At 72.0% G+C, this 52116-nt stretch carries 70 protein-coding genes and 1 pseudogene (1 of these 71 only partly in view); 27 read left to right on the forward strand and 44 right to left on the reverse strand.

Annotated elements, in window-relative coordinates; translation table 11 throughout:
• Nucleotides 1-38: 38 nt before the first annotated feature.
• Nucleotides 39-776, reverse strand: coding sequence for a hypothetical protein (locus QMK30_RS26220; protein WP_283520787.1), 738 nt, complete (start codon nucleotides 774-776; stop codon nucleotides 39-41).
• 256 nt (nucleotides 777-1032) lie between these two features.
• On the opposite strand from QMK30_RS26220, the pseudogene lexA reads away from it, so the two are divergent.
• The 3 genes and pseudogenes from lexA (at nucleotide 1033) to QMK30_RS26235 (ending at nucleotide 2636) form a co-directional block, all read left to right on the forward strand.
• Nucleotides 1033-1714 (forward strand): annotated as a pseudogene (lexA, locus tag QMK30_RS26225) (transcriptional repressor LexA).
• A gap of 121 nt (nucleotides 1715-1835) precedes the next feature.
• Nucleotides 1836-2432: a hypothetical protein gene (locus QMK30_RS26230; RefSeq protein ID WP_283520788.1), complete on the forward strand. Its 597-nt coding sequence runs from the start codon at nucleotides 1836-1838 to the stop codon at nucleotides 2430-2432.
• Between the two features lie 42 nt (nucleotides 2433-2474).
• On the forward strand, nucleotides 2475-2636 hold the full coding sequence (locus QMK30_RS26235) for a hypothetical protein (protein ID WP_283520789.1): 162 nt from the start codon (nucleotides 2475-2477) through the stop codon (nucleotides 2634-2636).
• An 84-nt stretch (nucleotides 2637-2720) separates the two neighbouring features.
• Here the strand turns inward: QMK30_RS26235 and QMK30_RS26240 are convergent, their stop codons facing one another.
• Complete coding sequence (locus tag QMK30_RS26240; RefSeq protein ID WP_283520790.1) at nucleotides 2721-3122, reverse strand: SPDY domain-containing protein; 402 nt, start codon at nucleotides 3120-3122, stop codon at nucleotides 2721-2723.
• A gap of 1156 nt (nucleotides 3123-4278) precedes the next feature.
• Between QMK30_RS26240 and QMK30_RS26245 the strand changes: the two genes are divergently transcribed.
• Both QMK30_RS26245 and QMK30_RS26250 read left to right on the forward strand, forming a co-directional pair.
• Nucleotides 4279-4827, forward strand: a complete 549-nt coding sequence (locus tag QMK30_RS26245; protein ID WP_283520791.1) for a MarR family transcriptional regulator — start codon at nucleotides 4279-4281, stop codon at nucleotides 4825-4827.
• Nucleotides 4827-5240: a MarR family transcriptional regulator gene (locus tag QMK30_RS26250; protein ID WP_283520792.1), complete on the forward strand. Its 414-nt coding sequence runs from the start codon at nucleotides 4827-4829 to the stop codon at nucleotides 5238-5240. The genes QMK30_RS26245 and QMK30_RS26250 overlap by 1 nt, the downstream gene beginning before the upstream one ends.
• 29 nt (nucleotides 5241-5269) lie before the next feature.
• Here QMK30_RS26250 and QMK30_RS26255 read toward each other — a convergent pair whose 3' ends face one another.
• Entirely contained in the window at nucleotides 5270-5857 is a 588-nt protein-coding gene (locus QMK30_RS26255; RefSeq protein ID WP_283520793.1) for a DUF6245 family protein, read from the reverse strand.
• A 152-nt stretch (nucleotides 5858-6009) separates the two neighbouring features.
• Between QMK30_RS26255 and QMK30_RS26260 the strand changes: the two genes are divergently transcribed.
• A complete protein-coding gene (locus tag QMK30_RS26260; protein WP_283520794.1) occupies nucleotides 6010-6312 on the forward strand; it encodes a hypothetical protein in 303 nt (100 codons plus the stop codon).
• A 16-nt stretch (nucleotides 6313-6328) separates the two neighbouring features.
• Here the strand turns inward: QMK30_RS26260 and QMK30_RS26265 are convergent, their stop codons facing one another.
• Nucleotides 6329-7192 (reverse strand): hypothetical protein, encoded by an 864-nt coding sequence (locus QMK30_RS26265; protein ID WP_283520795.1) that lies wholly within the window; start codon nucleotides 7190-7192, stop codon nucleotides 6329-6331.
• 541 nt (nucleotides 7193-7733) lie between these two features.
• Between QMK30_RS26265 and QMK30_RS26270 the strand changes: the two genes are divergently transcribed.
• The 3 genes from QMK30_RS26270 (at nucleotide 7734) to QMK30_RS26280 (ending at nucleotide 8641) form a co-directional block, all read left to right on the forward strand.
• On the forward strand, nucleotides 7734-7928 hold the full coding sequence (locus QMK30_RS26270) for a hypothetical protein (RefSeq protein WP_283520796.1): 195 nt from the start codon (nucleotides 7734-7736) through the stop codon (nucleotides 7926-7928).
• 105 nt (nucleotides 7929-8033) lie between these two features.
• The gene (locus QMK30_RS26275; protein ID WP_283520797.1) at nucleotides 8034-8348 is read left to right on the forward strand and encodes a hypothetical protein; all 315 of its coding nucleotides are present in this window, start codon (nucleotides 8034-8036) and stop codon (nucleotides 8346-8348) included.
• 86 nt (nucleotides 8349-8434) lie between these two features.
• Nucleotides 8435-8641 carry an AAA family ATPase gene (locus tag QMK30_RS26280; protein WP_283520798.1) on the forward strand — a complete coding sequence of 69 codons (207 nt, stop codon included), beginning with the start codon at nucleotides 8435-8437 and terminating at the stop codon, nucleotides 8639-8641.
• Between the two features lie 26 nt (nucleotides 8642-8667).
• Here the strand turns inward: QMK30_RS26280 and QMK30_RS26285 are convergent, their stop codons facing one another.
• On the reverse strand, nucleotides 8668-8877 hold the full coding sequence (locus QMK30_RS26285) for a hypothetical protein (RefSeq protein WP_283520799.1): 210 nt from the start codon (nucleotides 8875-8877) through the stop codon (nucleotides 8668-8670).
• A gap of 193 nt (nucleotides 8878-9070) precedes the next feature.
• On the opposite strand from QMK30_RS26285, the gene QMK30_RS26290 reads away from it, so the two are divergent.
• The 6 genes from QMK30_RS26290 to QMK30_RS26315 all read left to right on the forward strand — a co-directional run bounded on the left by QMK30_RS26290 (nucleotide 9071) and on the right by QMK30_RS26315 (nucleotide 14674).
• Nucleotides 9071-9748 carry a histidine phosphatase family protein gene (locus QMK30_RS26290; protein ID WP_283520800.1) on the forward strand — a complete coding sequence of 226 codons (678 nt, stop codon included), beginning with the start codon at nucleotides 9071-9073 and terminating at the stop codon, nucleotides 9746-9748.
• 10 nt (nucleotides 9749-9758) lie between these two features.
• Entirely contained in the window at nucleotides 9759-10907 is a 1149-nt protein-coding gene (locus QMK30_RS26295; RefSeq protein ID WP_283520801.1) for a hypothetical protein, read from the forward strand.
• A complete protein-coding gene (locus QMK30_RS26300; RefSeq protein ID WP_283520802.1) occupies nucleotides 10907-11851 on the forward strand; it encodes a phosphotransferase in 945 nt (314 codons plus the stop codon). The genes QMK30_RS26295 and QMK30_RS26300 overlap by 1 nt, the downstream gene beginning before the upstream one ends.
• Nucleotides 11766-12863, forward strand: a complete 1098-nt coding sequence (locus QMK30_RS26305) for a hypothetical protein (RefSeq protein WP_283520803.1) — start codon at nucleotides 11766-11768, stop codon at nucleotides 12861-12863. Before QMK30_RS26300 ends, QMK30_RS26305 begins: the two co-directional genes overlap by 86 nt.
• A 26-nt stretch (nucleotides 12864-12889) precedes the next feature.
• Nucleotides 12890-13684, forward strand: coding sequence for a class I SAM-dependent methyltransferase (locus QMK30_RS26310; RefSeq protein WP_283520804.1), 795 nt, complete (start codon nucleotides 12890-12892; stop codon nucleotides 13682-13684).
• A 306-nt stretch (nucleotides 13685-13990) separates the two neighbouring features.
• Entirely contained in the window at nucleotides 13991-14674 is a 684-nt protein-coding gene (locus QMK30_RS26315; RefSeq protein WP_283520805.1) for a GntR family transcriptional regulator, read from the forward strand.
• A gap of 61 nt (nucleotides 14675-14735) precedes the next feature.
• On the opposite strand, the gene QMK30_RS26320 is transcribed toward QMK30_RS26315, so the two are convergent.
• The 29 genes from QMK30_RS26320 to QMK30_RS26460 form a co-directional block, all read right to left on the reverse strand.
• On the reverse strand, nucleotides 14736-15149 hold the full coding sequence (locus QMK30_RS26320) for a hypothetical protein (RefSeq protein WP_283520806.1): 414 nt from the start codon (nucleotides 15147-15149) through the stop codon (nucleotides 14736-14738).
• A 66-nt stretch (nucleotides 15150-15215) separates the two neighbouring features.
• Nucleotides 15216-15602, reverse strand: coding sequence for a hypothetical protein (locus QMK30_RS26325; RefSeq protein ID WP_283520807.1), 387 nt, complete (start codon nucleotides 15600-15602; stop codon nucleotides 15216-15218).
• 26 nt (nucleotides 15603-15628) lie between these two features.
• Entirely contained in the window at nucleotides 15629-15841 is a 213-nt protein-coding gene (locus QMK30_RS26330) for a hypothetical protein (RefSeq protein ID WP_283520808.1), read from the reverse strand.
• A 27-nt stretch (nucleotides 15842-15868) separates the two neighbouring features.
• A complete protein-coding gene (locus QMK30_RS26335; protein ID WP_283520809.1) occupies nucleotides 15869-16114 on the reverse strand; it encodes a hypothetical protein in 246 nt (81 codons plus the stop codon).
• Nucleotides 16115-16135: 21 nt separating this feature from the next.
• Complete coding sequence (locus tag QMK30_RS26340) at nucleotides 16136-16396, reverse strand: hypothetical protein (RefSeq protein ID WP_283520810.1); 261 nt, start codon at nucleotides 16394-16396, stop codon at nucleotides 16136-16138.
• 19 nt (nucleotides 16397-16415) lie between these two features.
• Entirely contained in the window at nucleotides 16416-17630 is a 1215-nt protein-coding gene (locus QMK30_RS26345) for a peptidoglycan-binding domain-containing protein (RefSeq protein ID WP_283520811.1), read from the reverse strand.
• A gap of 11 nt (nucleotides 17631-17641) precedes the next feature.
• Nucleotides 17642-18460, reverse strand: coding sequence for a hypothetical protein (locus QMK30_RS26350; RefSeq protein ID WP_283520812.1), 819 nt, complete (start codon nucleotides 18458-18460; stop codon nucleotides 17642-17644).
• A gap of 215 nt (nucleotides 18461-18675) precedes the next feature.
• Entirely contained in the window at nucleotides 18676-21642 is a 2967-nt protein-coding gene (locus QMK30_RS26355) for a hypothetical protein (protein ID WP_283520813.1), read from the reverse strand.
• Nucleotides 21639-22742 (reverse strand): hypothetical protein, encoded by a 1104-nt coding sequence (locus QMK30_RS26360; protein WP_283520814.1) that lies wholly within the window; start codon nucleotides 22740-22742, stop codon nucleotides 21639-21641. The genes QMK30_RS26355 and QMK30_RS26360 overlap by 4 nt, the downstream gene beginning before the upstream one ends.
• Complete coding sequence (locus tag QMK30_RS26365; protein ID WP_283520815.1) at nucleotides 22742-23686, reverse strand: hypothetical protein; 945 nt, start codon at nucleotides 23684-23686, stop codon at nucleotides 22742-22744. Before QMK30_RS26365 ends, QMK30_RS26360 begins: the two co-directional genes overlap by 1 nt.
• Before the next feature lie 15 nt (nucleotides 23687-23701).
• Entirely contained in the window at nucleotides 23702-24592 is an 891-nt protein-coding gene (locus QMK30_RS26370) for a phage distal tail protein (protein ID WP_283520816.1), read from the reverse strand.
• A complete protein-coding gene (locus QMK30_RS26375; protein WP_283520817.1) occupies nucleotides 24589-29748 on the reverse strand; it encodes a phage tail tape measure protein in 5160 nt (1719 codons plus the stop codon). Before QMK30_RS26375 ends, QMK30_RS26370 begins: the two co-directional genes overlap by 4 nt.
• Nucleotides 29749-29769: 21 nt before the next feature.
• Nucleotides 29770-30012: a hypothetical protein gene (locus QMK30_RS26380; protein ID WP_283520818.1), complete on the reverse strand. Its 243-nt coding sequence runs from the start codon at nucleotides 30010-30012 to the stop codon at nucleotides 29770-29772.
• 113 nt (nucleotides 30013-30125) lie between these two features.
• Nucleotides 30126-30695 (reverse strand): hypothetical protein, encoded by a 570-nt coding sequence (locus QMK30_RS26385; protein WP_283520819.1) that lies wholly within the window; start codon nucleotides 30693-30695, stop codon nucleotides 30126-30128.
• Entirely contained in the window at nucleotides 30692-31228 is a 537-nt protein-coding gene (locus tag QMK30_RS26390; RefSeq protein ID WP_283520820.1) for a phage tail tube protein, read from the reverse strand. The genes QMK30_RS26385 and QMK30_RS26390 overlap by 4 nt, the downstream gene beginning before the upstream one ends.
• Nucleotides 31229-31331: 103 nt before the next feature.
• Nucleotides 31332-31766, reverse strand: coding sequence for a hypothetical protein (locus QMK30_RS26395; RefSeq protein ID WP_283520821.1), 435 nt, complete (start codon nucleotides 31764-31766; stop codon nucleotides 31332-31334).
• Entirely contained in the window at nucleotides 31763-32164 is a 402-nt protein-coding gene (locus QMK30_RS26400) for a hypothetical protein (protein WP_283520822.1), read from the reverse strand. The genes QMK30_RS26395 and QMK30_RS26400 overlap by 4 nt, the downstream gene beginning before the upstream one ends.
• On the reverse strand, nucleotides 32161-32589 hold the full coding sequence (locus QMK30_RS26405) for a DUF6093 family protein (protein WP_283520823.1): 429 nt from the start codon (nucleotides 32587-32589) through the stop codon (nucleotides 32161-32163). The genes QMK30_RS26400 and QMK30_RS26405 overlap by 4 nt, the downstream gene beginning before the upstream one ends.
• A complete protein-coding gene (locus QMK30_RS26410; protein ID WP_283520824.1) occupies nucleotides 32586-32969 on the reverse strand; it encodes a hypothetical protein in 384 nt (127 codons plus the stop codon). Before QMK30_RS26410 ends, QMK30_RS26405 begins: the two co-directional genes overlap by 4 nt.
• A gap of 4 nt (nucleotides 32970-32973) precedes the next feature.
• A complete protein-coding gene (locus QMK30_RS26415; RefSeq protein ID WP_283520825.1) occupies nucleotides 32974-33204 on the reverse strand; it encodes a hypothetical protein in 231 nt (76 codons plus the stop codon).
• Complete coding sequence (locus QMK30_RS26420) at nucleotides 33204-33470, reverse strand: hypothetical protein (RefSeq protein WP_283520826.1); 267 nt, start codon at nucleotides 33468-33470, stop codon at nucleotides 33204-33206. Before QMK30_RS26420 ends, QMK30_RS26415 begins: the two co-directional genes overlap by 1 nt.
• Nucleotides 33467-34315, reverse strand: coding sequence for a hypothetical protein (locus tag QMK30_RS26425; RefSeq protein WP_283520827.1), 849 nt, complete (start codon nucleotides 34313-34315; stop codon nucleotides 33467-33469). Before QMK30_RS26425 ends, QMK30_RS26420 begins: the two co-directional genes overlap by 4 nt.
• Entirely contained in the window at nucleotides 34312-34638 is a 327-nt protein-coding gene (locus QMK30_RS26430) for a hypothetical protein (RefSeq protein ID WP_283520828.1), read from the reverse strand. The genes QMK30_RS26425 and QMK30_RS26430 overlap by 4 nt, the downstream gene beginning before the upstream one ends.
• Before the next feature lie 89 nt (nucleotides 34639-34727).
• Nucleotides 34728-35045, reverse strand: coding sequence for a hypothetical protein (locus tag QMK30_RS26435; protein ID WP_283520829.1), 318 nt, complete (start codon nucleotides 35043-35045; stop codon nucleotides 34728-34730).
• Between the two features lie 2 nt (nucleotides 35046-35047).
• Complete coding sequence (locus QMK30_RS26440; protein ID WP_283520830.1) at nucleotides 35048-36109, reverse strand: major capsid protein; 1062 nt, start codon at nucleotides 36107-36109, stop codon at nucleotides 35048-35050.
• Nucleotides 36110-36122: 13 nt separating this feature from the next.
• Nucleotides 36123-36533 (reverse strand): head decoration protein, encoded by a 411-nt coding sequence (locus QMK30_RS26445; protein ID WP_283520831.1) that lies wholly within the window; start codon nucleotides 36531-36533, stop codon nucleotides 36123-36125.
• A 116-nt stretch (nucleotides 36534-36649) separates the two neighbouring features.
• Nucleotides 36650-37468 carry a hypothetical protein gene (locus tag QMK30_RS26450; RefSeq protein ID WP_283520832.1) on the reverse strand — a complete coding sequence of 273 codons (819 nt, stop codon included), beginning with the start codon at nucleotides 37466-37468 and terminating at the stop codon, nucleotides 36650-36652.
• Between the two features lie 59 nt (nucleotides 37469-37527).
• Nucleotides 37528-39345 carry a hypothetical protein gene (locus QMK30_RS26455; protein ID WP_283520833.1) on the reverse strand — a complete coding sequence of 606 codons (1818 nt, stop codon included), beginning with the start codon at nucleotides 39343-39345 and terminating at the stop codon, nucleotides 37528-37530.
• A gap of 73 nt (nucleotides 39346-39418) precedes the next feature.
• Complete coding sequence (locus tag QMK30_RS26460; protein WP_283520834.1) at nucleotides 39419-39745, reverse strand: hypothetical protein; 327 nt, start codon at nucleotides 39743-39745, stop codon at nucleotides 39419-39421.
• A gap of 141 nt (nucleotides 39746-39886) precedes the next feature.
• Here QMK30_RS26460 and QMK30_RS26465 point away from each other — a divergent pair, with 141 nt between their 5' ends.
• The 10 genes from QMK30_RS26465 to QMK30_RS26510 all read left to right on the forward strand — a co-directional run bounded on the left by QMK30_RS26465 (nucleotide 39887) and on the right by QMK30_RS26510 (nucleotide 43950).
• Nucleotides 39887-40093 (forward strand): hypothetical protein, encoded by a 207-nt coding sequence (locus QMK30_RS26465; protein ID WP_283520835.1) that lies wholly within the window; start codon nucleotides 39887-39889, stop codon nucleotides 40091-40093.
• A gap of 75 nt (nucleotides 40094-40168) precedes the next feature.
• Nucleotides 40169-40390, forward strand: coding sequence for a MarR family transcriptional regulator (locus QMK30_RS26470; RefSeq protein WP_283520836.1), 222 nt, complete (start codon nucleotides 40169-40171; stop codon nucleotides 40388-40390).
• Between the two features lie 196 nt (nucleotides 40391-40586).
• Nucleotides 40587-40796 carry a hypothetical protein gene (locus tag QMK30_RS26475; protein WP_283520837.1) on the forward strand — a complete coding sequence of 70 codons (210 nt, stop codon included), beginning with the start codon at nucleotides 40587-40589 and terminating at the stop codon, nucleotides 40794-40796.
• A gap of 85 nt (nucleotides 40797-40881) precedes the next feature.
• On the forward strand, nucleotides 40882-41079 hold the full coding sequence (locus QMK30_RS26480; RefSeq protein WP_283520838.1) for a DUF4314 domain-containing protein: 198 nt from the start codon (nucleotides 40882-40884) through the stop codon (nucleotides 41077-41079).
• Between the two features lie 145 nt (nucleotides 41080-41224).
• Nucleotides 41225-41719, forward strand: coding sequence for a hypothetical protein (locus tag QMK30_RS26485; protein WP_283520839.1), 495 nt, complete (start codon nucleotides 41225-41227; stop codon nucleotides 41717-41719).
• Nucleotides 41720-41904: 185 nt separating this feature from the next.
• On the forward strand, nucleotides 41905-42159 hold the full coding sequence (locus QMK30_RS26490) for a hypothetical protein (RefSeq protein WP_283520840.1): 255 nt from the start codon (nucleotides 41905-41907) through the stop codon (nucleotides 42157-42159).
• 17 nt (nucleotides 42160-42176) lie between these two features.
• A complete protein-coding gene (locus tag QMK30_RS26495; RefSeq protein ID WP_283520841.1) occupies nucleotides 42177-42845 on the forward strand; it encodes a hypothetical protein in 669 nt (222 codons plus the stop codon).
• A 199-nt stretch (nucleotides 42846-43044) separates the two neighbouring features.
• The gene (locus QMK30_RS26500; protein ID WP_283520842.1) at nucleotides 43045-43383 is read left to right on the forward strand and encodes a hypothetical protein; all 339 of its coding nucleotides are present in this window, start codon (nucleotides 43045-43047) and stop codon (nucleotides 43381-43383) included.
• Between the two features lie 147 nt (nucleotides 43384-43530).
• Complete coding sequence (locus tag QMK30_RS26505) at nucleotides 43531-43701, forward strand: hypothetical protein (protein ID WP_283520843.1); 171 nt, start codon at nucleotides 43531-43533, stop codon at nucleotides 43699-43701.
• 24 nt (nucleotides 43702-43725) lie between these two features.
• Nucleotides 43726-43950, forward strand: a complete 225-nt coding sequence (locus QMK30_RS26510) for a hypothetical protein (RefSeq protein ID WP_283520844.1) — start codon at nucleotides 43726-43728, stop codon at nucleotides 43948-43950.
• 36 nt (nucleotides 43951-43986) lie between these two features.
• On the opposite strand, the gene QMK30_RS26515 is transcribed toward QMK30_RS26510, so the two are convergent.
• From QMK30_RS26515 to QMK30_RS26555, 9 genes are all read right to left on the reverse strand, one after another.
• Nucleotides 43987-45552: a phage terminase large subunit family protein gene (locus tag QMK30_RS26515; protein WP_283520845.1), complete on the reverse strand. Its 1566-nt coding sequence runs from the start codon at nucleotides 45550-45552 to the stop codon at nucleotides 43987-43989.
• Between the two features lie 40 nt (nucleotides 45553-45592).
• Nucleotides 45593-45961 carry a hypothetical protein gene (locus QMK30_RS26520; protein ID WP_283520846.1) on the reverse strand — a complete coding sequence of 123 codons (369 nt, stop codon included), beginning with the start codon at nucleotides 45959-45961 and terminating at the stop codon, nucleotides 45593-45595.
• 125 nt (nucleotides 45962-46086) lie between these two features.
• Nucleotides 46087-46371, reverse strand: coding sequence for a hypothetical protein (locus QMK30_RS26525; RefSeq protein ID WP_283520847.1), 285 nt, complete (start codon nucleotides 46369-46371; stop codon nucleotides 46087-46089).
• Nucleotides 46372-46403: 32 nt separating this feature from the next.
• Nucleotides 46404-46742, reverse strand: a complete 339-nt coding sequence (locus QMK30_RS26530; RefSeq protein ID WP_283520848.1) for a hypothetical protein — start codon at nucleotides 46740-46742, stop codon at nucleotides 46404-46406.
• A gap of 111 nt (nucleotides 46743-46853) precedes the next feature.
• Nucleotides 46854-47903, reverse strand: a complete 1050-nt coding sequence (locus QMK30_RS26535) for a DNA cytosine methyltransferase (RefSeq protein ID WP_283520849.1) — start codon at nucleotides 47901-47903, stop codon at nucleotides 46854-46856.
• Nucleotides 47900-48436: a ParB/RepB/Spo0J family partition protein gene (locus tag QMK30_RS26540; protein ID WP_283520850.1), complete on the reverse strand. Its 537-nt coding sequence runs from the start codon at nucleotides 48434-48436 to the stop codon at nucleotides 47900-47902. Before QMK30_RS26540 ends, QMK30_RS26535 begins: the two co-directional genes overlap by 4 nt.
• Nucleotides 48433-48642: a hypothetical protein gene (locus QMK30_RS26545; RefSeq protein ID WP_283520851.1), complete on the reverse strand. Its 210-nt coding sequence runs from the start codon at nucleotides 48640-48642 to the stop codon at nucleotides 48433-48435. Before QMK30_RS26545 ends, QMK30_RS26540 begins: the two co-directional genes overlap by 4 nt.
• Complete coding sequence (locus tag QMK30_RS26550) at nucleotides 48642-49100, reverse strand: hypothetical protein (RefSeq protein ID WP_283520852.1); 459 nt, start codon at nucleotides 49098-49100, stop codon at nucleotides 48642-48644. The genes QMK30_RS26545 and QMK30_RS26550 overlap by 1 nt, the downstream gene beginning before the upstream one ends.
• Before the next feature lie 14 nt (nucleotides 49101-49114).
• A complete protein-coding gene (locus QMK30_RS26555) occupies nucleotides 49115-50386 on the reverse strand; it encodes a DNA methyltransferase (protein WP_283520853.1) in 1272 nt (423 codons plus the stop codon).
• Nucleotides 50387-50505: 119 nt separating this feature from the next.
• Here QMK30_RS26555 and QMK30_RS26560 point away from each other — a divergent pair, with 119 nt between their 5' ends.
• Nucleotides 50506-50856: a hypothetical protein gene (locus QMK30_RS26560; protein WP_283520854.1), complete on the forward strand. Its 351-nt coding sequence runs from the start codon at nucleotides 50506-50508 to the stop codon at nucleotides 50854-50856.
• 403 nt (nucleotides 50857-51259) lie between these two features.
• On the opposite strand, the gene QMK30_RS26565 is transcribed toward QMK30_RS26560, so the two are convergent.
• Nucleotides 51260-51535 carry a hypothetical protein gene (locus QMK30_RS26565; RefSeq protein WP_283520855.1) on the reverse strand — a complete coding sequence of 92 codons (276 nt, stop codon included), beginning with the start codon at nucleotides 51533-51535 and terminating at the stop codon, nucleotides 51260-51262.
• 275 nt (nucleotides 51536-51810) lie between these two features.
• Between QMK30_RS26565 and QMK30_RS26570 the strand changes: the two genes are divergently transcribed.
• Nucleotides 51811-52116: the 5' portion of a helix-turn-helix transcriptional regulator gene (locus tag QMK30_RS26570; RefSeq protein WP_283520856.1), read on the forward strand. 165 nt of this gene lie beyond the right edge of the window; only the first 306 of its 471 coding nucleotides appear in the window; its start codon is at nucleotides 51811-51813; its stop codon lies beyond the right edge, outside the window.

Raw genomic sequence — 52116 nt, forward strand, 5'->3', positions numbered from 1 at the left:
CGCCCTGCCCACCAGCAGGGGCGGGGGCCCGCTGTTTCTTACGCCGGGCCGCCCTCGGCCGAGGGGTGGTCAACGCGTTGACCACCTTCCGCCAGGGCGCGGCGTACCAGCGGGAGGGACATCACCCCGTCGGCCCGCCGGCCGAGCTCACGCTTCCCTGCGCCTGCCGCATGCTCCGTGCGCAGCGCCTCGCCGAGCCGTTCCAGCGCCCGGGCCTCCGCGTCGCGGGCGTCGCGGACCGCCTGCAACGCATCATCCACGGTCAGCGGGTGGTCAACGCCTTCACCACCCCGTGCTGCGCCATCTCCTGACGCCTCGTGGTCAACGCCTTGACCACCCTTCTCCGGAGCGCCCCGGCCCGGCGGGTCGTCACGCCCACGCCCGTACCGGTACTGCTCCTCGCCGGTCAGCGTCTCCTCGTATGCGTCGATCAGCTGCTGCAGCGCCGTCCCGAAGTAGTCGGTGCGCAGATCCTGCACCTGCCACTCCCGCGCCGGCAGCCAGGGCCCGTCCTCGGTGACGGGCACGGCCGCCTGGTGGAGCGGATGCCCGTGCTGGCGCGGGTACTTGCCGCAGTCCTGCTCGCAGACCGCGCACAGCACCAGCATCGGGTCCCCGGCCGGGGACGGCCAGTCGTCCGAGTGCACCAGGGCCGCCAGCACCCCGGCCGCCGGTCGGGCCGCATCGACCAGGACCTCGACCGAGGGGCCGGGCAGCCACAGCCGGACGTAAGTGCCGCCGCACTTCGGGCACTTCGGCGTTCCGCGCGACGGCAACGGTGTACTCCCTGCAGGTACGGCGCGGGGCGGCCCCCGGGCGGCTGCCCGCCAGAGTAGAGGTCGGCGGCGCGCCTGTGGGCGCCGTCGCCGGAAGCCGCCCGGACGAGCCGCACCCGTGATTGCGCGGCAATCACGCAGGCCAGCGCCCGTGCGCCGGACGAACGTCCAGAATCGAAATAGTGTTCCCATATCCGGAGAGGTCGGGATACGGTTCTGATCCCACCATGATCACCAGTGAGGGAGGGCACAGGTCATGGACACGAGCACCACAGCACGCCCCGGGAGGCCCCCGGGCATCCGGACCAACGCTGACGGACTGACCACCCGGCAGAGCCACATCGTCACCACCATCCGCGACTTCGTCGCGCAGCACGGCTACCCGCCCTCGATGCGGGAGATCGGCAAGGCCGTCGGCCTGAAAAGCACCTCCAGCGTCGCGCACCAGCTTTCCGCGCTCGTGCGCAAGGGAGCGATCCGCAAGGACCCGCACACGCCGCGTGCGTACGCGCTGCCGGCCGCGCCGGAGGACGACACCGAGGACACCGCGGCCGCGGACCTTCCGGCCACGGCGAGCGTCCCGCTGGTCGGCCGGATCGCCGCCGGCACACCGATCACCGCCGAACAGGAGGTGGAGGACATCCTCGAGCTTCCCCGCCAACTGGTCGGCGACGGCGAGCTGTTCGTGCTCGAGGTAGTCGGCGACTCGATGGTGGACGCGGCCATCTGCAGCGGCGACTGGGTCACGGTCCGCCGTCAGCCCGACGCGGCCAGCGGCGACATCGTCGCGGCCATGCTGGACGGCGAGGCCACCGTGAAGCGCCTCAAGCGCGAGAACGGCCACGTCTGGCTGCTCCCGCACAACGCGGCGTACACCGATCCTCGGTGACGACGCCTCGATCCTCGGACGCGTCGTGGCGGTCATGCGCCGCCTGTGACGCCGGGCGTCCTCCGCCGCCGCTCAGGCAGCAGCGGCGGAGGAGCCAGCGACCGCCCCCGGCGGTGTGTTTCCCGTTTCCCGGCCCCACCGCCAACGGCACGACAGGCCATCATGTGAGGGTGACCAGCCACCAGCCCCTCGTTGTCGCCGCCGCCCAGGCGGCCGGCCCCTGTCCGCCCGGCGAAGAACCCCAGTGGCAGGCGCGCGTCCGCGCCCTGGCCGTCGACCTCTTCGTCCTCGGCGACGTCGTCGCCCGCGACCTCCAGCGCCTCGCGAACGCCACCAAGTTCCCCGCCACGCTGCTGGCCGTCACCGTCGAGGACACCAGCACGCGCGGCGTCCTGCAGCTGCGCAACGTCTCCGGCGAGCTCGAGGTCATCCGCACCGACCGCGGCGACACCGACGCCGGCACCGCCATGACCAGCCGTGCGCAGAGCCTCGTCGGCCGCCGCGTACTGGTCTACAAGGAGATGGAGGCCCTCGCCTCCAACCCGATGCACAAGGCCCGGGTCGCGGTGCACCTGATGGACCTGGGCCCGGAGACCGACACGATCGGCGAGGACGAGGCCAAGGGCCACGTCCTGGCGGCCGCCGAGGGCGACAAGGACGTCGCGCTCAACGCCTGGCAGGAGGCCGAGCTGCCCGAACACGGGCCGGTCACCGCCGCCCAGCTCGGCCAGGCCCTGGTGCGCCTCCCGGGCGGCCGTCGTCCGTAAGTCCGACTGGTGTCCGCAGGCCGGGCCGGGCAGGGTGAACGAATGGATCTCAACGAGAGCGCCTCGGCCGTGCATTGCCCGGGCCAACTGGAGCTGTTTCCCGTGACGACCGGTCGCACGGTGACGTACGAGTACGCCCGCCCCGACGGGCAGCCGTCAACGGACGCCGACTTCGAGCAGGCGCGGAAGCTCACCGCGGCGTAGTACACGCCGCGGGCTACGCTGGCCCCGTGCCTGGCCCGGCCCCGATATCCGCGGGGCCGGGCCAGGCACGGGGCATCTGTGCCCCTACGCGGGCAGGGCGAGCGCGTCGTCGGGTACCGGCGCCGACCGGTCGATGCCGGCCGGGTCGACCAGGCGCCGGAGGAAGGCCACGATCAGCTCGACCGGTACGTCGGCGTCGAAGGCGGCGCTCCAGCCGTACGGCCGCCGAGTGATGGCCTCGTGGGACGCGCCGTCCGGGAACCCGGTCGCCTCCACCTTCCACAGCGGGCCGCCGGCCGCGTACTCCTCGGACTCGGGCTGGAACACCAGGCGGGCCAGCCCGTTGGGCGCGGTGGCCTCGGTATTGTCGCGCGGATCGGCGCGCTGCGCCCAGCCCGCCGCGGCGAGGGCGGCGAACACGTCCCCGGGCTCGCCGGCCCCTGCCAGGTACGAGGTCACGTCCGGGGTGCGCGCGTGATCGGTCACGTGTTTTTCCTTTCGTCATACGGCGGGAATTCCCGCCCGCCGTTTTCGGGTGGCAGGAACATAGCTCGGTGTCCGGATGGACATCAACAGATCGCCGGGAGTCCCGAACGGACTTGATCGCGGCGGGTGTTGGGCCTGGTCAGGTGGCCCGGCGAGGGCCGCGACCCGGGACCGCTCTTCGCCCGCTGCCCCGCGTTCACCGGCCCGCGGCGGTGGCTTGGACCCATGCTTCCCCTCCTGCGGCGACCGGCCACGACCCCCTTCGATACCTCGGCCCCCGACCGCCAGCCCCGACGAAGCCCGCCGCGCGGTATGCGGCCCGCGCGAGGTTCGCTCAGCCCCCCACCGGTCCCTGCCACGCCTCATGCTTTTGACCGTCACGGTCCGCGCCAACGCGAGACGCAGCAACGCTGGGCCGCGTACGGTCCGCGGGGTTCCACGGAGCCGCGCGCGAAGCCTGCTCAGCCATACGACTGCGACCGCTGGCCCGCGGTAGACCGACGTCCTTCGGCTCCTCGCTGCTGCTGCGCGGTTGCGGTGACGGCCCTTCAGGTGAACGTCGACTGGTGCCGGGGCGTGGGTGGTTGAGGGGCGTGTGGCTGATGTGGTACTCGCGCGCACGTTTACCGACAGAAGGGGGACGTGCCTCTGACCTGGGCAAACGCTGGGCTAAGGGGTGAAAAACCGCACCGTAGGGAGCGGAAAATGCCCCCTTAGCTGACGCTCCGTCTCCTCTCCCTGCTACTGCCCTTTACGCGTGAACCTGGCGAATTCCAGGTCAACCTGGCGAAGGATGTGGCGAGCGGCGCGCTCGACCCGGCGAACCGCTGGAAGACTGCGCCAACGCGGTCGGCAGTCCGCGTAACAAACGGCCGCCCGCTCCCGCCATTCGCCACGCTCAGTTGGACACTTCACCCTGGCTCCGCCGCGACCTACGTGGCGAACCGCAGGTCACTCACGCTCGACCTCGCCACCTTCACCGGGATCGGACAGCTACCTGCCCGGTTGCACGGGCCGGAGAACGTCACGCAGAACCACGCGTTACGGCCGGTTCTCCGGACATCGATCAGCTACTGTGCACGCGCAAGGGGTTGTTCCTCGGAGTTAAGGGGCGAAAAAGTGCCCCTTAAAGATGCGCGAACGAGTAAGGAGCGGCATGACGACACGACGGAGGGGCCGGCGGCTGGCCCTGGTCGACCAGGACACTGGGGAGGTGGTCGAGCCGAAGCCCCGGGTGCCGCACGACTTCGAGGGCAAGGGGTACACCCTGCAGTCCACGGGCAGCGAGGTCCCGCTCTACAAGCTGGGGCTGACCGGGGCTGAGTGGGCGGCGCTGGACTGGCTGCGCGAGCACGGCGCGGCGAGCGCGGCGATCCGCGTCACGCCGGACGCGCTGGCCGAGGAGATCGACACGAATGCCTCGACGTGCAAGAAGGCGCTGGCCCGGCTGACGAAGATGGCGCTGCTGCTCAAGCCCTCGCCGCGGGCCGCCGCGTATCAGTTGACACCGCTCCGATACTGGGAGGGAGCCGGGAGCACCCACGTCACCGCCTGCAAGCGGCTCGCCCCGCCTCGGGTGGCGCCGGACAAGAGGGCCGAGGACAAGACGAAGGCCGCGGAGACGAGGGCCCGGACCAGGGCCCAGAAGAAGACTGCGGGGTTGGCGGCGACGCCGATCCGCCGAGCTGCTGGAGAGACGAGCTGATGACTACTGCACCGGTCCCGTTCGACCCTGAGCACGAGTTCGTCACCCCGCCGCTCTACGCGCTGAATTTGAGCGCGGCCCAGCGCTGCGTGCTCGACTGGATAGAGCGTCAGGGCGGTCTCTTCGCGTACATCAACGTCGCGGTCGACGACGCCGCGGCTGACATGGAGCTCTCCGATTCCACGGTGTACGACGCCCTGGCCCGGCTGAGCACCATCGGCCTGCTGGTGCGGGACGACGCCGGCGGCCACCGCATCAATGCGAGGTACTTCTTCTCCGCCAACCCCGACCTGCGCCGCCTGGTCGCGGCCGCGCTCGTCGACCCGCCGATCACCCCCGACGCCCGCGCGGAAGCCCCGCGCAAGGTCGGCAACACCGACTCCCGGCGACGGCGCTCAATCCGCTCGGTCTAGCCGGGCCCGGCCGGCGGGTGGGTGGGCGCCTACAGGCCGGGGATGCCGTCGGGGAACATTGCCTCAGCGAGGGCCGGTAGTTCGTCGAGGACGGCCTGCGCCTCGGCCAGTTCCTTGCGGGCGCGGTCCAGCTCCTCCAGGATCCGCGCAGCGCCCTCGCCCTCGAGGGAAGTCACGGTCGAGCAGGCCAGCAGCGCCAGCAGTGCGCGCGCCGACCTGGCGGCCGCAGCAATCACCGGACCGCAGTCCCCTTCGTCCATGTCCTTGAGGAACTGCGAGACGTGCCCGGTCTGCCAGTGCAGCGCCCCCACCACGCCAGGGCCCTCGGCGCCGGACGCCTTGATCACCTGCTGGCGGGCGAGCGTCATCTCCGGCGCACCCGCGCCCTTGGCGAGCATGTGCCCCTCGGCGAGCATCCCCGCCCCGATCGACGCGCCGTACAGGGCGTTGGCGAGGACGGCGGCCAGGACGTGCTCGCCGCCCACGGACCGCGCCTGCTCTTCCAGTTCGGCGTCGGTGGGGGGCTGGGCGTACACGCCGAGGGCGGCCATCGCCGCCGAGATGGAGGCCGCGCTGGGCGCGGGCTCGGCGGTCTGGGCCTGGTGGGGAATCGACATGGGCCGGAGCCTATCGGGGCCGGAGCGGCGCCCGACCCGTCCCAGGTGAATCCCTCATCCGGGAGGCTGAATCTTCCCGTACAGGCCCGGGACGACGCCGCCGGCCGGTAGCCTCGGGGCGCCCCGCGACACGAGGAAGAGACGGCAACCCCATGGCGAACACCACACGTCCGACGAAGCAGGTGACGGCCGAGATCCCGGGCCACTGGGAGATCGCGGCCGGCATCGGCAAGGGCATGGTCGCGTCCGTCGCCGAGCTGACGTACGAGAAGCGCCGCGACCGCTGGGAGCAGCTGGGGACCGTCATCGTGCGCGGCCCCGCCCTGGACCGCGCGCACGCCGAGACCGGCGAGCAGGCGGAGCGGGCGTTCGAGCCGGGCACTCCCGGCCATGCCATCCCGCAGTGGCTGACCGAACTCGTCGACGAGCACCGTCCTCGGCCCGACGCCGACTGACGGCCGGCGTCGCCCGCTACTCGTCGGGGTCGACGCTGCAGAACTGCTCGAGCAGCAGGGGCGAGCCGAGGGCTTCCATCATCAGGGTGCGGTGGGCGGATTCCAGGGTGCGCCGGGCGGCGGGCAGTCCGGGGCGCCGGGCGGGCTGGCCGGCGCGGGGGCGGCCGGGTGCGGTGGTGACCCACAGCTCCTGGACCTGGCCGCCCTGCAGGCCGTGGCTCGCGCCGTCCTTCTCCTGGGCGGTGAGGGCGGCGTGGGTGTCGAGCCAGCGCTTGAGGATCGTGGTGGTGAGGGTGTCGAGGGGGAAGTACTCGTCCTCGCCGATCCGTACGCGCGGCAGCCGGCGTTTCAGCTCGAGGTCCTCCAGGCGCAGCGGGTGGAGGTCGCCGATGCCGCGGCGGGTGGCGACGGCCAGGGCGAGCACGGCGACGGTGCGCTGCCAGGTGGCGGAGAACATCTTGGCCGGCGGGTGGCCGGAGAGCAGGCGCAGCGTACGGACGGCCTCGGAGGGGCTGAGCCGGTCGGCGAGGGTGGCCTGGGGCACGGGGAGGTTCAGCGGCCGGCGGTAGTGGGCGCTGAACTTGTTGATGGTGGTGGTGCGGGCGGCCATGGCGGAGACGGACGCCGCGGTGTGCGGGCCCTGCATGCCGGTGCGCCGGCGGGTCGCGCCGCGCTGGGCCGCGGTGAGCCAGACCAGGACGGCTTCCTCGTCGAGGAGGTCGGAGGTGAGCAGTTCGCGTTCGTTCGAGGCGAGCGCCCCGGCGAGGAAGAGCAGGAACTCCTCCATGTACGTGCGCCGCTGGCCGCGCGTCTGGACGCTGCGGAACGTGGCGACGAACAGCTCGACGGCTCGGCGGGCGCTGCGCGGCGGGGTGGGCATGCCTTCGAGTATGCGACGTGTCCGACCCTCGTGTCACTTAATAAGAGCAAGTAGCTAACGATCACCGGCCCCCTCCCCCAGCTGGCCCATCGTTTCGGTTCGTGTCGAATCGAGACGCAACGCGTAGTTCCGATCCGAACATTGCGACCCTCCGGCCCCCCGGCACACGCGATCCCACGCCCGCCGCCCCCTGAACAGGGCCTGCGGCTGTTTGCTCTTATTATTGATACACGCGGGTCGGACACACCCTCTCCGGCGACCCGCGGTGCCCTTTACGCGTGAACCTGGCGAAGGATGTGGCGAGCGGCGCGCTCGACCCGGCGAACCGCTGGAAGACTGCGCCAACGCGGTCGGCAGTCCGCGTAACAAACGGCCGCCCGCTCCCGCCATTCGCCACGCTCAGTTGGACACTTCACCCTGGCTCCGCCGCGACCTACGTGGCGAACCGCAGGTCACTCACGCTCGACCTCGCCACCTTCACCGGGATCGGACACGCGGGAGAGATCACCTAGGGTGGCGGCTCGACGGTGAGGGGAACGACATGGCACAGCAGCAGTGGAAGAAGTGGCACCGCACGGTGCTGAGCGGCCTGCTCGGATTCGCCGCCGGCCTCGCCTACGTGGTCATCGCCCGCTCCAGCGACGCCGAGCCGCGGACGTGGCTGGTCGTGGTGGTGACGCTGCTAGCGGTGGTGTTCTTCCGGGCGTTCATAGGACGGCTCACGCGCAATCGGTAGTCGTCCGCGCCGGGCGGGGGCGGACGTTCACCGCCGCGGTTCGGCGTGCCCAGGTCCCCGGAAGTGGTAAGCAGGACACCTGCAACCGCCGCGAAGGGTTCCCGCATGTACGTCGACATGGCCGTCCTCGACCAGGAGTGCATCCGCCTGGCCTGCCTGATGGCCGACCGCGGAATGGAACACGTCACCCTCCCCTCCTCCAGGTCCCCGCAGGAGGAAGGCGCCGCCCTGGAGGCGGAGTTCTCCGAGCAGCTCGGCAAGTCCTACGCCCGGATCGCCGCCGCCGGATCCGACGAGGAGTGCATCCTGCCGAGCCTGCTGATGGAGATGGCCGGCAAGCTCTCCGCCCTCGCCACCGAGCTGTCCCTGCGCGACGACCGGGACGCGGCCGAGGTGATCCGCACCATCGGCGGCCGGTAGGGGCAGCCGGCACAACCGCTCCCGCGGTGTCGGCGGCGGCGCGTACGCTCGTAACGCCCTTCGACCACGAGACCCTTGGAGCACCGGTGAGCGATCAGGACCTCCCCCGCGTCGTACCCAACGCCCGGGGCGGCGACGAGAAGACCACGGCCGAGATCGACCTCTCCGCGCTCCTCGCCGACGACCCCCGGCAGCGGGTGCTCCTGGTGGACATGGACCCGCAGCCGTCCGCCGAAGGCTGGACCGACCCGTACCAGCCCGTCATCATCGACCTGCCCGGCACCCTGCGCTGATCCCCCGGCGCCGGGCCGGAACGGCGCTAGCTGCCGGCGACCTGCTGCGGCGCGCGGTGCCGCCCCTGCTCGTCGACGAGGATCACCGGCGGGCAGGCGGGACACGAGAAAAGGTTCTGGGAGCCGATCCACCGCCAGCCCTCGTCCCACAGGGGCCGCCACTGCACGTCAGGCGGACGCGGGACTTCCGCGGCACACCGCGTACAGACGACCACGGTGGAACGGGCGGTGCGCATATCGGTCCTTCCGGCGTGAGACGTACAGGGTATCGGTGACGCAGCACCCGGCACTCTCCTGACTCGATCATTCCGGCACTCTTACATGTGTATTGGGTTTGGGGTACGGTGAGAAGCGCCGGGCGAGTAACGGCGTGGACACTGTCCGCAGTGCCCACCCTCGCCCGGGTCCTTCCCTCGGGGGTGCTGACCCATGCTCGTCGCCGTCGTCCGTCACAGCGAGTCGACCGAGAACGCCACCAAGCACACCGGCTTCTACCAGGACCCCCGCCCCTGGACCGGCCCGGCCGCCCACGCCCTCTCGCGTGACCTCGTCGGCCTGACGCCCCGCGGCTTCCTGCAGTCCGTGTGGCTGCGCGGCGCCCTCGCGGACCTGCTCGGCGCAGGGCCGGCCCTCAGCCTCCACACCTCGCAGTACCGGCGCGCGCTCGACACCGCGGCGCTCGCCCTGCCGGGCCGCGAGCCCCGGGTGACGCCGCTCCTGAACGAACAGCACTACGCCGAGGCCACCTACATGACCAAGCGCGAGCTGTTCGCCACCTACCCCGACGGCGCCGAGGACCGGCGCTCGCGCAAGCACCTGTGGACTCCCCCGGGCCCCGGCGGCGAATCGCTCGCCGAAGGAGTCCTGCCGCGTGCCGTCGCCTACGTCGACCAGGTGCGCGCCGCCGCCGGCAGCACGCCCGGCGACGTCGTGGCCGTCACCCACCACACCGCGATCCTCGCGCTGCGCTCGGTCCTGGAGGAGCGGCCCGTCACCGACCTGGTGGAGGAGGCCCGCCTGCGCAAGACACCCAACGGCTCCGTCCTGCTCTACGAGCTGCGTGCCGGCCACTTCCACGCCGCGGCCACCGCCGAGCCGGACTGCTGAGGGGGCGGCCATGAACGTCCTGTACGTCAACGGCCCCGTCCAGAACGGGGACTTCACCCTGGCCGACCGGCCGGGTAAGGCGGCCGGCATCCGCGCGGCCGCGGCCCTCAACGCACTGCTCGGCGCGCGGCCGGTGGCCCATCTGTGGAACACCGTGACCCTGTCGGGCGACGTACGCCACCGCGAGGCCGGCGAGTCGCTCGGCCGCCCGGAGCGGGAGGAGCAGGCGGTCGCCGCGAAGTACGCGCCCGGCGAGCTGCCCCCGGCCGGTGTGCTCACCGACACCGCGCCCCCGGTGGCCGCCCTGGCGCTCGAGATGGTCGGCCGACTCCTGGAGGCCGGCACGCTCGCCGTCGCCCCGGTCGACGTCCGGCTCTGCTCGGCTTGCGGGCACATGACCGGCGTCGTCGCCCACCAGGCGTGCCGGGCATGCGGCTGCGACCAGACCCTCGCGGCGCGGCGGCGGCTGCTCGTCTTCGACCGGCCCGCCGGGCAACCGGTGCTCGAGCGGGAGGACTTCCTCGCCGCCGGGGCCCGTACGCCCTCGCACCTGCTGAACATCGCGCAGAACACCCCGCCGCGGCTGGTGCTGTCCCGGACCCGCGACCACGGAGTCGGCCTGGCCCCGCTCGGGCTGGACGGCCTGGTCCTGGACCCGCGGGCCGGCCTGCACGTCGCCGTGCTGGCCGCGGCCGCCGGGCACGGGGCGCAGCGGCCGGTGATGACGGTCACCGAGAACGCAGCGGCCAACGTCGCGGCGTACGGGCTGCCGTTCCGCCGGCACGGCGCCGCTCGGCTGCGGTACGCGCTGCACGGGCGCATCCCCTACGACACGGGGCTGCTGGCGCGGCTGTACGAGGTCCACCGGGTCGCCCCGCCCCTGCAGGAACTGTTCGTCACCTGGTTCCTGCCGTTGGCGTCCCTGCGCGAGCGCGCCGGCATTGACGCGGCCCGGCTCCCGAGCCTGCTGAAGTTCTGCCGGCGCGCCCACCTCGCCCGCCCGGCGACACCGGCGGGTGAAGTCCTCGACGAGCTGCGCCGCCATGTCGAGGCGGGTGATATGCGGTGGGTCATGGACGCCCGCGCGCTGGCCCACGCCATCGCCGCCCACGAGACCACACGAGGTTCCACCCCGGAACCGGAGAGAGGAGCGAACTGATGGAGGCCACCGAGTGGCGGTTCGTCAAGAAGCGGACCGCCGACAGCGACGGGGCGGTGTACGTCTCGCCCGACGGCCAGCGCTACCGGCGCACCGGCGGCGAGAGCCTGCGCGCCGAGGCGGCGTTCCAGCGCCAGCTCGAGGACCTTCAGTACCCGGTCCCGCACCTCCTGGAGGAGGGCCTCACCGACGACGGGCACGTCTTCGTCGTCGAGCAGTCCCTGGGCAAGCAGACGCTGCACGACCTCGCCGTCGCCTCCCTGAACGGCGGCCGCACCTTGTCAGACGAGGTCGTCGACCTCGCCGCGCAGGTCTCCGCCCGCCTCCTGCTCGCGCAGGCGGCCCACCCGGTCGCCCCGGCGCCCGGCCTGCTGCGCGAGTGGGTGGAGCAGGCCGGCTTCACCGTGAACGTCTTCAAGGAGAACCCCGACCTGGACACCGCTCGCACCCACGCCGCGCTCGGCAAGGCGCTGGACCAGCTCGACTCCGTGCCGCTGTGCCGCGGCCACCTCGACTACGGCCTGCCGAACGTCCTGCCCGCCGGTGTCATCGACTGGCAGCACCACGGCGTGGTGCCGCTGGGCTACGACGTACTGCCGACGCTCGAGGTCGTCCCCTTCAAGGGCGGCAACAAGGGCTACACCGCCACCGCCACGCAGCGTCGGCGCTTCCTGTCCGTGCTGGACGAGGCAAGCGAGAGCGTCACCGGCCAGAGGGTCAGCCAGCACCTCGGCGCCTACCTCCTCGTCAAGGCCCTGTTCTTCCTGGCCCTGATGAGGCCGACCGACCCGTCCCGCGCGGACAAGCACCTCAAGTGGCAGTACCGCCGGCACCTGTTCATGAAGGGACTCGAGCAATATGAGCGCAGCGGAGAAGTCGATACCACTCTGTTCCCCGCCTTCGACGACTTCGCCGTTCGGTACGGCGCTGGCGACCATTCGTGACCGCGACTACCTGCTGGACCGCTCCGGGGTGATCTTCAAGGTGATCGGGGACGTCCACCCGGGCACCCACTTCCTGGGGTACGTGAAGTACTACCCGGACGCCCGCGGGGACCGGCTGCTGTTCGGCCGGACGTACCGGCAGAACAGCGTCGTCTCCAAGGCGTTCGGGATCCTCGCGGACCGGCCGGAGTGCTACGTCTACTCCCCCGCCGTGGGATGCGTGATCACCGGGGTTCCGCGTGAGGACGTCGTCACGCACTACTCGTGCCGCCAGACCCTGGCAGCGCTCCACGAGTCGCCCGAGGCCCTCGACGGCTCCCCGGTGGCCAAGGACCTGCTGGCCATCATCGACTGGGTGGTCGAGGTCGGCGCGGCCGACGTCATCGGGGTGACCGGCTCGTTCCTCGTCGGCGCCTGCAACGAGCGCTCCGACATCGACCTGGTCTGCTACGGGCCGCGCGGGTACGAGGCGGCCGAGGCCCTGTTCGCCGAGCGGTCCCTGATCGAGCCGTACGCGGGCGACACCCTCACTCGGCTGTACATCCGGCGGGCCAAGTACATGGCCGGCTCTTCCTTCGACGCCCTGATGCGTCAGGAGGCCCGCAAACTCCAGGGGCTCACCGCGGGGGCCGGGGCGCACATCAACTGTGAGCCGCTGCGGGCCGATGGCGACAAGACCTTCGTCGGGGTGGTGGCCCAGGAGGTGGGGGCGATCTCCGTACTGGCCCGGATCACCGACCACACCGAAGGTCTCGCGACGCCGGCGCTGTACGGGATCGAGGTCACCACGGTCATCGCCTCCACGATCGACGAGCCCGCCATCTTCGCCCGCCGGATCTCCCACATGCGCAGCTACCTCGGCGCGTACACCGGGGCGTTCCGGACCGGCGACACCGTCTACCTGTCCGGACGGCTCGTCCACATCCAGGGCCCGGGCAGCCACAGCGGGTTCGGCATCGAGCTGACGCCGTGGACCGCGACCGAGTCCTTCCTCGCCAACCTGGCCGACTGACCCTCAACCTCCACCGTGGAGATCCGATGAAAACAGACCCGCGCGCCTTCGTCGGCGCCGAGCCCTTCTACGCACGCTTCAGGCCCTGGTACCCCGACGGTCTGTTCACCGAGCTCGCCGACCGGTTCGCCCTGGACGGCACCCAGCGCGCCCTGGACCTTGGCTGCGGGCCCGGCACCGTCGCCCTGCCGCTCGCCCCGCTCGTGTCCGAGGTGATCGCGGTGGACCCCGCGGCCGGGATGCTCGAAGAGGGACGCCTGCTCGCCGCGGAGCGCGGCGTGGGCAACGTCCAGTGGCGGCACGGCGATTCCGCCGCGCTGCTCACCATGGGCCTGCCGCCGCTGGACCTGTGCGTCATGGCGAAGGCGTTTCACTGGATGAACCGCGACCAGGTCCTGGCCGACCTGGACAAGCTCACCGCGCCCGGTGCCGGGGTGGTCGTCGTGTCCGCCGGGCCGCCCGGCACCACTCCGCTCCCGGCATGGGCGCCGGTGGTCGCCGAGGTCCGCGCCGCCTACCTCGGCACCGCGCGGCGTGCGGGCCGCGGCTTCTACCCCGAGCCCGAGGAGCAGTTCCGCGACACCCTCGCCCGTTCCGCGTTCTCCCAGATCACCACGGTGTCCTGGGACCAGCCCGTGGTGCGCAGTCTTGAGGAGTTGATCGGCCTGCAGTTCTCCAACTCCTACTCCACGCCGGCCCAGCTCGGGAACAGCCGGGAGAGGTTCGAGCGCGACCTGCGCCAGGCGCTGCTCGACCACGACCGGGCCGGCCGGTACGAGGAGACCATCCGTACCGAGGCCCTGATCGCCACCCGCCCGTAGTCCTGCCGCACCGCCCGAGAAGGGCCCTCATTCCCGAGCTGGATCTCCGGGAGCGGGGGCCCTTCTGAGTGAGCGGCAGCCGTCCGGGCGGGAACGGTCGGCCTGCGGGAGGCAGTTCCCCTGACCGGGGCGAATGCCGTGACATGATTATCAAGACACGGCAGTCGGACACACCGCCGTGTCTTGCAGTCAGCCGGGGGCAATGGGTGTATGCCGATGGTTTGTGGTGGTAGACGCAGCGTGTCCGGCTGGGTCTACCACCAGAGAGCATCGGCATATCCGTACGGGACGAGTGAGGGGAACCTGGTGGCCAGGCGCACGACTGCGTATCGGCGGGTCGCCGATACGCTCCGCGGACAGATCGACGACGGCCTCCTGAAGCCGGGCGACCGCATCGGCTCCCTGTCGGAGCTGCAGGAGCAGTTCGGCGTCTCCGACACGGTGATCCTGGAAGCCCGCAAGGTCCTGGTCGCCGAAGGGCTGCTGCAGGCCCGTTCCGGCGACGGCACGTACGTGCGCGAGCGTCCCGCCCCCAAGCGTCTGGTGCATCACGAGCCGGACGAGCCGGGCCAGCCGCTGTTCCGGCTCGAGACGGGCGAGTCCGGGCTGTTCCCCGACGCGATCGAGGTGGAGGCGGAGACGGACGTGCCGGCCTCCGCGGCCGTGGCACGGCACCTGGGTGTCCGGGCCGGGCGCAAAGTACGGCGCAGCGTGCGCCTCTTCCGGCAGGACGGGGCGCCGGTGCAGCTGGTCACCGTGCACGCCCTCGCGGGCGGCAAGAGGTCCGAGGCCACCGGGGTGGAGGAGGAGATCACCTCCCGGCCCGCCATGGACGCAGAGGCCCGCGCTCTGGAGGGGGTGGCCGGCCAGCTGGTCACGGCGATGCTCCGGGTGGAGCGCCCGGCGGCCGGCCCGGCCCGGGTGCTGGAGACCGTGGTCCTGGCCGAGCGGTACACCTTGGTCTACCGGCCCGTCGCGGTCCCGGCATGACCAAAGCCCCGGCCGAGGCCGGGGCTGCGCTGGTTGGCCGGTGCCCGGTCGGGGCGAACGCTCAGGCGCGGATGTACGACCCGGAGACGGTGATGATCTCCGCCTCGTCGGCCCCTTCGGCGTTGCCGTAGAGGTGACCGATGTTCTGCACGGCCGCGCCATTCTCCGTACCCGTCGAGCGCAGGCGGTCGATCGTCTTGCCGTCGCTGCCGGCGTAGATCTGGGCCTCGCCGGTCCATACGCCACGGTCGGCGTCCCGGCCGTCGAGGCTGAGCTGGAAGACGACGCGGATTCCCGGCTTCGCCGGGATTGGGAGGGTGAGGCCGAAGCCGGCGTCGGTGGCCGCGGACGTCTCCGTCTTCGCCACGATCTGCGCGGTGAAGGTCACGGCGCCGTTTGCGTCGACGTACTCGCCGGTGCCTGTGGTGCCGTTGCGGCCGTCCACGTTGGTCAGCTTGGGAGTCCAAGCGGTCATGTGCACATCCTTCGTCAGGTGCCTGCGCTGATCGGCAGGCGTGAGGTCTGCGGGCGGCGTAGGGCGTCAGGCCCGGCCCTGGCCCCAGCCCGGGGTGCACTGGAGGATCTTCTTCGTCCCGTGTTCGCCGATGCACGCCTGGTAGTAGACGGTCGTCCCCTCGGGTATGGCGGTGCCGTAGGACTTGTAGCGGGCCGCGCCGTTGCCGTCGGGGTTCCAGAGGTTGTCGGCGATGCCGACGGAGGGCACGTAGACGCGGGTGACGGCGGAGTGGCCGTCGGCCTTGGTGTCCTGGGACCAGAAGACGTCGCCATCGTGCTTGAACCAGGCTGCGGAGCCGCGGGTCGGGTCGACGACGCTGCCGCCGTCGGCGTGTGCGGAGGCGCTGGTGGCGGTGGTGAGGATGAGGGCGGCGGATGCGGCGGCCGCGGCCGCGGCGTAGCGGAGACGCATGGGAGGTCTTCCTTCGTTCGAGATGGTCAGAGCACGTCGGTGATGTGCAGGGGGAACCAGATGGCCAGCGCGAGCCAGGCGGTCACGAAGACCGCCCGGCCGGTGCGGGTACGGGTGCGCAGCCACTCCCGCAGGCGCTCGGAGAGCGTGTCGCCCTCGACGCGGCTGCGGATGGCGAACAGCTCGTAGCCGGCACCGGCGAGCAGCAGGGCGCTCCAGATGACGTCGGGCCAGGTCACGCGGTGCTCCTTGGTCTGGGGGCCGGTTCACTTGCCCAGCGCGCCCCAGGCGCCGAGGACGAGGGCGCCCAGGGCGATGAGGACGCTGAGGGTGGGCAGCGGCCAGCGGGCCCGTTCCAGGGCGATGACGCGGGTCTGGAGGTCCACGACGTCTTTGTCGATCTGGTCGGATCGCTGGACGATGAGGGCGAGCTGGCCGTCGATGCGAGCCAGCCCGACCTCGAGGGAGCGCCGGAGTTCGGACAGCTCGAGTGCTACCTCTCCGTCGGGCATGGCTCTCCTTCGGTGGCAGGGTCAGAGGCGGAGGTCGCGGTCGGCCTTCGCCGGCAGCCAGGAGGCGGTGCCCACCTGGCCCAGGCGGCTGCCGATCGCGGACTTGACGACGGTGAGTCCGGCCGGGATCGCGGCGACGGCCGCGGACTGCAGGAAGGACAGGTCGACGACGTCGGTGGTCGCCGCGGCGAGCAGCAGGCCGAGGAACGCCTCGACGTAGGTGAGGGCGGTGCGCTCGGCGACGTCGGCGAGGAGGCTGGGCGCGGAGGTGGACTGCGACATGCGGATTCTCCTTGGGGTGTCAGGCGGTTGCGGTGAAGCCGTGGCGGGCGGCGAGGCGCTTGAGGGAGGTCAGGCCGGGGATGCCGTTGGCGGCGTCGCCGGTGTAGGAGCCGCCGGCCTTGCTGCGTTGCCAGGCGGCGTAGGCGTTGACGGTCTTGGTACCGAAGGACCCGTCGGCGTAGGACTTGCTGAGCAGGCCCTCGGCGGCGAGCGCGTTCTCCACCAGGCGGACCTCGGTGGGGTAGGTGGTGTGGCCGTCGGGTGCCGGGACGTCCTTCTTCGCGGCGGTGACCAGGTGGGCGACGGACACCTTCGGCTTGGCCGGGGTGGGCTTGTCCGGGTCCGGGGCCGTGGCCTTCTTGAAGAGGACCTTGGTGGTGCTGATCGCACCGGGGTCGCCGTGGTCGTTGCCCGGTACATCTCCGTGGCTGAAGTGACCGCCCTTGGACTGCCAGACGGTGCGCGAGCGCGACTTGCCCGGCCCCGGGTACTTCGCCGGCGGGCCGGCCGGGAAGGCATCGGGGACGCCCCAGGACCTGGCGGCGGACAGGATCTTCTGCCAGCCCGGCTTCTTCGCCGGGTCCCAGTTGGTGGTCCACGGGTTCTTGGCGTAGCCGAGGACCTCGATCTGGACGTTGACGCGGCCCTCCCTGTTCGTCCGGCGGGTGCCGTCGTTGCGCAGCGCCCTGCCGCTCTGGCTGAGCGGACCGAACTGGCCGACGCGGTCGGTGACGGGGCAGTAAATGAGCTGCGGCTCGGCGGCGACCCGCAGCAGGTAGGAGCCCACCGACTCGAGGTACCTGCCGCCGGCCGGGGACTCGGTGGAGTGGTGGGTCACGCGCGGCGGGTTGCCGGGGGTGTCCATCGCTCCGCCGATGGAGCCGTCGCCGAGGCGGATCGCGCCGGAGATCCACACGGTGCCCGTGGCGCCGCGCGGCAGGTCCGCGGCGGCCGGCAGGTCCTCCTCGACGGCCGTCGCGAGGTCGAGGCGGGCCGCGGTGTCGGGGCGGCGGATGACGAACGGGGCGGCGTCGAGGGGCTCGTACCAGTCGAGATCCCCGTCCGCGCGCAGCACGAAGACGGAGCCCGGGCGGCGCGGGTGCTCGGCGACGAAGCGCGGCGCGGTCTCGATGCCGGCGATCGCGCGGGCCTCGTCGACGTGTGCCTGCTCGACCTCGCCGCAGTAGGTGACGGACTGGTCGGGATGGACGATGGCGGCGTGGAAGGAAGTCACAGCTCTCCTCGTCAGGCGTGGAGTTGGATCGCGTCGATCTGCTCGCGCAACGCGACGTAGGTGGACAGGCGGAGAAGGAAGTCACCGCCGAGGCCCCACGAGGGGCCCCAGGAGTTGCGGATGCGCAGCACGGTCCGCTCGGGGATGACCCGCCCGGCGTGGTCCTGGGCGACGTCCTGAAGGGCGATGGCGCAGACCTCGTGTCCGCCGGTGAGGCCGGACGTGCGCCAGTAGGGGACGGTGTCGACGAAGCCGTCGGCGCCCGGCGTGAACCAGCCCTGAAACCAGGGCAGGCCGAGCAGGACGGGCCCGCTCTGCAGGGCGGTGGCGAGGGCGTCGGCGTTAAGGGCGTGGGTGTAAGAGCCGACCAGTCCCCGGGCGCGCAGCGCGGTGGCGACGCCGAGGCCGGAGCTTCCGCAGTCCGCGGGCGGCCACTGGTAGGGGACGTATTCGTCAACGAGGGTGGCCTCGGCGTACAGCCGGATCGCCCACTCCTCGGTCCGGCCCGGGTGCAGCGGCGTCAGGCCCGCGCGCTCGAGGTCGGCGGGGGCGAGCAGCACGGACAGCGCGGTCGCGGCGGCGTTGGCCGTGCACGAGCCGAGTTCGTCGACGTCCTGGGCACCCGTGACGAGCTGCGAGGTCCGGATGCCCTGGGCCGTGAGGTTCTGCTGGTCCAGAACGGGTATGCCCGGCTCCCACGTTGCCGTGCGGAGTGTCTCGCCGCGGTGGCGGGTCTGGTGCCGCAGTGAGCGGGCGTCGAGGACCTGGTGCCGGCCGAGGGCAGGGTGATGGTCGTAGCGGCGTACGAGGACGCCATGCGATGTGGGCACCGACTGGTCCGCTTCTCCCCGCGCCCGATGGGCGATGTCCGGCCGGCGCGCGTGTCAGCGTCCGGAGGATCCCTCGGGGGTGTGGTGCGGACCGCGAGCGCGGCCGGCGTACGGGCGGAGGGTCGCCCAGAAGTGCCGTGATCAATGATATGTGCTGCCCGGTGTGCCCCTCCCCCGCGTCGAGCGGCGACGGAGGGGCCGGCGGACTGCCGGGGTCACTTCGTGTAGGTGACTCTCAGCTGTGGTGGGTTACCCTCCCCCACGCCCGTGGCCCGCCCGTAGTACGTGCTGGAGGTGGAGTTGGGGTCCAAGGCGATGCCCCTCCACTTGGTGCTGTCGAAGATCGCGGTGATGTCGACCCACTTCCCCTGGTTGCGGGCCCAGGAGACGGTCATGGCCTCGCTGTCGCTCGAGAACGTGGAGGGCCGCGACGTCAGGCCGTGTGCCTTGATGACGGCCTTCCCGCCGGCGTTGGAGTACCAGTGCGCGAAGTAGAGATACAGCTCCGCCTTGTTGATGGTCGCGCCGGACAGGTCCGAGGAGAGCGAGCCCCCGAAGCCCACCAGGCTGGCCTGGGTGCCGTTGGTGGAGGAGTAGTAGCCCTGCAGCATCTGGTTGCCGTAGTAGCTGTTGTAGCCCGCGCGGCGCGCGTACGAGCCGGACCAGATGGCGCCGTACGTCTTGACGTACTTCTTCGGGGCGGGCGTGGTGGGCGGCGGGTCCGTCGTGCTGCCGCCGCCGGTGTTGTAGCGGCCCGTCTCGAGGACGAGGCCCCCGACGTCCTCCACGTAGAGGAAACCGCGGTAGGAGTTGCCGCCCTGCATGCGCACCGTCGCGCCGGCCGGAGCCGCCTGGTTCTTGAAGGAGATCAGCAGGTGGTGGGTGCCGACCACCCAGCCCTGCCCGTGCCGGAGATCCTCCAGGCGCACCCGGCGGGAGCCGGCCGTGGGCATCGGGTACGTCACGGACTGGATCTGCGGGGAGGTGATGGTCGGCGACTTGGTGCCACCGTCGCGCAGGTAGACGACGACTTCGCCGCCGGCGACCGACGGGTCGGCGTACGCGTCGAAGACGACCCGGTACATGCGGTCGGCCTCGGCGTCGAAGGCCAGCTCGACGAAGCCCATCTCGGTGCCGGTCGCGGTGACGCCGGTGACCTGGTAGTCGATGGCCTGGATGCCGCGCGGCGCCAGGTTGAGGAACGTCGTCAGGTCGTCGCCGCGCCAGGTGAGGCCGTCGGCGACGTTCAGGGACTGGAAGGAGGCGACGCCGGCCTGGTCGATGGTGGCCACCGACTCGCCCGCCGTGCGCAGCGTGACGTAGTTCGGCGACCCGGTGACCAGGGCGAGAGCCTCCTCGCCGTCCTCGTCGTACAGGCGCATGCCCAGCGGCGACAGTTCCGCCCGGGCGCCCTCGGACCCGGAGGCCACGACCATCCGGCACTCGGCGTTGTCGAACGTGACGGTGCCGGCCGTGGAGTCGAGGGATTCCAGGCACACCCGCGCGCTGGTGGTGTTGGCCGGGGAGGCGTTGGCCGGGACGCCGGCCAGGGTCGTCCAGGTGCCCCGGACGACGCCGCCGCCGGTCGCGGCGTTCATGGTGCTGTACCCGAGGGACGTGCCGGTACCGTCCAGCCACTGGGCGAAGATGTTGACGCTCGCTCCGGCCCAGGCGGCGTCGGCGAGGTAGTCGACGCTGAGGTAGACCTTCTGCCCGGGCAGTACGGGCAGCGTCGCCAGGGTGAGGGTGCGGCTGGTGGCCGTGGCCGCTGCGGCGTTGACCCGGACGGCCTTGGGCGTGGTGGAGCCCGGGGTGACGACCGACCAGTTCGCGTCGCCCGCCACGCGCTGGACGCTGACCTCGCCCTCGAACGAGGGGTCGCCGATGACGTTGCCGTCCACGCCCAGGGCGAGCCGGTCGGCGCTGAGGGTGCCGGCCTTGATGTGGTTGGCGGTCAGGGTGTTGGCGGCCATCTCGTTGCCGGTCAGAGAGAGCGCCTTGACCTCCCGGGCGGTCAGCGTCTTCGCGGCGACGATCTCGGCGGTGACCGATCCGGCGATCAGTTCCGGGGTGCCGATGGAGTCGGCCAGCACCATGCCGGCGCCGACCACGGTCTTCACCTCGACGTTGTCGAAGTCGCCGGTGCCGGCCGCGGTGCCGGTGCCGGGGAAGTTCGACAGCCACACGGCGGCCCGGGCGACCCCGGCCGGGGCCTGCTGCTGGCTGCTGTAGCGCGTCCAGGCGCCGCCGGGGACGGGGGTGGCTTTGGTGATGCCGTAGCCCAGGGTCGCCCCTGCGGCGTCGTACCAGCGGAAGTAGCAGCGCAGCGAGTCGGCGTTCCAGTCGGCGCTGACGCGGGCGTCGAAGGCGCAGAAGAAGCGGTCACCGGGTGAGAGGGGGATCTCGGTGAGCTGGATGGCCATGCTGGCCGCAGGAGCGGTGGCGCTCACCCGCAGGGCGCGTGCGGAGCGGTTGCCGTCGGTGAAGGTCCAGGCGGTGTTGGTGGCGATCAGGTTGGTGGTCAGGGGCCCTTCGAAGGACGGATCGGGTATCAGGTTCCCGGTGCCGATGCCGAGCTGGTTGTAGCCGACGGCGCCGATCTGCAGCTTCATCCGGCCGACGGCCTCGTCGGCGAGCTTCGCCTCGTTGATGATGCCGTCCAGGACGTCCTCGGCGACCACGGCGGCCGGCCCGACCGGCCCGGCCGCGGCCGACGGCACGGAGGCGGTGCCGGAGGTGTTGCGGGCGACGAGACGGACGTACACCGGCTGCGCCGCGGTGACCAGGACGGTGCCGCCGCGCGGGGACTCGAGCGTGGCCTTCAGCGTCGCGGTCCCCAGCGGGGTGTCGGGCGCAGCGGTGGTGTGGATCTCGACGCGGGCGAAGTCCAGCGGGGCGGCCACGGCGTCGGTGAAGGTGCCGGTCCAGGCGACGGCCACGCCGGAGAGGGAGGGCAGCACGGTGGGGGCGGCCGGCTGCGGGGGCGGCGGCCCGTTGACCACGGTGACGCCGCTGGTGCCGTCCTCCTGCTGCCCGATGATGGCGCGCAGCGAGCCGTCCTGGTCGTAGACCTGCAGGGCGGTGTCCTCCAGGGAGGCGTGGCTGAGACGGGTGGAGCGCTGCATGCGGGCGACCTGCCGCTCCAGGGCTGCCAGGCGGGCGCCGATGTCAAAGTTGCTCATGCGGCCGCCGATCCGTAGTGGAAGGAGTCGGCGCGGGCCAGGTCGACGGTGACGCTCTCGCCGTCGTTGCCGCCGGGCTTCACGGTCCAGCCCACGACCCGGCTCCACCCGGTGTAGAGCGTCCAGTCGTTGCGGATCTGGGTGTAGACGTCGTCGCCGATCTGGAAGCTGCCGAGCGGGGCTGCGGGGTGGTCGGGCTGGATGCGGATCTGGTCGACGGTGCCGCGGATCTGCCGGCGCTGGCGCTCGGCGACGGCCCGCTTGGCGAGGATGTCGGTGCCCTTCACCTCCGGGAGGGCCAGGACCGTCTCCATGCGCAGTCGGCCGTCGCGGACGCTGTCGATGTGCCGGCGCTTGGAGCGGCCTTCGCCCGCGCCGGTGGCGATGACGGTGTTGGCGTACTCGTCGGCCGAGCGGGGCACGGGCGGGGCGTCCAGCACGTTGATGCCGCTGGAGAAGGACACGTCCGTACGGCGGGTGCCGAGGCGGGGGTAGGCCAGGCGCACCCGGCGCACGATCGTGCCGTTGCTGCCCCAGGCGGTGTCGCACGTGTAGTCCGGGGAGTCGTCGCCCGAGACGATGTCGTCGACGGCGTCACCGAGGACGGGCTCCTCCCACCAGGAAAACTTCAGCGGCTCGGCGGTGGTGCCGACCTTCGCCGTGGAGGTGGTGGCGTCGACGGCGACGCCCAGGTTCCCGTCGGGGAGGGACTGCGCGTACGCCCAGATGTCCCGGATCACCTTGCAGGGGTCCGCGTTCACGTACGGGCCGCGCCCGTTGAGCTCTCCGTGGACGTCGTGGCGGCGCTGGAGGTACGACGACCATCCGGCCGCCTCCAGGGACAGGGTCTGGTCCTCGGGGGTGGCCTGCCACAGCAGCCCGCCCCAGCGCAGGAAGCCGTCGCGCTCGGCGTACAGCAGGGTGTTGCCCTCGTCCGCCATCGCCGGCAGGGAGCGGGCGAAGCGCGGGGCGATCTTCCCGGTGAGCGATCCGGGTCCGTTGAGCTCGGGCCCGAACTCGACGTCGGACAGCGGGATGTCGGGGGCGATGATCTCCCCGGTCAGGGCGTGCTGGGCCAGGTAGCGGTAGTGCGAGGCCATCAGACGATGCCCTCCATGAACTCGATGTCCGCAAACATTGAGGTGCCCGAGTCGACGCGCAGGTCGCCGGTGGGCGCCTTGTACATGTACGTCTGCACGGTCAGGCGCTGGGTGGTGCCGCGCATGGCGGCCGGCACGGGGAGGTTGTCGCCCAGGACGATGGTGCTGCGGCGGGTGTTGTTGCCCTGGTCGTCGTCGATGAAGGTGTCCTCGCCCAGCACGGCGCCGGTGCCCGTGCCCAGGATGGTCTGCATCTTGGCGTAGACGTCCGCCTTGGTCATCCGCAGCCCGGCGAACGTGACCATGACCTTCGCCGAGACCGCCCACGAGGGGACCGGGATGTTCCAGGTCGCCGCGGCGGGCCAGTTGTGCCACTTGTTGTCGGAGTACGTCAGGTCGCTGGTCGCGGTGGGGTACGAGGCGTTCAGGGTGCGGTCCTTGCGCGGGTTGCAGATCCGCCGCAAGTCAGTGATCATTCCGGCGGTGACGGTGCCCGTGTTGGCCGGCAGGGCGATGCGGGCCAGGGGGATCGCGGAGTACCCGGAGGGCGGCGCGGTGGCCGTCGAGGACACCCCGGAGGCGACGTCGAAGAACACGATGGGGTCGCGGGCCGGGTTCTGGTTGCCCTCGTACTCCGGGTCCAGGACGCGCAGCATCACCATGTCGGTGCGCGGGTTCGCCCCGGCCGGGGCGATGTTCACCGTGGCCGAGCCGATGTTGTAGGCGGTGTAGTGGCCCTGCCAGGTCGCGGCGCGGCCGCGGACGATGCCGGAGCCGTCGCCGACGAGGATCCCGCCGGTCGGGACGGCCAGCGGGGTGACCTTGAGGTCGTTGCCTTCGGTGACGCCTTCGGAGCCGCGGGCCAGGTCGCGGATCATCATCCGGAAGGTCTGGGCAGAGTGTGTCGCGCCGTTGGTGAGCAGGGGCGCCTGGGCCAGGGTCATCGGGGTTCGCTCCTGTCAGAGGGTGGGCCAGGCCGGCCGCCAGGAGACGGCGAGGCGGGCGGTGTTGGTGGGGTCGGTGGCCGTCCAGCGCAGTTCGCTGCGCCCGGTCGGCAGGCTGAAGGTGTCCAGGCGTGAGGTCCCGGTGAGCGGGACGTTGCCGCCGTTGTTGCGCAGCACGGAGCGCCAGGTGGGCCGGGTGTCGATCTCGATCCAGTCGCCGGCCGCGATGGTCGCGGTCATCTGCAGGCTGCGGCCGGACTCGACGTGCGTGATCGAGGGGTTCGCGCAGGGGCCGGTGATGCGCAGGACGGGCCAGGTGGGTGCCTTGCCGCCGACGTCGATCCAGCCGGGCCGTACAGCGGCGCCGGGGGCCGGGTTGACGACGATGGGCGCGACGACGGGCGCGGTGAAGCCGCCGCCGGAGATCATGCCGAGCGGGATGGTGATGCGCTGGAGTCCCTCGCCGTAGTACAGGTGGTCCGCGGCCAGGAATTCGATGTCCAGCGGCAGCCACCCGTGGACCAGCGTGGACAGGTCCGCCTCCGCCTTGCGGAGCCGGCCCAGCAGGACGCGCACGTCCCGGCCGGGGAACTTCATGCGCAGTTCGGTGGTCGCTCCGCCGGTCTGGCGCAGCTTCGCCTCGTCGTGGACGCGCTGCAGGGCGGCCAGGATGTCCAGGGCGCGTGCCGGGTCGCCGGGGGTCTTGATGGCCGCGTCGATCCGTACCGTGCGGCCGGTGTAGTAGTCGGCGCCGAGCCAGATGCCGTCCGTGCTCGGCGGCTCGACGTCGCCGGTGCGCACGTCGGCCCGGCCCAGGCCCTCGATCGCGGCGATCGACACCGGGGTGTTGGTGCCGATGACGACGCCGCCCAGTTCGTGCTGGTAGTCGTTCAGGATGGCGTTCACCGGCGTCGCACCCCTCCGCGCTGGGCACGGCGCACCTGGTAGCCGACCGCGGCGGCGATCTGCGCCTCGGTGGCCCCGGGCCGGTCGATCTGGATGGTCTGGTTGGCGATCAGCGGGGCGGCCTGCTGGATGACGACGACCTGGACCCGGCCCGCGGCGGCGTCCTGCAGGCCGGTGAGGCTGTAGCCGAAGCGCCCGGCGACGTCGTCGAGGACGGCGGTGGCACGGCTGCGCTTGTTCAGGCCCAGCGGTACGTACGCCTCGCCGTTCGTGCTCGGCTCGGCGAAGCGGACCAAGCCGGCGCTGGTGGAGTAGATGCCCTCCCGGATGCCGCCGTCCTCGTAGGAGAGCCCCTTGCCGGCCTTGGACAGGTCGGCCAGGAGCCGTGCGGCCCGGGAGCCGAGCGCCTTGCCGATCTGGCTTTTGGCCTTGGTGGCGACCGTGATGATGTCTTCCTCGTCGAGGCCGGTGGCGTCCGCGATCGCGTGGATGCCGGTGGTCTTCGACTTGGTGGCGCTGATGATCTTCACGAGGGTGGCGAGCTGCTCGTCGGAGAGCGCCGCGCCGGCCGCCTTGGAGGCGTTGTTGGCGGACTTCGCCTTCTTGGGGTCCTTCGCCGCCTGGGAGGCGAGGTCGGCCGCGTCCTGGTCGCCCTGCTCGGCCAGGCGCGCGGCGAGGTCGCCGTACCCGGACGCGGCGAGCTTGGCCAGGTTCTGCTGGAAGGCGTTCTGGTCCTTGACGGCCGAGTTGAGCTGGCCGGTGTAGTCGCCGAGCGACGCCTTCGACGCGGCCGCGAGTTCCCGCAGGTCCTTGGACATCGCCTTGACGTACTTGCTCGACCCGGACGCCATCTTCCGGGTGAGGGCGACGCCGTCCTCACCCATGTCCTCGAGCGCCTTGGCGACGTCGGTGCCGGCGCGGGAGGCGACGGTGGACAGATCCTTGCGCCAGCGGGACATCGCCTTCGTGCTGGAGTTGAGGTTCTTGATGAACTTCGAGAGGGAGAAGTTGCCCTTCTTGTCCTGGGACTCGCTCGCGATGGAGGAGAGCGTGGTGTACGACGCGGGGGTGTAGGAGAAGTCGGAGAGTCCGCCGTCGGCGTACCACTGAATGGACGACGGGTCGCCCCCGAGACGCCGTACGGTCTCCTCAGTGATCCGGCGGGAGCGGGGGCGCTTGGCCGGGCTGAGAGGTACGTACGCCTCCCCGCCGGTCTCCCGCTCCGCCCATACGCGCATCGCGCCGGCCGGTGCGATCTGCGCGACGTGGTTCTCGCGGACGCCGCCGTTGGCGTAGTAGTCGATGACCGAACCGCGGGCCTGCGGCGCCTGGATCATGTCGGGGACGCCGTTGGCGTCCTTGTCCCACGACGTCGACGACAGCATCACGCCGACACCGATGGTCCGGCCCTGGATGTTGTCGATGGCGCCCTGGATGGTGGACGCGGCGGAGGTGGGCGTCCCGGTCGGGATGGTGATCTCGACCTGCTTGCCCTTGGTCGTGCGGATCTTGAAGCCCAGCTCTTCGAGCCGTGCCTTCGCGTCGGCCGTCAGCGCGGTCATGGTGACGGTGCGGCCCTTGGTGGTGGCGATCTTCCCCTGCAGGGCCTGCAGGTTGGCGATGCCGCCCGCCGTCAGCGCGGTCACCTTCACGGACTTGTTCGGGACGGCCGACATCTTGGCGACCAGGGCGTCGAGCTGCTGGCGGGCGCCGACCGTCGGGGCCGTGATTTTGTACTCGCGGGTGCCGGGGATCAGCTCGATCGCGTACCCGAGGGCCTTGAGCTCCTTCTGGGCGTTCTCCCCCAGCGCGTCGACCTTGATGGTCCGCTGGTTGGGCAGCCGCGCGTACTCCGCCTGGACGGCGAGCAGCTCGGCGAGCGCCTCGTCCATGCCCTTGGTCTGCAGCAGGATGGAGACCTGTCCGGGGATCAGGCCCATGGCGTCGGCGACCTGCTCGGCCTTGGTGCCGGTGACGCCGTACTGCTCCATCAGCGACAGCGCGGCGGTGCGGGCCTTCTCCATCTCCGTCTGGGCGGCCTTCAGCGACTCCGGCAGCGACTTGTTCTGCTTCTGCGCGAAGTCGTACGCCGCGAGGGAGCTGGAGGCCGCGGCGTCGGAGATGCTGTTGAGACTGGAGAAGAGCTGCTGCCCGTTGCGCGTGGTGGTGTTGAGCGTGCCGTTGAGCCCGAGCAGCTTCTTGCCGTAGTCGCCGGACTTCTTGATCTGGTCGTCGACGGCGTCGTTGGCGTTGAGGATCGCCTCGTTCATGCGGGCCTGGGCCGCCTGGACGCTGACCGACCCGCCGCCGAGCAGGTCGAGCGCGTCCTTCAGGGCCCGGGTGCGCTGGTCCGCGTCGGCCGTACGGTCGGCGAGGCCGCCCACGGCGAGCTTGAGCTTGTCGTACGCGCTCAGCGCCTTGCCGGAAGGATTCTGCGCCTCGGCCAGCCGCTTGGCGTCCTTGACGCCCTGCTCCATCTCGCCGCGCATCGACTTCAGCGCGTCGGCGGCCTTCTTGTACCGCTCGCCGGTGTCGGTGTACTGGAGAGTGCTGGTCTTGCCGTTGGTGATGTATTCCTTGTTGGCCTCGGCGAGGGTGCGGTACTTCTTCTCCAGTTCGTCGAGGCTGGTGCCCTGGCCGAGGTAGGCGTCGGTGAGCGTCCGCATGGAGACGCCCGACTCCTCCATGACGTCGACGAGCTTGGTCTTGCTGTCGTGGAGCTTGGTGTCGAGCAGGGTCTGGGCAGCCGCGGCACGGACGTTCTCGTCGATGACGCCGCCGGAGTCGCGCAGCGCCCGGGTCAGGTCGGCGACGCGCTGCTGGTGCTCGGCGGCGGCCCGGGCGGCCTTCTGCTGGTAGCTGGCGAGCAGGCCGAGGCCGACGGTGATGCCGGCCAGTGCCAGGCCCCACGGACCGCCCATGACGCCCATCAGCCCGGACATCGCACCGCGCAGGCCGGTGCCGGCCGCGCGGGTGATGCCGTTGAGGGTGCCCGTGAAGCCGGATCCGGCCGTGGAGGCGGTACGGAAGGAGGAGGCCATCGAGCCGATGACGCCGACGCGCGTCTGGAGGACCGCGAACGCTGCTCCGTAGCGGGTCAGGGACTGCCCCGAGGCTGCGGCCAGGCTCCGCTGGAGGGCCATCTGGGAGTTGAGGCTGCCGAACGCCCCGGTGACGCGCCCGCCGACGGTGCCGGCCAGCGAGGACATCATCGGGCCGATGCGGCGGAACAGAAGCATGGCGAGCAGGGCGCTCTGCACCGGGCCCGGCAGCGAGCCGAAGGCGGAGACCAGGGTGCCGATGACGCTCCCGATGGGCACCAGGACCGTGGAGAGCCCCTCGACGGCGGCCGCGGCCGCGTCGAGCACCATGACGATGATGTCGAGGGAGTTGGCCGCGCCGTCGCTCTCCCCGCCCAGGTCGGCGAGCGCCTGGCCGATGGGGGTGAGCCCGTCGGCCAGGTTGCCCAGGACGCGCATCAGCGCCTGGCCGGCGTTGATGAGGATGTGCAGGCCGTCGGCGAGGGCGTTCTGGCCCAGCTCGCGCAGGGGCCCGAGGAGTTCCTTGGCCTCGTCGACCAGCCCGCCGAGCCCCTGGCGGGCCTTGGAGGCCAGCTCGGGTCCGAACAGGGTGGCCATGTCCCGCGCGTAGGCGATGGACCGGGTGATGTACGGGGTGGCCTTGGCCATCCCGGAGGTCAGGCCGCGGGTGAGCCACTCCAGGCCGGGGGCGAGTCCCTCGTAGATCTCCAGGCCGGTCTGGCGGGTCTGCTTCTTCAGCAGCACCATCGCCCCGGCCAGGCCCTTGTTCTTGGCCTCGGCGATCTGTGCGGCCGCGCCGGACTCGCTGACGGCCGCGTTCAACGCGTCGAAGGAGATGGTGCCCTGGTGGGCGAGGGCGATGGCCCCGGAGAGCGCTGGCTTGCCGAATGCCTTTGCCGCCGCGGCGGTGAAGTCCTTCTGGGTCATCTCGTGCTGGGCGTGGCTCAGCTTGTCGATGACGTACCGCAGGCCCTTGAAGCGGCCCTCGGTGTCCCACGCCTCGATGCCCATGGCGTGCAGGCCCTCGGTCATCTGCTTGGTGGGCTTGGCCAAGTTGGTGAAGATGCCGCGCAGCGTGGTTCCGGCGGTCTGGCCGAGGATGCCCGCCTTGCCGAGCATGCCGACCCCGGCAGCGGCCTCTTCCATGGAGACGCCCAGGCCATGGGCGACCGGCCCGGCGTACTTCATGGAGTAATAAATGTCGATAATGTCGCCGGAGGCGCTGTTGGCCGTGGCGGCGAGGATGTCGGCGGCGCGGCCGGCCTTGTCGGCGCCCATGCCGAACTGGTCCATCATGTCGCCGAGATACTTCGCCGAGTCGGCGGCATCGACGTTCGCGGCCGCCGACAGCTGCAGCGACGCCCGGGTCGCGGAGATCGCCTGGTCGGTGCGGAAGCCGGCCTTCGCCAGCTCGACCATGGCTTCGGCCGCGCCGGCGGCCGTCGCGGTGGGCAGCTTCATGTCGGCGCCCAGCGCCTTCGCGGTGGCCGAGGCGCGCTGCATCTGCACGGCCGACCCGCTGGTGACCGCCCCGAAGGTCGCCAGCCCGCGCTGGTACTCGTTGCCCGACTCGATCAGGTCGTGCATGCCCATCAGCAGGCCGCCGCCCGCGAGCAGCGCGGTCATCCCGGCGATCTGCTGGCGGGCGCCGCGGGCGGCTCCGTCGACCTGGCGCAGCGACCGGGAGCCGCTCCGTCCCACGCTGGAGAGGCGGCCGTCGGCGTTGCGGGCGGCGCGGGCGAGCGCGGCCAGGTCGCTGGTGGCGGTGCGCAGTTGGCGGGACATGTCCCGCAGGTCCTGCGCCGAGGTGCGGGTGGCCCGGGCGCTGGCACGCTGCGCGGCGGCGGCGCGGTTCGCGTCGGTGCCCAGGCGGCGCAGGTCCCGCCCGGCCCCGGCGGCGCCCTGGCGCAGCGCGCGCAGCGGGACGGTGCTGGCCCGCAGTCCGCCGGCCAGCGTCCGCAGCTGGCGGTCCCCCGCGCCGAGGCGGCCGAGCTCGCGGCGGATCGCGGTGAGTTCCCGGGAGAGGTCACGTGCCTCGCGGGTGGAGCGGCGCAGGGTACGCACCAGCCCGTCGCCATTGCCCGTGAGGGCAACCGACAGGTTGTACGCGACCACCGCCGCTCTCCCTTCGTGTGGCTATGTGCGGTGGTCCCGGCGGTGGAGCGCCCGGGTGCGCTGTTCGTGCTGTGCTCGGGGAAGGAGGCCGACCTTCACGCCGTGGCCGTGCGGGCCTTCGGGGACGTGATCGCGCTCGAGGGCGATCAGTTCGCAGCCGGGGCAGCGGCTGGTGGTGCCGATGTAGGCGAACCGGTCACCGCCGCTCTCCTCGTCCCACTCCTCGCCCCGGGTGCCGCACTCGGCGCAGGTGTGGCGCTGCACCTCGCGGTAGGCGAGGGCCTTGGCCCGGTCGGCTGGCGTCCAGGTGCCGTCGCCGGCACCGAGGAAGGTGCTGTGCGGGATGCCCCAGCGGTCGCACAGCTCCAGCTCGGCTCTCAGCTGCGCGTCGGCCCGGAGCCTTTTCCCCAGTCGGACCTCTTGGTGTTCTGCGCGGCGAGGGCGGCCTGGAAGAGTTCCACCCGGTCGGCCATGCCCCAGGTGGCGAGCAGCGCGGCCGCGTCGTCCTCGGTCATCCCGTCGACGCTCGAGGCGGAGATCAGGGCTGCGGGGAAGCTGTCCTCGTTCCAGTCGCTGCCGGACTCGGCCTGTTCCTCGGTGGGCGGGTGTTCCTTGACCAGGTCGCCGAACGCGTCGCCCGGCAGGGCCCGGAAGGTCAGCAGCTCACAGTCCGCCTCGTAGAGGGAGCGTGCCTCTGCCAGGGCGCTCTCGGCGGCCGTGGCTTCCTGCTTGAGGGCCTTGTTGGTCGGGTCGCTGTCGGCGAGCTGGCGGGCGTTGTGCGCGTCGCGGCGGGCTTCCTCGAAGCGGTCGCGGACCTCGGCGTCCTGCCAGAGGTACAGCGGGACCTCGGCGGCCTTGCGGGCGCGGAGGCGGGCCATCTTCTCGGACCAGTGCGCGTCGGCGGCCACCGCGGCGGCCGGCGGCTCGTTGTGCACCGCGGCGCTCACGCGACGGCCTTCTTCGCGGTGTTGACGGTGCCCGCGCCGACGGCCGGGACGGCCAGGCCCTGCTGGGGCCTGCGGGTGATGGTGAACTTCGTCTCGAACTTCGCTGCCTCGTTGTCCGTGGTGTAGGCCGGGGACTGGCTGCCGACGCGGACCGGGAAGACGTCCATGCTCTTGGACGCCGGGATGTCGCCCTTTCGCAGGATGACGACGTTGCCCTCCGTCCCCTTCTTCAGCAGCTCCTCGATCAGGTCGGTGACCTTGTCCTCGTAGAAGGTCAGCGAGCTGTCCTCGGCCTTGTCGCTGCCGGGGATGGAGGAGTCGAAGTCGTCGCCCATGTCCGGCGTCTCGATCGACTGGTTTTCCAGGGTGAAGCCCGAGATGCCGGCGATCGCCGCCGACAGGTTGGTGCCGCCCTCGAGTTCGGTGCGGGTGGCCTTGAGCGTGACGGCGTCGGCGATGGTGGGAAGCCAGAGGAAGACGGAGACGCCGCGCCGGGAGTACTTCTCGACCGGCTTGGCAACAGGCAGTGCCATGGAAGGTGGGCCCCTTGGGTCTGAGCTGGTGTCAGCAGGTCGGCCACCAGGTACTGGTGGCTCGTCCGCGAGGGGCCGCCGCGGTGCGGGAGCGGGCCGGGTATCAGCCGGCCGGGGTCCAGTCGAGCTGGAACCTGATCACATAAGAAACGATAACCGCGCTGGGGTCGGGCTCTGTGCCAGCGTCGAGGTCCAGGTCACGGGCGTAGCAGGCCCAGCCGGGCACGCTCAGGTCGTGCAGCCACGCCCCGCGGGCGTCGCGTCCCAGCACCCCGGTGCGGGCCCTGTCGGCGAGCCACTCGGCCTGTGCGTGCTGCCGGGCCACGCACTCCACCTGGTAGAGGGTGCGGGCGTCCTCGTGCTGGTCGGCGAAGGGCGCTCCGCTCAGGGTGAGCGGCAGGGAGCGCAGCACGGTGTACGGCGGCTCGGCCGGCTTACCGCCGACCAGAGGCAGGGAGCCGGTGCCGCACGGCTTGCCGGTGGCGGCGGCCAGGACGGCGGCCAGCGCGTCGGTGACCGGCCGGCGTTCGAGGATCACAGGGCCCCCAGGGCAGCGGTCGCGACGCGCGCGGCGAAGCCGGGCTGCAACTGGGCGAGCGCCGGGGCGACGTGCGGGAACGGGGGTTGTGCGTACACCCGGCCCAGCGAGTCGGCGCCGTAGAAGCCCAGCTCGAGGCGGCGTCCCTGCGGGGCGAACGTGCCCACGGTCGCGGTCGCCCCGTGACGGCGGGGCACGACCTGGACCTGCCAACTGGCCCGGTAGCGGCCGGTGATGGCGTTGGGTCCGGGCCGGCCGCTGGCCCCGGCCCGGATCAGGGCCTGCAGGACCATCGCCTCGTGCCGTACGGCCAGGGCGGTGGCCGGGCCCACCCGGGCGGCGGCCGCGGCCATCGCCGCGACCAGTTCGTCGGGCTCGGTGAAGCGGCGGTTGGTCACGATGCCCCCGGCGGGTTGGTCTCGTCCAGCCAGGTGACCCGAACCGCGATCACGGTGGACGCCTGCCCGGGCTGGGTGCACCGCCAGGTCCGGCCGATGAGGGCCGGGTCGTAGGCGGCGCGCAGCACGTACACGGTGTCGTCGCGGGCGGCGACCGCGGCGGCGGGCGGGGTGAGGAGCCGATAGGGGGTCTTCGGGTCGTCCTCGTAGGGCTGGCCGGCCACCGGGGCGATGATGCCGGGGGCGGACGTGCCGTCGAGGACCGCGCCGACGCCCTCGTAGACGACGATCGGCGGCGGCTCTTCGAGGTCGCCGGTGGCCGGGTTGAGGACGGGCGGGCCCGCAGGCCGGGTGATGCGGACGGTGTCGCCCATGACGAGCTCTTCGACGAGGACGCCGAGCGCGCGCAGGTCCAGGAGCTTCATGGGGTGCCGCCGGTGGCCCATTCCATGAGCTGGCGCAGCATCGCCGTCGTCAGTTCGGTGGGCGTGCCGTCGAGGTCGTGGCGGTCGAGGGCGGCCTTCTGCAGCGCGGCGGGATCGACGCCGGTGAGGAACGCGGCGATCGCCTCGGCGGGCGGGGCCTCGCTGGCGACGGCGACGTGGGTCATGCCGTCGAAGACGACGCCATCGACCGGCGGCCGGGGGTAGAGCACGAGCAGCGGGACCTGGTTGGCGCGGTGCTCGAGGGTGTAGGCGGCCAGGGAGCCGGAGAGGTCGATGCCGTCGACGGTGACGTTGGCCCGGGCGCCGTCGGTGGAGATCCTCACCTCGCGCGGGTCGTCGGCCAGGGTGCCCTCGGTCATGGTTTCAGTCCTCGTCTTCTTCGTCGTCGAACGGCGGGTCGGGGTCGGTGCGTTCGGTGTCGGAGCTCAGGGAGAAGCCGAACGGCAGGTCCTCCTCCGCGGGCTGTTCCGGGTCGTCGGGCATCCCGTTGAGGAGGCGCAGCGCGGTCGCCTCGGCGGCGGCCAGGGCGGCGGTGTCGTCCTGGGCGAGACGGATGTCGATCTCGCGCCCGCCGGCGCGGACGGTCAGGCGCATCAGGCCGGCCCGGCCTCGGCGCGTTCGGGCCAGTGCCAGGTGCCGCCGGACAGCGGGGCGGAGAGGGCGTGCGGGGTGTCCGACAGGGTGAAGTGCAGGCCCTCGGGGTTGAACACGGCAAGGGCGGCCTGCTCGCCCTCGACGGCCGTGACGATCGCGGCACGGCAGGTGCTGGGGTAGCGGCCGTCCGCGCTGCCGCGGGAGACGTAGTGCACGATGCGCCCGACGGTGGGAGCGGGTATCACGTCGTCGGCGGGGGTGCTCATATCGGCTGGCCTTCCTCGATGGCGGCGGTGTTGAGGTCCGGGCGCGGGATGAACATGCGCAGGCACCCGGGGTGGGCGATGGGGTAGGCCGCGGCCTCCTCGGCCGAGCGGAGGGTGTCGTGCGCGCGGTCGAGTTCGGGGTGGCTGGTCCAGCCGCACTCGGGCCCGTCGGTGACCTGCACCCACCGCGCGTGGAGGTCGGCGGTCGTCGCGGTGAGCGCGCCGGCGTTGGCTGCGGTGACGCTCTGCGCGGTGAAGGCCGCCCGCGCCCAGGACGTCGCCGGGTGGGCGGCGTCGTTGGCGTAGGTGACGGTGCCCAGGCTGTGCCGGGCGGCGAGTTCCGCCGCCACGGTCAGCTCGGGAGCGCGGGCCGCGGCCGCGACGGCCCGCGCGAAGGCTTGTGCCCGGCGGACCACCTCGGCGAAGCGCCGCACCAGGGTCGGGTAGAACGCGGCGGTGACCGTCTTCAGGACGCGCTGGTGGCTGTCGTGCCACACGAAGACGGGCCGCACCTGACGGGGCGCGAGCACGGCCCGGCGCATCGCCTCCTCGGCGCCGAGCCGGTAGCAGCGCGGCAGGTCGACGGCGGCCCAGCGTTCGGCGAGCACGCCGGCGTCCCGGTCAAAGCGGGCGGTGGCGGTGGTGAAGTCCCGCAGGGCGGCGCGGACGGCCGGCGGGACGGTCCGCGAGCGGATGCGGCGGCGCTGGGCGGTGGACAGCGCCCGCACCAGGACCTGCTGGGCGGCGACGAGCTGCTCCCACGAGGCGGTGGCATCGGTGAGGGCCTGGTCGGTCAGCTGGTGCAGGGCCTCGTGATGGGGCTGGGGTACGGCGGGTGTGGTCATCGGCGCGGCCGTTCGTGCAGGTAGAGCACGCCGCCGCCGGTCGGGCTGTCGGGATCGTTCTCGTCGGGGACGGGGGTGGCCGGGTTCTCGAGGTCCTCGATCTGCCGGTCGAGTGCCGCGACGTTCCCCGAGGTGTCGACGGAGACGACCCCGGACAGGGCGACCTTGAGCGGCTGCGCGAGGAGGGTCGCGCGCCGCTCGCGCAGCACCTCGAGCGCCACGGCGCGGGCGGAGTGCAGCCGGGCGTAGCGCAGGTCGAGGTCGGCGGTGTCGGTGGCGGGGCCGAGGAGGGCCAGCAGCCAGCGGCGCAGCGTGTCGTCCACGGGAGGGCCCCAAGTCGTGGTCGGTGGTGGGGTGTCCGGTACGGGCCGAAGAGGACGGCCCGGCCCGTACCGGACGGATCGGGGCCGGCCTACTCGTCGGCCGGCTTGGCCGGGCGGCGGGCGCGCGGCTTCTTCTCCGCCTCCGCGGGCACCTCGGCCGGGGCGGCCGGGGTGGCGGGCGGGGTCGGTTCGGCCGGGGCGGCCGGCTCCTGCGACGGCGCGGGGTCCGGAGCGGGATCCGGCTCCCCTTCGTCGTCGTCGGGGCCGGGCGCCTCGCTGCCCTCCCACGCGGAGGGCGTCAGGATGAGCGCGGCCAGGCGCGGCTCCGGCTCGGTGCCGGCCTCGCAGGTGACCCACTGGAATGTCTCGGGGTCCTTGACGTAGACGGTCGCGATGAGTCGGGGCACGCTCACCACACCCGGGCGGCGATGTGGATGTCCGGCACGTACAGCACCGGCATCGCGGCGGCGGCGACCTTGGTCCAGACGGTGACCGGGTCGTCGGTGTATCCGTGGGTGACGACGATGCCCGGGGCGTCCTGGCGCAGGATGGCCGGGTTGGTGCCGCGCGAGAGGACGAGGGACTCGGCGGTGACGCCGTACTGCGTCTCGCCCCACTGGCGGACGTTGGGCGGCACCATCAGCCACAGGTTGTCGGGCAGGACCGTGGGGTTCGTGCCGTCGTCGAGCGGGATCTGCACGTCGTAGACGACGATCGGCGGCAGGCCGTAGCGCGCCCGCACCGCGTCGACCTCGTTGGGGGCCAGGACGGCGGTGGGGATCTGCGAGCCGAGGAGCGCGCCGTAGTACGCGGCGCGGTAGCTCTTGTTGCCGGCCAGCAGCGCCTTCGCCTTGAAGGAGGTGAAGATCCGGGCGGGCAGCGGCGCGCGGGCGTCGCGCAGGACCTGGATCCACCGCATCTCGTCCGCCAGGGCGTCGGCGTCCGGGTTGGTCCACGGCACCGGCGCGGAGGGCATGTGCGAGGCGGGGACCTGCGCGTCGTACTCGATGAACAGGTTGTTCTCGCCCTGCAGGGTGAAGCGGCCGTCGGAGAGCAGGTCGCCCGCGGCCAGCTCCAGGCGGGAGCGGACGGACAGGACGTGCGCGGCGACGTCGTCGTAGACCGCCTGGACGAGGTCGTCGCTGTTCGCGCCGCGGTCCGCGTCGAGGAGGATCTGCTCCATCTCTCCCACGATGTACTTCTGGCCGACCGGCGGGAGCTTGCCCTCGGTCTCGATCATCGTGATCTCGCGGGAGGCGACCGGAGTCGTCGCGTCCCAGGCGCGGTACTTGGCCGCCGGCACCCGGCGGTTGGTCCGCTTGACCCGCCACTTGACGGTGTTGAGCGCGATCTCGGGGAGCACGCTGCGGGTCAGCTCGTAGTCCTCCGGCGAGGGAATCGCGCGGCTGAACGCGTTGATGTCCGTCGGAGTCAGGTCGCGGAGCAGGAGCTCCAGCATGTCGTTGGGCATGGGTGGCTCCCTCTCAGGCCGCGTACGTGACGGAGGCGGTGGTCTTGGCGATGGCGCCCGTGTCGAACGGGACGGGCAGCTTGGCCGGGGCGATCAGGCCGTGGACGCGCAGGGCCGCGCCGATGCGTGTGGCGCCGACCCCGAAGGCGGTCTCGGTGTCGAGGAAGCCGGCGAGGACCTCGTGGCCGTCGGTGGCCGCCGGGTTGTAGGGCTCGTAGAGCTGGCTGGTGGCGTTCCGGGCCAGCGGCAGACCGGACTTGAAGTGGGCCTCGACGGTCTTGATGCCGCGCACCCAGTGGGTGGTCTCGGCGAACTTCGCGACGTCGAGGGTGATCGTCTGGTTGGTCTCGGTGCCGTGGCCGGACAGCAGCCAGGGGCGGCCGACCTGCAGACGCTGGGTGGTGGTGATCGGCTGGATATCCATGCCGGGGGTCCTCCCGAGGACGGGGCGCAACGGAAATGCGGAGCACCGGTGCGGTGCCGTCCACGGGGAGGAGAAGGGTGGGCGTGGTCCCAGGGGTGGTGCGGTGGGGCTGTTGGTCAGGCCGCGTCGTCGGCGGGGAACATCCGGGCCGCCATGGCGCGTCCGGCGTCACCGGGCTTGCCGGCCGGGGTCTGGCGCTGCGGCGGTCCGCCGGCCGGGGAGCCGGACGGGGCGGGCGGCGCGGCGGGCTTGAGGGGTTCGCCGGGAACACCGAACAGCAGCGGCCGGCGCTTCTTGAGGGCGTCGGCGGCCTTGCTGACGGCGGCCTCGTCCGCGTCCGGGTCGCCGTCCAGTGCCTTGTTCAGCAGGAGCAGCGCGTCCTCGAGGTCCTGGCCGGTCGCGCCGAGGGAGACGAGCTGGGAGCTGCGGGCCGCTTCCTGCAGCCGGGCGTCGGCGGCGGCCGCGGCCTTCTCGGCGGCGGCTTCCCGCGCCGCGATGGCCTGCTCCCGCTGCGTGAACTCGGCCTCGCGGCGCTGCTCGTCGGACAGCTGGGCGTCCTTGAGCTTCTTGGCGTCAAGCAGCACCTGCTTGAGCGCGGTGGCGTCGACGCTCTCCGGGTCGAGTCCGGCCTCGGAGGCCAGGGCGCGCAGCGCGGCCTGCCGGCCCTGGTCCTTCTCCCTCGTCAGGAGGAGGTTCATGCGCTTCTGGGTGACCGTGACGGTCTCTTCGTCCTCGCCGCCCTCGCCCTCGGGCGTCTTGCGCTCGAGGACGTCCTTGGGCGTGGGAGTGGGAGCCGGCGCGGCCGGGTTGGGGGTCGGGTTGGGGTTCGGGTCGTCCTCGCCGGAACCACCAGCGATGACGTGCACCGGGCGGCCGGCGACGTAGCCGACGATCGCTCCGGGGACCGGACGGGGTCGAGGGGTGCTGCGGTGCATGCGGTCGAGTCCTCCACCGATGGGCGCCCCCGCGCCACTTACGAGTTTAGGGGTGATCTTCACTGCTGCTGTCCCGCGTCGCGTTCGGCGTCGGGCTCCTGGCCGTCGGGGAGGACGGGCACCGGGACCTGCTCGGGTGCCTGGCCCTTGAGTCCGAGGTAGTCGCGTACGGCCTCGGCGTCGCCGGTGGCGTCGGCCAGCGCGCCGGCCTGGGTGAAGGCCCGGGCCTGGATCCGTTCGATCTCGTCGGGGATGTCCTCGATGGGCCAGCCGCCCTCGACGAGCATGCGCAGCGCGGTCTCCAGGGAGATGAGGTTGGCCGTGTACGCGGTGGAGACCTCCTCGAGGACTCCGGCCCGGTCGGTGGGGGTGTAGGCGCCCATGACGATGGTCGCGGGCTGGACGTTGCGGCCGATCCAGCCGGGGGCCTGTCCGGCGATAAACAATCGCTGAACGAACTTCAGCATCAGCATGTATTTGTGCCGGCGGGCCAGGCGCATGCCCGCGATCAGCTTGTCGAGCGGGCCGAGGCTGAGCCGCAGGGCGTACCCGGAGGGCATCTGTGCGGGGTCCTGGGTGCCCAGCGCCACGGCGGGCAGCCGCAGGTTGACCGCGGCCCGGTCGCGCAGGGACTCCACGGTGGTGAGGAGCTGGGCGAGTTGCGGCGCGGTGTTCAGGACGTCCATCCGGCCGCCGTCGGCGAGCTTGAAGACCATGCCGGGGCCGGCCTCGATGTCGGAGCGGGTGTCCTGCAGGCCGGACACCGAGATGATCGGCGAGCCGGTGGTGGCCGAGGCGCGGGCCGCGTCGGTGTCGGAGGCCGCGAGCTCGTCCATGATCTGAAGGACCCGGGCCAGGGAGGGGCGGCCCCAGTGTTCCTCCGCGGCCGGGACCGTGTTGGGCAGGTGGATGACCGGCACGAAGTCGATCATCAGGTCGAGGGCGTTGAGGACCTCGCAGTCCTCCCGCTGGGCGAACATCGCCTTGTCCGTGGGCAGGTCGTCGATGTCGCTGGTGCGCTCGAGGTCCTCCAGCAGCCACACCGCGTCGGTGAGGTAGCAGGTGTAGGGCGAGGGAGCGTCGTTCCAGGGGTACTGCCGCAGGATGCCGCCGGCGTCGTCGAGCGTGTCGCCGGGGGTGAGCAGCGGGGCGTCGGGCTCGCCGACGAAGGTGCGCAGCGGCCGGCCGATCCGGTCGGTGGCGGAGACGGTGGCCGGGGCGATGGGGCCGAGTTCGTAGGTGACGCGGCGCAGCCGGTCCTTGAGCCCGCGCTTGGGGTCTGCCGCCAGTTCCCAGGCGAAGTGGACGCGACGGGGGAACTCCCCGTCGTCGTCGAGGACGGGGAAGTAGAAGCCGGGGTCGACGGCCCGCACGGTCGGCCGGCCCTTGCCCGGCTCCCAGGAGAGCCGGTACACCGCGTCGCCGAGGCTGACGGCCTTGCGCTCGCCCTGCTGCATCCGCATCGCGAGCTGCTCGTCCTCGGCCCACTGGAGCAGGTCCTCCTGGACCGCGCTGGCCTCGGCCGCCTCTGGGCTGGTGTCGTCCTCGTCGTGGTCGGCGCCGTCGACCACGATGTGCTGTTCGTCGCCCAGGACGTCGGCGGTGATGGCGTCGACGAAGGTCGCCGGGTCGCCGAACTCGCGGCGCTCGCGGGCCTCGGGGCCGTCGCGCACCTCCGCCAGCTCGCCGGCCTGGTTGTTGTCGTAGGCGGCCAGCACGGTGTAGGCGGACAGGCGGCGGGTGTCGTCGTCGGGTACCCAGGTGGCGTGCGCGCCGGGGAAGGCGCGGCGGTCGGGGCCGCCGAGGTGGGGGTCGGCGTACACGGGCTTGAAGTTCAGCCAGCCCCAGGCGTCGACGAGAAATTGGCGCAGGCCCACTTCGTCCCTCCGGACAGTCGGCCCCGCGCCGTGATCAAGGGTATCGGCGCGGGGCCGCCCGGCCCGGTGGGCGTCAGTGCTGGCGGGCGGCCTCGGAGGCCGCGACCCACTCGGTCTTGCTGAACTCGTAGTGGGTGACGCCGGCGTTGCGCTTGCCCTGGTCGTGGGCCTCTTTCGCCTCGCCCCAGGCGGCGGCGTAGTCGGCGGTCGGGGTGCCGCGGCCGCCGTCCCAGCGCGGTACGTAGTGGGGGCCGGCCGGGACGGTCGTGGTGTTCAGCCGCTCGACTTCGGCGAGCAGGCGGGCCACGTCGCGGCGCAGCTGCTCGCCGTCGCGGCTCTGGTACTGCCCGGCGCGGATCTCCGCCAAGTCGGCTGCGGCGAGGGGCTGGTGTGCGGTCATCGCGGTCTCCCTGAATCGGTGGGCTCCATCACTTCCCACAATACAACACGACGTTGTATTGTGGGAAGCAGCAGAGAGCAACGCAACGTTGTATGGTCAGCGCCGGAGAGGTGGCTCGCCCCCGGCGCAGGAGGAGGAACCGTGTCCGAGGCACCCCAGTACCCGGAGGTCGCCGTGCAGCTCAGCGGCGAGGACGGCAACGTCTACAGCGTGATCGGCCGCGTGCAGGGAGCACTGCGCAAGGCCGGGCACCGCGACGCCGCCACCGAGTTCAGCCAGGCCGCGCGCGCCGCGCAGTCGTACGACGAGGTGCTCCAGCTCGCCATGCGCACCGTGGACGTGAGCTGACCTCCCCACCCCCCAGAGTGGGGGCCGGCGCGCGGCCCCCACGCCATCGTGGCAGACCCAGGAAGGACCCCCGACATGAGCAGCAAGCCGAAGGAACTGTGGGACTACGCGAGGATCGCGGAAGAGACCGGGCTCAAGGTCCCCACCCTGCGCTTCTACAAGAAGACCGGGCGCATGCCAGCGCCGGACGAGCAGCCCGCCCCGGACCGCCCGCGCTGGTACCCGGCGACCATCACCACGTGGATGGCGAACCGTCCGGGCCGAGGCGCCCGCACGGACCTGAAGGGCGACAAGTAGCCCGTCCCCCGCTCCCCCGTCCCGTCCGCCGCGCCCCCCGCTCTCCGCAGCCGGGGGCGCGCGGCGCGTCCGGGGCCGGCCGAAGTCCGCCGAGGAAGATCACGAATCCCCTTCCATCCTTACAACGTCGCGTTGTATAGTTGATCTAGAAGGGACGGACACCCGGCCCGGACCGGACACGAAGAGGGAGCACCAGATGTCACGCGAGATGACCGTCGCCGACCTGATCGAGCAGCTCGAGCGACTGGACCCGGAGGCGAAGATCCGGGCGGCGACCCAGCCGAGCTACCCCTTCGAGTACCTGATCGGCGAGCTCGCCGAGACCGACGGCACCTGCTGGATCGGCATGGGCGACCAGGTCGGCTACCTGCCCGACGACGCGCGGGAGGCGCTCGGCTGGGGCTGACCGGCGAGTACCTGGCGGCCCGCCCCGAGGCAAGCGGGGCGGGCCGCCCCCTTCGCACCCAACACCGCGACGCAGGAGGCATGAGATGTACAACCCCGGAGACCGCGTGGAGCTGGTCGTTACCACCGACCCCCACACCGCCCTGACCCCCGGCGACCAGGGCGCGGTGCGGGCCCTGCACCCGGCGGACCGCCTCGGCGGGCGGCGCCTCGACGTGAACTGGGACTCGGGCTCGCGCCTGACGCTGCTCATCGACGAGGGCGACCAGGTCCGCCCGGCCTAGCCGGCGCTGCGCCCCCGGTTCCGCCGGGGGCGCAGCGCGCAGGTGTTCAGAACAAGATCACTAAAGCCCTTCCAACCTTACAATGTAGCGTTGTAAGGTTGGAAGGGGAGGCCGGGACCGCCGGCCACGAGGGGAGGAACCCACGATGTTCACGGTCAGCCTGAACCTGAACGACTACGGACTGCCGGCCAACGACCCGCTGACGATCCACGGCATCGGCGCCTGGGTGTACGGCACGACCAGCATCCGGTACTCCTTCCACGACCCGGCCATCCACTTCCCCGACTCGGACTGCCCGGTGACCGGCGTCCTGCTGATCGACCGGTACATGGACCCGGCCTACCGGGACGACCCCGCCTCGTACGACTTCGACGACGAGCCCGCGGTCTCGGTCAGCCTCGGCGACCCGAAGGCCGACGACGTGCACGACCAGATGGTGGAGGTCGGGGACTGGGGCCTCACCGGGTACGTGGTGTGCAGCGACCTGTACCTCAACCCGGGCCCGCACCCCGACTTCGCCGACCGGTACCCCTTCGCCGCCAAGGTCGGGCTCGACGCGCCGACCTACTTCGTAGCCTCCAGCCTGCTGCGGGCCGCCGCCGACGACTACGTACGGCGGTGGAAGACCACGAACGTGTAGCCCTGCGCCCCGGCCCCGCAGCCGGGGCGCAGCCCGTGCCGGCCCTTGGTGCGCGGCCCCCGACAACGGCCTGACCTCCCTTCTCTTCTCCGAAAGATCGGCGTCATGACTTCCAACCTTACAGCGTCGCGTTGTATAGTTGGGGAGCAAGGACGGACCGGCAAGTACACGCAGAGGAGCAGGACATGGACATCGACCAGGCCACCGCGGACCGGGTCTTCGAGGCCGCCCGCACGGCGACCTTCCGCCGGACCAACCTGGGCCTCCACGCCCAGGTGAACGACGGCGGCTACACCTACTTCGTCGAGGCCGGGGGCACCTTCCTGGCCAGCATCGACGGCCGGGAGGGCTACGGCGGCACCGAGCACGCATTCGCCAACGCCACCCCCGAGCAGGACCGGGCGCTGCGCGCGACGATCGCCGCCCAGGCCGCCAAGTAGCCGCACGCGGAGGGGGCTTGCCCTGGGGCAAGCACGGCAAGCCCCCTCCGCCGCCGGACCCCACCGCCGAGGAGGACCCCGTGTCGATCACCTTCACCGCCGCCCACCGCCCGCCCGTCGGCTACGCCGTCACCTGCGGCTGCGACGGGGCCACCGTGCGCGCGCCGCGCTTCGGCGACTACAGGGACGCCCTGGCCGCCGCCGACCGCGCCAGCGCCGCCGGGACGCGGGATGCGCTGCCCGGCTGCGACCTGCCGGAGACCTGCCCCGAGTACCCGCTGCACGCCGAGGACGTCGACCCCGACGGGCCGGTGCCGTGGGTGAACTTCTCGAACGTCAACGCGATCGGCGTGCTCGAGGCCCTGGGCTTCCCGGTCCAGCCGGGACCACAGGACGAGGCGTGCGACGCGCTCGAGGACGGCCTGCCCCTCGAGGCGGACGGCCCGGGGGTGGTCATCCCGATCGCGGTGGTCGACGCGTGCGGGGAGCTGCCCGCCGAGGACTTCCGGGGCCGGGTCCTGACCGCCCTGGGCCTGGCCCCGGAGGACCCGGGCAGGCCGGACATCCGACTCGGCCGCACCCTGCTCCTCGGCCGCCCCGCCGGGTACCTGCAGCGGCGGCTGACGGAGCTGCACGCCCTGGCCGACTGGTGCGCCGCACACGGCCGCGACGTGGCCTGGCACTGACCCGGTCCGCCCCGCTTGCCCCGGGGCGGACCGCCGCGCCACACGGCCCGCCCGCGCCGCCGGCCGTGCGGCCACACCTCTCACCAGCGCTTTTTCTTCATGAAGAGTGCCCACACGACTTCCAACATTACAACGTGACGTTGTATAGTTGATCTCGGAAGGGCGGGGAAGCCGCCCGGACGAGACCGAGGAGAACCGCATGACCACCACCTGGCGCCGCACCCGGATCAGCAGCCGCTTCGCCCACCGGGACATCGCCGAGGACTTCGGCCCGGTCGCCGACCTCGACGCCGACGAGCGCGCCTGGCGCCGCGAGGCCCTCGCCGCCGCCTTCACCGGCTACCGCGACGACCGCCTGATGGGGGTCGGGGGGACCTGGCGCGAGGCCCTCCAGGACGCGGCCGCCACCGGCCGGATCGACCTGGCCGAGCACGACGGCGACCTGACGGTCGCGTACGACAACCTCCTGCACGGCGCGATCTGGGAGTTCGTACGGACGCCCGAGGGCATCGCGATACTCGACACCTGCGCGGCGTAGCGAGCAGCCACCGGCCGCCCCACCCAGGGGCGGCCGGAGCCCGTTTCCGCCCCGACGAAGATCGCGAAACCCCTTCCCACGCTACAACGCACCGTTGTAAAGTAGGGGGGTAAGGACAAGCCGCCGACCACGAGGGGCGAGAACGAGATGGCGCTCATGATGACCCGCCGGGGCAAGCGGCGCGACTACTGCTGCCACGGCCACAACCCCAAGGAACTGGACCACGGCACCGAGCGCGCCCGCGAGGGCCGCGAGTGGCGCCGAGAGGAGGCCGAGGCGCTCGCCGAGGCCACCGCGAACGCGACCGACGACGACTGAACGACCACGTGGAAGGAGAAGGGCATGGCCCTCTACCTGCTCAAGGAGCTCAACCCCGCGACCGGCCGCATCTTCCAGGACGACGACACCACCTCGTACTACGACGACGACGACTTCGACGGCGACGCGCACCCCGCCGCCATGAACGGGTACAACCTGCGCGTCGCGCAGGACGACCTGAACTGGGGACCGGGCAGCGGCGCGAAGCGCTGGACCCTCCTCAAGCTCAGCCCCAAGGCGGCCAAGTAGCCGACCCCGGCCCCGCACGGGCCGGGGCCCGGTCGTTCACCGGCGCCCGTTGAGGCGCCCGTCGCCGCCCCCGCCCCGGTAGTTGCTCGTACCGGTGCCGGCGACCGTCGGGTCGGCCAGCTCGGTCAGCGCATGCACGGCGGCGTCCATCCGGTCCGGGCTGTCCATGCCCGGCATCCAGGTGACCATCTGCACCTCGAGCGCCGGCCACTCCCCCACGTGGTGCACGTGCCCCTGCTCGTAGAGCTGCGCGATGGGCTCCGCCCTGAGCCTCTTGCCCTGCTTCGCGGTGACCGGCACGATCCGCGGGCGCAGCGCCCCGGCCGCGGTGCCGTCACGGACCAGCTCCTCCCAGCCCTGGACGAGGACCTGCTTGGCCATGTCGCCGCCGAAGTTGGACTCCACGGTGAGCGCGTCGGCGTCGAACTCCAGGGCGAGTTCGCAGGCCGCCCGGCCCCATTCGGCCGCGCCCATCTTCGCGGAGCGGTCGGCCAGGACGTACAGCTCGCCCGCCGCGTCGCGGCCGGCGGCCACGATGCCGACCTCGTCGCCGTCCTCGCTGCCGCCCGCCGGGTCGACCGCGACGACGACCCGGGTGAGCTTGATGCCGCGCAGCCGCTCCTCGCTGACCCGCTGCCCGCGGATCCAGTCCCACTTCCAGATGCCACCCTCGAGCGGGCGGGGCTGCTGCTGGTAGAGCGCCCACCAGCCGCGCTCGCCGACCTCGTCGCGGAAGTCGGCGAGGTGGCCGAGGTTGAACCGCTCGGGCCACAGCGGGGCGCCGACGGCCCGGCCCAGGGCGTCGTCGGGGCTGTCGGCGATCGCCGGGAGGTTGATGATCGTCCAGCGGGCCTTGTCGCGGGCGGCGTCCTGGGCGAGGATCCGGCCGGCCAGGTCGTTCTCGCTCCAGCGCGTCTGGATGACCACGATGGAACCGGTCGGCTCCATACGGGTGTTGAGGACCTGCTGCCACCAGTCCCACAGGTCGCCGAGCACGGTCGGCGACGCGGCGGCCTTGGCGTCCTTCAGCGGGTCGTCGACCACGGCGAGGTGCGCGCCCATGCCGGTCAGCGAGCCGCCGACACCGGCGGTCACCAGGCCGCCGGGGCTGCCCGCGAGGTCGAAGCGGCCGGCGGCCTTGGAGCCGTAGCGCAGAGAGATGCCGAGCTTCTCGCCGTGCTCGTTGATCGAGTCGCGCAGCCACCGCCCGTGGCCCTCGGCGAGCACCGCCGAGTAGGAGGCGATCATCAGGCGGTGGGTCGGGTTGCGGCGCAGGTACCACAGCGGTGCCCAGCGGGCCGCGCGCTGGCTCTTCCCGTGCCGCGGCGGCATGTTGAGCAGCAGCCGGACGCGCTCGCCGCGGGCGATGCGGATGAACGCGTCGTCGATGAGCTGTAGGTGGCGGGGCTGCATCTCGCGGCCGCCGGTCAGCAGGGCGGCCAGCGAGCCGGGCGAGTGGTCCATGGCCATCTCGCGCTCGAGGTGGGCCAGACGGATCCGCAGGTCGGGCGAGGCGGTGCGGGCGATCGCGAGACGCTGCTCGCGCGGAAGGGTGCGGTAGCGCGTCAGGAGGCGCTGCTCCTGGTCCGGCGCCTGCATCATCAGGGGCTCCGTGCACCCCCGCGCACCTGTACATGATCTCTCACATCGGAGGGTCGTCGCCGAGGGCGAGGAGTTCCTCGAACTCGGCGCTGGTCACGGACGCCGCGTCCACAGGGGCCACCGCGACCTCGAGCCGGAGGGGGGCGTCGAGTCCCAGCAGCCGGCTGCGGCGCTCGCTCAGGCGCAGGACCGTCTCGATCGCGTCGAGGTCGCCGTCGAGTGCGGTCGGCCAGATCGCGTCCTGGAGTTCGTCGAGGGTGTGGGCTTCGGCCTGGTGGCGTACGGCCGGCTCGAGGTGGTCGGCGTCGTGGAGCGCGTCGGCGAAGACTGCGGCGGCACTGGCGCGGTCGGGGTAGCCGAGTTCGTCGGCGATCTCCTGGAAGTCGGTGCCGGACAGGCGCAGGCGCACGGTCTCCGCCCGGCGGTCGGCGTCGCTCCAGCGGGGGGGTGTCGGCCATGCGGGTGTCCTCCATGAGACACACCGCCCGGAGGCGGTGTGGTGCCCCCGGTGGGGGCGGTCGCTCGTCGCCACTTCTACGGCTGGCGGACCAGCCGGTCGTCGAGGTGCGCGTCGTATCCGGCGGCGGTGAGCGCCTTGTGGGCGCGCAGGCAGGTCCGCGAGACCTCGGCCGCGTCCAGGGCCTCGGGCAGCTCGTGCCAGACGTAGATGGCCTCGCCGTGCCGCGTGAAGCCGAGGGTGTCGAGCAGGTTCAGCAGGATGGCGGGAGCCCCGGTGCGGGAGACCGCGAAGACGACCGGCCCTCCGTAGCGCGGGTAGATCAGGACGTCGATGCCGTTGTCGTCGGCCTGGTTGCTCAAGGAGTCCTCCTTGGTGGGTGGGTGAGGGGCGGTCAGGCGAGGTCGCCGTAGAAGCTGGTGCCGTGCGCGGCCTTGAAGTCGGCGGCCATCCGCTCGTAGCGGGCGATGGCTTCGACGCCGTAGTCGTCGCTCGGCTCGACGATCTCGCCGGAGCTGGGGTTGGCCTCGAGGGTGCGGTAGTGCTCCGTCGGCGCGTCCTCGTTGGGGTGGCCGGTGGAGAGGAACCAGAACCGGTCGTCGTTGTACTCGACGTCCCACTCGTCGTCGAAGTCGTCGTCCGAGGTGTCCTTGGTGAACGCGAAGGCGAAGAAGCCGATGCTCCAGGTGCCGTCGGGTGCCTGCCAGGTGACGTTCTCGCGGTCCTTGCTCATGCGTCCTGCTCCTTCGTCGTCCGTCCTTACACCCCGACTATACAACGATGCGTTGTAACGATGGAAGCGGGTTCGCGATCTTCGTCCGATCTGTTTTGCCTGGTCGCACGGCTAGAGGACCTTCTCCCGCAGGGTCTGCGCGATGGCCCGCATCATCAGCGGCGGCACCGAGTTGCCCAGTCGCATCCACACCTTGTCGACGGGGCTGTCGCCCCAGTCGAACTCGTCGGGGAAGGACTGCAGCCGGGCCAGTTCCCGGATGCCCAGCAGGCGGTCCTCGTCCGGGTGGAGGAGGCCGTTGCGCGAGGCGCTGATCTCCTTGATCAGCGTGTACGAGGGCCGGTCCCAGGCCAGGCGCTCCAATGAGAAGAACGCTCGCCTGCCGCCGAGGCCCACAAGCGTGTCGCCGCCATTGCGGCCGGGCGGGATGAGGGGCGCGACGCGTGCGGCCTTGCCGGAGGGCCGCTGGAAGGGGCCGGGGTCGGTGAGGTCGGCCAGGGCCTCGCGCACGGTGATGGGGCGGGCGACGGCCGCCGGGTGGACCGGCGGGACGCCGAGGTCCGCGCGGACCCCGACGAAGATCATGCGCTGTCGGCGCTGCGGGACCTGGAAGTAGGAGGCGTCCATCAGCCGGGCGACGACCCGGTAGCCGGGGCCGGCCTGCTTGAGGGTCTGCAGGATCTCGGCGAACAGGGTCCGCATCTTGCCCTTGACCATGCCGGCGACGTTCTCCATGACGAATGCCTTCGGCTGCCAGTGCTCGAGGAGGCGGATGTACTGGCGGAAGAGCTGGTTGCGGGGGTCGTCGACCTGCCGGCGCCCCACGACGGAGAAGCCCTGACAGGGCGGGCTGCCGTCGAACACGTCGAGTTCGCCCGGCTCCAGGCCCAGGCTGGCCGGGTCGAAGTGGCTGATGTCGCCGTGGTGGAGCGGTACGTGGGGGAAGTTGCGGGCGAAGGTCGCGGCGGCGTGGTCGTCCCATTCCACGGCCAGCAGTTCCCGGTAGCCGGCCATGGAGTAGCCCAGGCTCGAGCCGCCGGCCCCGGCGAAGGTGGACACCACGGTGGGCGCGTCCGCGGCGGCCGGGGCCAGGTGGGCGGCCCACATCTCGGCCAGCAGGCGGCCGTACGCGAGCCGGGTGTTGACGACCGGTGCGCTCACGCCGCTCCCTCCGCGCCGGCGAAGGTGTGCCCGCAGTTGGGGCAGGTGTGGGTGGCCGGGTTGAGCAGGTCGTCGGCGATGCTCTCGTCGTAGGCCGGGAAGCCGTCGGGCAGTTCGGCCGAGACGAGGCGGGCGACCTCGCCGGCACTCCAGCCGGATCCGTCGAGGTCGCCGTCGAGCGCGACGAGCATGGCGGCGAGGTCTTCCTCGTCGTAGGTGCCGAGCTCGGCGAGCTTGTTGTCCGCCAGGTTGATGCGGCGGGCCTGGTCGTCGGAGCACTGGATGACTTCGCAGCGGGCGGTGGCCCGGCCCTCGGCGCGCAGGGCGTCGCTGGTGTGGTTGCCGGCGAGTACCACGAGCTGGGTGCCGGTGTCCCGTACGACCAGGGACCGGTACTGGCCGTGGCGGCGGATGGAGGCGCGCAGGGCCTCGACGTCGCCGCGCCGCGGGTTGCCCGGGTAGCGGGTGAGGTCGTCGAGCGGGATGTCGCGGGTCGCGGTGTACGTGACGCCGGGCAGGGGCTGGTCGGTCATGTCGTGGGTGGTCCTTCGCTGCGGGCCGCGGCGATGACGCGGGCGGCCCAGTCGTCGGGCTCCAGGCCCCACCGGCGGGCGTCCCATTCGGTGGCGCGGTCGCGGTAGTCGAGCCAGGTGTCCAGGAGCTGGTCACGGAGGTCGGGGTCGAGGGTCAGGCGCAGCAAGGTGGCGAGGCGCCCGTACGCCGCGGGGTGGGCGGGCATCAGGACTCCGCTCCGGGGTCGGTGGCCGGGTCGTCCAGCAGGGTGATCAGCGCCTCGAGTTCGGCGAGGTCGACGGTCTCCACTTGGAGCGGTCCGCCGTCGGCGCCGGTGATCTCGGCGCGGGCCGGCTTGTCGAGGCCGAGCAGCCGGCAGCGCCGGTCGATGACCTTCAGGACGGTCTCGATCGCTTTCAGGTCGCCCTTGGCGGCCTTGGCCCAGGCGGCGGCCTGCATGCGGTCCAGGCGCTGGACCTCCAGTTCGCGCAGGGTCTGCGCGGCCGCCGACTCGGCTTCGAGGTTCTCCTCCAGGGCGCGGTGGATGTCCTTGGAGGCGGCGCCGCGCGAGGCGTAGTCGAGCCGGTCGGCGATGGTCTGGTAGTCCATGCCGGCCAGGCGCAGCGCGATGGCCTGGGCGCGGCGCTTGGAGGTGGTGGCGCGTTGCGCCTTGGACGCGGGCATGCGTCAGGCCCCTCTTACTCGTCGGGGTGGACGGTGAAGTCGTGGCTCTCGCCGCTCGACTTGAGAACCGGCAGGTCCGCCGTGTGCTCCTGGTATCTGCGGCAAATGACATCGGCGTACCGGGGATCCAGCTCCACCACCCGCGCGGACCGCCCGGTGGACTGGGCGGCGATGAGGGTGGATCCGGAGCCGGCGAACGGTTCGTAGACCAGGCCCTCGTCGGGGCAGGAGTTGTGGAGCGCCGGGACGATGAGGTCGACGGGCTTGGAGGTGGGGTGCTCGGTGTTCCTCGACGGCTTGGGCACGTCGAAGACGGTGGTGGCGGCGTTGTCGCCGTACCAGCGGTCGCCGCCGCGGCCGAGCCGGCCGGACCCGGCGGGGGCGTCGGTGAAGCCGTAGAGGATCGGCTCGTGCCGGTAGTGGTAGTCCGAGCGGCCCAGGACCATCGTGTCCTTGGCCCAGATGAGGTTCTGCCGTACGTGCCAGCCAGCCTCGAGCATCGCGGTCTCGAAGACGATGCGGGCGGTGTCGGCGTGCGCGACGTAGAGCGGGGCGCCCGGCTTGAGGGCGATGGTCGCCACGGCGAAGGCCCCGGCGAGGAGTTCGGGCAGGTCGGAGGCGCCGTCGTTCTGGATGGTCAGGGCGTTCTTCGTCTTGCCGACGTACTCGACTCCGTACGGGGGGTCGGTCCACATCGCGTCGCACCGGTCGCCGTCGAGCATCTCCTCGACGGCGGCGACGTCGGTGGAGTCGCCGACCAGCAGGCGGTGGCGGCCCAGGATCCACACGTCGCCCGGCTTGGAGCGGGGCTCGGCCGGCACGTCGGGGATGTCGTCGACGTCGGTGAGCGGCTCCTCCTCCTCGTTGGTGCCCAGGAGTTCTTGGACGTCGGCGTCGCTGTAGCCGGTGCCGTCGAGGTCGCCGTCGAGGTAGGTGAGGAGTTCGGCGAGCGCGTCGGTGTCGTACGTGCCGAGCTCGGCGAGCTTGTTGTCCGCCAGGTTGATGCGGCGGGCCTGGTCGTCGTCGCACTCGATGATCTCGCAGCGGGCGGTGGCGTGGCCCTCGGCCTTGAGGGCGTCGTGGGTGTGGTTGCCGGCCAGGATCACGTACCGGTCGTCGGCGGTGGCGCGTACGACCAGGGACCGGTACTGGCCGTGGCGGCGGATGGAGGCGCGGATCGCGTCGACGTCACCGCGGCGGGCGTTGCCGTCGAAGCGGTCGAGCTGCTCGAAGGAGACGTCGCGGGTGGCGACGAAGGTCACGGTGGCGGGCGTGGCAGTGCCCATGTCGGCTCCGTACACCCCCAGTGCCGTGATCCATTTTCCCGTACGCCGGCCGCGCGGCGGGCGGGCGTCGCCGGCGGGGGCGGTGCGCGCCCGAGGTCGGCGGGCGGTTCGACGACAGCATGCTCGACGGCCGCTGCGGGGTGCTGAGCATGGACCGGGAGATCGCCGAGGAGGTGATCCGGGACCTGCTGACCAACGTGTTCCACGCGGCCGACGGCGCGGTGGCACCGGAGTTGCTGCTGGGGGCGGTCACCTCACCCGAGCAGCGCACCGAGGCGGCGCGCGCGGAGGCGTGGCGGCGGCTGGGCCGGGGGCGGCCGTTCGGGGAATTCCTCGCGGCGGTGTGCCAGGCCCTGGTGACGGTCCATGACCTGGACGCGGACGGGATGCTCGAGTCGGCCGCAGAGATGTTCCGCCTGGAGGCCGAGGAGGAGCGGTTCGGGCAGGTAGCGGACCTGCGGGTGCCCTAGAACGCTGTCGGCCCCGGTGACGCCTGGAGGGGCGTCACCGGGGCCGATCCCTACCTGCTCCGGTGGTCTGGGGCGCATCGCGCGCCGGGGGCCGCGTGTGGCGGCCGTGTGGTCTGCTGCGGGGCCCGGCGGTCTTCTCGGCACGGGGGGATAGAGAAGGGAACAGGGGGTGTTCGCGCCGGGCCCTCAGCGCTCTGATGATCAGACGGGGGCCGTTGAGCGTCAACGCGCGCGGGCCGTGGCGGGTGCCGTGAACCGCATACCGGCCGTGCGCGAATGTGAAGATCTGCGCGGCCGTACAACCGAAGAGGGTTCCTCCAGGTCATGTGTCGTGACAGCTGGAGGAACCCCGGATGGCTTCCATGGAGCGGCAGCGTTTCGCCCGCCGCCTCGTCGGCCTGCCTCAGCGGCGCAGCCGTTCGATCAGGGCGCCGATGTCCGGGAGTTCGTCGCACAGGCCGGCCGCCTCGGCGCACGCCAGGGTGACTGCTGCGGGGCGGGGGCGCGGGCTTGTCTGCGCGCGGCGGGCCCGCTGGAGGGGGATCACGGGGGAGGACGGGGTCCGGCTCTCGCCCACCGCGCAGAGGGCCTTGGACGCGTCGAACGCGCAGGTGTGCAGCACGTCGGGGTTGCGGAGCAGCATGGGCACGCTTCGGGTGGAAATGTCGAGGTCGTTCATTTGGTACTGCCCCTCCGTGCATTGGATGTACGTCGCGCGCTGCCGTCCTGGCTGCCGAACCTCCCGATGCAGGCATATGCCGTTGGCCCGATCATTGCTTTCTCTAATCCGACATGTCAACCACTGTTGATGGCAATGGGTTTTGATCTCCCGATGCCGGGCAGGCACGCCTGTTCAGCCTGATCGAAGGTGTCAACAGGAGTTGTCGATAGTAGCCGCAGGTGGGCATAATGCGAGTAAGCACGATGACCGCATGTACCGGCCTGGGGGTTCGAGTGGGAGAAGGCAGAGCGCACGAGGACGGCCAGGAGCCGCCCGCGCGCCTCTCCGAGGAGCTGCTCGCCAAGCACTCCGCCAAGTTCGCCGAGAGGCTGGACTACCTGTTCGAGAACATGTTCCCGGCGTCGCAGGGCCGGCCGTACACGCACGGCGAGGTGGCCCGGGCCACGGGCCTGAGCACCACCGCGATCGGCTACCTGCGCTCCGGGCGGAGCAAGCCCACCCTGGACACCGCGATCCTCATCGCCCTGTTCTTCGGTGTCCCGATGGACGCGTTCGTCGACGACGAGGTGGCCGAGGCG

Source organism: Streptomyces sp. H27-C3 (assembly GCF_030063415.1).
GTDB lineage: Bacteria > Actinomycetota > Actinomycetes > Streptomycetales > Streptomycetaceae > Streptomyces.

What these genes read in the sequence shown, in the direction of transcription:
- QMK30_RS26565 (WP_283520855.1), bottom strand. Translation starts at nt 51,535, where the DNA reads ATGAACGACCTCGACATTTCCACCCGAAGCGTGCCCATGCTGCTCCGC.
- QMK30_RS26510 (WP_283520844.1), top strand. Translation starts at nt 43,726, where the DNA reads ATGGCCCTCTACCTGCTCAAGGAGCTCAACCCCGCGACCGGCCGCATC.
- QMK30_RS26300 (WP_283520802.1), top strand. Translation starts at nt 10,907, where the DNA reads ATGGAGGCCACCGAGTGGCGGTTCGTCAAGAAGCGGACCGCCGACAGC.
- QMK30_RS26425 (WP_283520827.1), bottom strand. Translation starts at nt 34,315, where the DNA reads ATGACCACACCCGCCGTACCCCAGCCCCATCACGAGGCCCTGCACCAG.
- QMK30_RS26410 (WP_283520824.1), bottom strand. Translation starts at nt 32,969, where the DNA reads ATGACCGAGGGCACCCTGGCCGACGACCCGCGCGAGGTGAGGATCTCC.
- QMK30_RS26310 (WP_283520804.1), top strand. Translation starts at nt 12,890, where the DNA reads ATGAAAACAGACCCGCGCGCCTTCGTCGGCGCCGAGCCCTTCTACGCA.
- QMK30_RS26485 (WP_283520839.1), top strand. Translation starts at nt 41,225, where the DNA reads ATGTTCACGGTCAGCCTGAACCTGAACGACTACGGACTGCCGGCCAAC.
- QMK30_RS26390 (WP_283520820.1), bottom strand. Translation starts at nt 31,228, where the DNA reads ATGGCACTGCCTGTTGCCAAGCCGGTCGAGAAGTACTCCCGGCGCGGC.
- QMK30_RS26445 (WP_283520831.1), bottom strand. Translation starts at nt 36,533, where the DNA reads ATGGATATCCAGCCGATCACCACCACCCAGCGTCTGCAGGTCGGCCGC.
- QMK30_RS26540 (WP_283520850.1), bottom strand. Translation starts at nt 48,436, where the DNA reads ATGACCGACCAGCCCCTGCCCGGCGTCACGTACACCGCGACCCGCGAC.
- QMK30_RS26255 (WP_283520793.1), bottom strand. Translation starts at nt 5,857, where the DNA reads ATGTCGATTCCCCACCAGGCCCAGACCGCCGAGCCCGCGCCCAGCGCG.
- QMK30_RS26545 (WP_283520851.1), bottom strand. Translation starts at nt 48,642, where the DNA reads ATGCCCGCCCACCCCGCGGCGTACGGGCGCCTCGCCACCTTGCTGCGC.
- QMK30_RS26530 (WP_283520848.1), bottom strand. Translation starts at nt 46,742, where the DNA reads ATGAGCAAGGACCGCGAGAACGTCACCTGGCAGGCACCCGACGGCACC.
- QMK30_RS26480 (WP_283520838.1), top strand. Translation starts at nt 40,882, where the DNA reads ATGTACAACCCCGGAGACCGCGTGGAGCTGGTCGTTACCACCGACCCC.
- QMK30_RS26420 (WP_283520826.1), bottom strand. Translation starts at nt 33,470, where the DNA reads ATGAGCACCCCCGCCGACGACGTGATACCCGCTCCCACCGTCGGGCGC.
- QMK30_RS26275 (WP_283520797.1), top strand. Translation starts at nt 8,034, where the DNA reads ATGTACGTCGACATGGCCGTCCTCGACCAGGAGTGCATCCGCCTGGCC.
- QMK30_RS26405 (WP_283520823.1), bottom strand. Translation starts at nt 32,589, where the DNA reads ATGAAGCTCCTGGACCTGCGCGCGCTCGGCGTCCTCGTCGAAGAGCTC.
- QMK30_RS26245 (WP_283520791.1), top strand. Translation starts at nt 4,279, where the DNA reads ATGACGACACGACGGAGGGGCCGGCGGCTGGCCCTGGTCGACCAGGAC.
- QMK30_RS26285 (WP_283520799.1), bottom strand. Translation starts at nt 8,877, where the DNA reads ATGCGCACCGCCCGTTCCACCGTGGTCGTCTGTACGCGGTGTGCCGCG.
- QMK30_RS26335 (WP_283520809.1), bottom strand. Translation starts at nt 16,114, where the DNA reads ATGCCCGACGGAGAGGTAGCACTCGAGCTGTCCGAACTCCGGCGCTCC.
- QMK30_RS26235 (WP_283520789.1), top strand. Translation starts at nt 2,475, where the DNA reads ATGGATCTCAACGAGAGCGCCTCGGCCGTGCATTGCCCGGGCCAACTG.
- QMK30_RS26250 (WP_283520792.1), top strand. Translation starts at nt 4,827, where the DNA reads ATGACTACTGCACCGGTCCCGTTCGACCCTGAGCACGAGTTCGTCACC.
- QMK30_RS26505 (WP_283520843.1), top strand. Translation starts at nt 43,531, where the DNA reads ATGGCGCTCATGATGACCCGCCGGGGCAAGCGGCGCGACTACTGCTGC.
- QMK30_RS26360 (WP_283520814.1), bottom strand. Translation starts at nt 22,742, where the DNA reads ATGGCCTCGCACTACCGCTACCTGGCCCAGCACGCCCTGACCGGGGAG.
- QMK30_RS26470 (WP_283520836.1), top strand. Translation starts at nt 40,169, where the DNA reads ATGAGCAGCAAGCCGAAGGAACTGTGGGACTACGCGAGGATCGCGGAA.
- QMK30_RS26460 (WP_283520834.1), bottom strand. Translation starts at nt 39,745, where the DNA reads ATGACCGCACACCAGCCCCTCGCCGCAGCCGACTTGGCGGAGATCCGC.
- QMK30_RS26365 (WP_283520815.1), bottom strand. Translation starts at nt 23,686, where the DNA reads ATGACCCTGGCCCAGGCGCCCCTGCTCACCAACGGCGCGACACACTCT.
- QMK30_RS26355 (WP_283520813.1), bottom strand. Translation starts at nt 21,642, where the DNA reads ATGAGCAACTTTGACATCGGCGCCCGCCTGGCAGCCCTGGAGCGGCAG.
- QMK30_RS26260 (WP_283520794.1), top strand. Translation starts at nt 6,010, where the DNA reads ATGGCGAACACCACACGTCCGACGAAGCAGGTGACGGCCGAGATCCCG.
- QMK30_RS26440 (WP_283520830.1), bottom strand. Translation starts at nt 36,109, where the DNA reads ATGCCCAACGACATGCTGGAGCTCCTGCTCCGCGACCTGACTCCGACG.
- QMK30_RS26555 (WP_283520853.1), bottom strand. Translation starts at nt 50,386, where the DNA reads ATGGGCACTGCCACGCCCGCCACCGTGACCTTCGTCGCCACCCGCGAC.
- QMK30_RS26550 (WP_283520852.1), bottom strand. Translation starts at nt 49,100, where the DNA reads ATGCCCGCGTCCAAGGCGCAACGCGCCACCACCTCCAAGCGCCGCGCC.
- QMK30_RS26415 (WP_283520825.1), bottom strand. Translation starts at nt 33,204, where the DNA reads ATGCGCCTGACCGTCCGCGCCGGCGGGCGCGAGATCGACATCCGTCTC.
- QMK30_RS26265 (WP_283520795.1), bottom strand. Translation starts at nt 7,192, where the DNA reads ATGCCCACCCCGCCGCGCAGCGCCCGCCGAGCCGTCGAGCTGTTCGTC.
- QMK30_RS26320 (WP_283520806.1), bottom strand. Translation starts at nt 15,149, where the DNA reads ATGACCGCTTGGACTCCCAAGCTGACCAACGTGGACGGCCGCAACGGC.
- QMK30_RS26490 (WP_283520840.1), top strand. Translation starts at nt 41,905, where the DNA reads ATGGACATCGACCAGGCCACCGCGGACCGGGTCTTCGAGGCCGCCCGC.
- QMK30_RS26475 (WP_283520837.1), top strand. Translation starts at nt 40,587, where the DNA reads ATGTCACGCGAGATGACCGTCGCCGACCTGATCGAGCAGCTCGAGCGA.
- QMK30_RS26450 (WP_283520832.1), bottom strand. Translation starts at nt 37,468, where the DNA reads ATGCACCGCAGCACCCCTCGACCCCGTCCGGTCCCCGGAGCGATCGTC.
- QMK30_RS26500 (WP_283520842.1), top strand. Translation starts at nt 43,045, where the DNA reads ATGACCACCACCTGGCGCCGCACCCGGATCAGCAGCCGCTTCGCCCAC.
- QMK30_RS26325 (WP_283520807.1), bottom strand. Translation starts at nt 15,602, where the DNA reads ATGCGTCTCCGCTACGCCGCGGCCGCGGCCGCCGCATCCGCCGCCCTC.
- QMK30_RS26560 (WP_283520854.1), top strand. Translation starts at nt 50,506, where the DNA reads ATGCTCGACGGCCGCTGCGGGGTGCTGAGCATGGACCGGGAGATCGCC.
- QMK30_RS26270 (WP_283520796.1), top strand. Translation starts at nt 7,734, where the DNA reads ATGGCACAGCAGCAGTGGAAGAAGTGGCACCGCACGGTGCTGAGCGGC.
- QMK30_RS26340 (WP_283520810.1), bottom strand. Translation starts at nt 16,396, where the DNA reads ATGTCGCAGTCCACCTCCGCGCCCAGCCTCCTCGCCGACGTCGCCGAG.
- QMK30_RS26295 (WP_283520801.1), top strand. Translation starts at nt 9,759, where the DNA reads ATGAACGTCCTGTACGTCAACGGCCCCGTCCAGAACGGGGACTTCACC.
- QMK30_RS26515 (WP_283520845.1), bottom strand. Translation starts at nt 45,552, where the DNA reads ATGATGCAGGCGCCGGACCAGGAGCAGCGCCTCCTGACGCGCTACCGC.
- QMK30_RS26290 (WP_283520800.1), top strand. Translation starts at nt 9,071, where the DNA reads ATGCTCGTCGCCGTCGTCCGTCACAGCGAGTCGACCGAGAACGCCACC.
- QMK30_RS26305 (WP_283520803.1), top strand. Translation starts at nt 11,766, where the DNA reads ATGAGCGCAGCGGAGAAGTCGATACCACTCTGTTCCCCGCCTTCGACG.